Source organism: Bradyrhizobium sp. UFLA05-112 (genome assembly GCF_053572325.1).
The window spans coordinates 1-53,552 of sequence record NZ_JBANBK010000052.1; the positions used below are offsets into that span (position 1 = coordinate 1).

Below are 53,552 nucleotides of genomic sequence, written 5' to 3' on the forward strand. Positions count from 1 at the left end.
TCCTTCAATATGCGATTCTCACCCAGCTTGGTCCGTGGATTTCTGACTCAGTAAGACTAAAGCGCGATGAGATTAGGGAAAATCGTCATCGCGCTTTAGGCTGTTGTTTGAGCATGATCTTTTCGGAAAACCGCTTCACACTTTTCCGGATCAAGCTCTAATGCGCTGCACCGGCGGCTCCGGCAAGTCTGGCGGAGCCGTGGTTGCGGGACAGCACGAGAGGCCTATTCGGCCGCGCTCGTACCGACGGCTGCAATCTCCACCCCATCGCGCACAGGACCGGTCTCCGCGGGAGGCAGGCGCTTCCCGAACTCGCGGCGCAGCAGCCACACGCTGAGAGCGGCCTGCAACGTCGTCGCCGCGATCGAGAGGTACCAGACCTGCTCGATCCGGAAACCCGGCCGCGTCGACAGCCAGATCGCCGGCAGCGAGTAGGTGAGCACGCGTGTCACCGAGCTAAGCAGCACCGGCTTGGTATTGCCGAGGCCCTGGAACATGCTCGAGCAGGTGAAGATCAAGCCCTGCGCCACCATGTTGAACGAGATGATCCGCAGGAACAGGAAGGCGATCCTCATGGTCTCGCGGTCGTTCGAGAATCCGGCGAGCAACCACTGTGGCTTCGATTGCGCAAGGATCATGAAGCCGATCATCACGACGGTGACGATCAGCACCGCCTTGACGAAGGTTTCCCGCACGCGCGCACCGTTTCCGGCGCCGACATTCTGGCCGGCGATCGGCCCGGCCGCGAGCGCAACCGCAAGCCCCGGCATCTGGATCAGACCGAGCACCCGCTGTCCGATCCCGAATCCCGCCTGGGCCGGCGCGCCGAAATCGCGCAGCACGTAATAGACCACCGCCATGAAGAAGAACATCATCGCGAACTCGCCGCCGGCCGGCAGGCCGACATTGAGGATCCGCTTCCAATGCTGGAGCTGCGGCCGCCATTTCCGAGGGTCGAAGGCGACGTAGCGCTCCAGTCTGCGGAAATACGCATACAGCATCAGCACGCCGGTCAGGACGCCGATGGAGCTTGCGAGGCCCGCACCGGCCACGCCGAGCGGATGACCCGTGCCCCAGCCCGCGATCAAGACCGGTGCCAGCGCGATGTTGATGACGACAGCAAGTGCCTGGACGAGCATGGTAGGCCGCACGATGCCGGTCGCCCGCAGCGCGGACGCCATCACCTGTATGGCAAATTGCAGCGCCAGAGCCGGCACGAACCACAGCAGATAGGTGCTGCCCGCCTCGATGGTGGCTTCGTCCGCGGCAATCGAACGCATATAGGGGCGGGACAGCGCGGACCCTGCGACCAGTGTCGCGAGCCCAAACAGCACCGACAGGACGATGGCCTGGTTGAAGATCAGGTTGGCGTCGTCTCGATCCTTGCGTCCCACGGCATGCGCGATCAGCGCGACCGTGCCGACGCCGAGCACCTGCATCAGCGCATTGACGAGGAAGCCGGCATTGCCGGCCGCGGCCACGCCCGCGATGGCGGCCTCGCCTAGTCCCGAGACGAAATAGAGATCGACGAGCTGGCAGAGCATGATCGTGATCATCCCGACCACGATCGGCGGGGCCATGGTCAGGATGTGGCTTGCGATGGAGCCGCGTGTCAGGTCTTTCATGTCGTTCCATTTCCGGCGGCGTGGCCTTCGGACGAGCGTCCGTCAGCCACGCGCCACTTCCTCATCCCACTGCTGCACTCGGTCCGAACTCGATCACCTGACGCTCGAACAGGCCGCGATAGAGGCCGCCTGGCCGAGCCGTCAGCGCCTTGTGGGTGCCCTGCTCGACGATCTCGCCGCGGTCGAACACCAGGATGCGATCTAGGCTGCGCACCGTCGACAGGCGATGCGCGATCACGATCGAGGTGCGGCCCTTCATCAGCCGCTCCATCGCCTGCTGGATCAGCGCCTCCGATTCCGAGTCGAGGCTCGACGTCGCCTCGTCCAGGATCAGCACCGGCGCGTCCGCCAGGAATGCGCGCGCCAGCGCGACGCGCTGCCGCTCGCCACCCGACAGTTTCACGCCGCGCTCGCCGACCAGCGTGCCGTAGCCTTTCGGCAGGCGCAGGATGAAGTCGTGCGCATTCGCCAGCCGCGCCGCCTGCTCGATCGCCTCCAGGCTGGCGCCGGGCCGGCCGTAGGCGATGTTCTCGGCGAGCGAACGGTGGAACAGGATCGGCTCCTGCTGCACGATCGCGATCTGGCTGCGCAGCGATTGCTGCGTCGCCTTCGCAATATCCTGCCCGTCGATCAGCACGCGGCCATCAGAGACGTCGTAGAGCCGCTGCACCAGCTTGACGAAGGTCGTCTTGCCGGAGCCGGAGCGGCCGACAAGTCCCACGCGCTCGCCAGCGCGGATGTCGATCGACAGGCCGTCATACAGCGGCGCGGGATGGCCGCCATAGTGGAACGTCACGTCGTCGAACACGATACGGCCACCCTCGATCAGGATCGGCGTTGCATCAGGCGCATCGGCAATGCCGATCGGCTCGTCATGGATCGCGACCAGCTCCTCCATGTCGTTGACCGAGCGCTGCAGGTTGTTGATGTGCATGCCGACGTCACGCAAGTACGCGTGAATGATGTAGTAGCTGGTCAGCACATAGGTGACGTCGCCGGGTGAGGCGCGCCCCGCCATCCACAGCAGCACCGAGCCGCCGATCACCGACGCGCGCAGGCACAGCAGCAGCGAAAGCTGCGACAGCGCCGTGTAGTTGTAGCGCAGCCAGGTCCGCCGCACGCGCACGCGCCAGCGCTTGATGACGCGGGCGAGCCGTGCGTCCTCGCGCGCCTCCGCGCCGAACGACTTCACCACCGCGTTGCAGGTCAGCGCATCCGCGAGCGTGCCGCCGACCTTGGTGTCCCAGGCGTTGGAGACGCGCGCGGCCGGCGCGATGTAGCGCGTGGAGAACAGCGCCGTCATCGTGACGTAGACCAACGCGCCGAGCGCGACCACCGCGCCGAGCGAGGCCCAGTGCACGCCTAACAGGATCATCGAGCCGACGAGCACGCTGAGCGAAGGCAACAGCGCCAGCAGGATGGTGTCGTTCAACAGGTCGAGCGCCCACATGCCGCGGGTGATCTTGCGCACCGTCGAGCCGGCGAACGAGTTGGCGTGCCAGTCGGTCGAGAAGCGCTGCACGCGCATGAAGGCGTCCTGCGCGATCTCGGACATCAGCTTCAGCGTGAACGGCACGATCACCTGCAAGCCGGCCAGCCGCAGCACCATCGAGGTAAAGCCGAGCGCCACGATCGCGCCGAACGCGACCAGCGCCGCATGGCGCGCGGCAGGATCGTCGGGACCGTGCGTCAGGGCGTCGACGAGACGCCCGGAGAACACCGGCATGAAGAGGTCGGCAACCGTCGCGCCCAACAGGCCGCCGCCGACCGCGAGCGCGCGCCCCGGCTGCTTCAGCCAGTGGCGGAATACGAAGGGCAGCACCACGCGTATCGCCGCGGGCCTTTTTGACAGTGCGGTCATGGCGTTATCCGGCTGCGCGCTGGCGCAGTCCGGCTCCATCAATGGACGCATGACGGCCACGAAGGCCGAAAATGGCGTCGTTAAATCAGGTCGTCGCTTGGGAATTGGAGCGGCCGGGGAATCGGGCCCGGTCGAAGCTGGCGAAAGCGGTCTCTAAAGGACCGAAGACACACCGAGCTTGAACATCGAGCGCGGGCGTACGATCTGCGAATGCGTGGAAATCATGCAAATCCCTCCCGGTTCGAGCAATGAGGCGCGCTTTATAGATGCATCGGTTGCGATTTGCAACACGGCTCGCGCAAGATGTCGCGCGAGTGTTGCAAATTTAATGCGCGTCGCCGCCGCCTTGATCTCCGCCGTCATGCCACGCGAAGGCGGGGCATCCAGTATTCCAGAGACGCCTGACGTCCCTCGCGCTGCCGCAGTGTACTGGATCGCCCGATCAAGTCGGGCGATGACGCCGTGTGTGTGGCACCGTCACGACAAATTTAATGCGCGTCGCCGCCGCCTGCGAGGGACGCCGGCTTGTTCAGGAGCAGCACCAGCAGGCTCAGGCCGAGATAGAACAGCGTCAGCATGAAGAAGGCGTCGCCATAGCCCATCACGACGGCCTGACGGTGCACGATCTGGGTGAGCTGCTTCATCGCCATCAGCGTGGCATCGCCCAGGCCCTGGAATTTCTGCATGAAAGTGTTGAGCGTCTCGGTCGCCGTTGCGTTGCCCCAGGTCACGCGCTCCTGAAGACGCGTGATGTGCAGATCGGTGCGGTCGTTGAGCACGGTGTTGATCACCGCGAGGCCGACGGCGCCGCCGAGGTTGCGCATCAGGTTGAACAGGCCGGAGGCGTTCTTGACCCGATCCGGCGGCAGCGTGCCGAGCGCGATGTTGTTGGTCGGCACCATCGCGAACATCATGCCGACGCCGCGCAGGATCTGCGGCAGCAGCAGCTCGTAGAAATCGAAGTCGCGGGTGATCCAGGTCATCTGGTAGGAGCCGATCGCGAACACGATCAGCCCGAACGCGATCATGTAGCGCATGTCGAAGCGCAGCATGAGACGGCCGACCAGCGGCGCGACCAGGAACATCGTGGCGCCGGAGACGAACATGGTCTCGCCGATCATCAGCGCGCTGTAGCCGCGCACTTCGGCGAGATAGCGCGGATAGATGTAGGTCAGGCCATAGAGCCCGATGCCGATGCAGAACTGCAGCACGCAGCCGACCGCGAAATTGCGGTTGGAAAAGGTACGCAGGTTGACGATCGGTTCGGCCGCAGTGAAGACGCGCCAGAAGAAGGCGATCGCGGAGACGGCACAGACCCAGGCGAAGATCGCCACCGACGTGTCCTGGAGCCATTCATATTGCGGGCCTTCCTCGAGCACATATTCCAGCGAGCCGAGGAAACCGGCCATGAAGATCAGGCCCCACCAGTCGAAGCGGTCGAGCAGCTCGAAATGCGGCTCGTCGAAATCGACCAGCGCCAGCACGCCCAGCGTGATGCCGATGCCGGGCACGACGTTGATGAAGAACAGCCAGTGCCAGGACATAAGGTCGGTGATGTAGCCGCCGACGGTCGGACCGACGGTCGGCGCCAGCGTCGCGACGAGACCGATGATGGGGCCGACGATGTGGAATTTCGTGCGCGGAAACACGGTGTAGGCGGAGGCGAAAACCGTCGGGATCATCCCGGCGCCCAGGAATCCCTGAAGCGCGCGCCACAAGATCATCTCCTCGATCGAGGAGGCGAAGCCGCACAGCAGGCTCGATGCGGTGAAGCCTGCCGCCGAGATCGCAAACAACAATCGCGTGCCGAGCGCGCGCGACAAGAATCCCGAGAGCGGAATCGCGATCACTTCGGCGATCAGATAGGCGGTCTGCACCCAGGAGACTTCGCTCTGGCTCGCCGACAGGCCGGCCTGGATCTCGGACAGCGATGCCGAGACGATCTGGATGTCCAGGATCGACATGAACATCCCGAACACCATGATGATGAAGGCGAACAGCCGCTTCGGCTCGATGCGCTCCGAAGCGGGGTTCGCCATCATGGCGGGATTGGCGGTCGTTGCAGTCGCCATCGTCTGGCCTCGCAGGGCTGTTCGCTTACTGCGGATGGATCATCGTGGGATCGTCGAGATCGATTTCACTATCGGCGTCGGCCGCGCCCTTGTTGGTGTCGACGGTCGCGTAGACCGACATGCCGGCGCGCAAGAGATTCTGCCGCGCGACCGACTTCGGAACGCGGATGCGGACCGGCAGGCGCTGCACGATCTTGGTGAAATTGCCAGTGGCGTTGTCGGGCGGCAGCAGCGTGAACACCGAGCCTGCGGCCGGCGAGATGCTGTCGACCATGCCGGAGAACTTGCGCATGCCGTAGGCATCGACCTTGATCGTCACCGGCTGGCCGGGACGGATGCGCTTGAGCTGGGTTTCCTTGAAATTGGCGTCGATATAGACCTCCTCGAGCGGCACGATGTTGCCGAGCCGCTGGCCGACCGCGACGAAGTCTCCGGTGTTGACGAGGCGGTTGGAGAAGGTGCCGTCGACCGGCGCGCGCACCGAGGTGAAGCTGAGGTCGCGCTCGGCTTTCGCAAGCGTGGTCTTCAACTCCGCAAGCTGCGCCTGCGCCTCGGCCTGCTGCGCCTTGGCGACGTCGACATTGCTGACTGCGACGTCGTAAGCGGCCTGCGCCGCCTTGACCGCGGCGGCGCCCTGGTCGCGTCCGGCTTCCGAAGTCTCGAACGTGGCGCGCGAGGCAAAGCCCTTGCTGCTCAGCGCCTGCTGGCGCTCATAGTCGAGGTCGGCGCGCTTGAGGCCCGCTTCGGCGGAAACGAGCTGCGCCTTGGCCTGCACGACCTGACTGTCGAGCGCTGCGACCTGGCGGCCGATACGATCGATGGTGGCCTGCTGGGTTGCGATCCTGGTCGCGGCGGCGTCGACTGCGATCTTGTAGTCGCCGTCGTCGATGCGCAGGACGACGTCGCCGGCATGCACCAGCGTGTTGTCGCCGGGCAGGATCGAGGAAATGTGGCCGGCAACTCGCGCACCCAGCATGGTGTTGTTGGCGCGCACATAGGCGTCATCGGTGGAAACGTAGAAGCGGCCGACCAGCGTGTAGTAGCCGGCATAGCTCGCTGCCGCGAGCGCAAGCAGAAGCCCGACGCCCATCAGGACGAATTTGCGCTTGCCGGATTTCGGCGGGACGGCCTTCGGTGCAGACGCGCCGGTCGCCGGCGTACCCGGGGCAGGCTTCTCGATTGCCGGCCTCTCCGGTGTTTCGGCCGTGCGGCGTTTGCTCTCCTCGGCCACCGACCGCAACTGCTCGGCCAGTGCCGCCGAATTGTCACTCGCGGCTTCGCCCTGAGCTGGTGCTTGATCCTGGGAATCCTGGCGAAGGACGCGCGCGGCCTGGTCTCTCGATACGGCCATAAAGGCCTCCCCACAAAAACACGCGATCGGGCGAGCCGCGACGCGGCCCCTCGCCTTCGCCAAATGACGAATATCATTGACCGAACCGTTCGGTCAATATAGATTATTCCCCGATCGAACCCTAGTGGCCGGAATCCTTTCTTTGGGTTTCCGGCACCAAAATCCTCAGGGAACCCTGAATCAATGGTTGCAGCCGTTCGCGACACCGTCGCTGTCGTCTCAGAAGAGGACAGCTCCAAGCGCCGCCAGATCCTCGACGGCGCTCGCAGGGTGTTCATGGATCTCGGCTTCGACGGCGCCAGCATGGGCGAGATCGCGCGCGCGGCCGCGGTCTCCAAGGGCACGCTCTACGTCTACTTCGCCGACAAATGCGCACTGTTCGAAGCCATCCTCGAGGAGGAAGCACTTCAGCACGGCCAGGTCGTGTTCAACTTCGACCCTGCGCGCGATGCCGAGACCACGCTGAAGGAGTTCGGCCAGGCCTATATCCATTTGCTCTGCCGGCCCGGCGGGGGATCGGCGATCCGCACCGTGATGGCGATCGCCGAGCGCATGCCCGAGCTCGGCCGCCGCTATTACGCGTGCGTGCTGGACAAGACCGTCAACCGGCTCGCCGACTATCTGAAGGCGCATGTTGCACCGGGCGATCTCGCCATCGACGATTGCAACCTCGCCGCCTCCCAGTTCATGGAGGTGTGCAAGGCCTCGCTGTTCCTCCCCTTCATTTTCCAGGCCGCCCCAGCCCCATCCGAGGAGCGCATCATCGCCGTGGTCGACAGCGCGACGCGGATGTTTTTGGCCGCGTACCGGGCGAAGTGAGAACAGCAAGCGGCGTGTGATCTGCTCACCAAATCCACCAGTGTCATGCCCCGGCTTGACCGGGGCATCGGATCGCCCGATCAAGTCGGGCGATGACGGTTGAGGGTGGGGCAAGCGCGTTCCTCAATCTCGTCATTGCGACCAGCGCGTTGCGCATGCGGTCCGCGTGACGCTATACATAAGCCATGTCCTCTGATCTCCGCCTCAACCGCACGCCGGTCGACGTTCTCAACTACGAGATCGTTCAGGAGCAGGCATCTGCGTTCGGGCGGATGGGGCGAGCGCTGGAACAAGCGCTCGCGAAGCTGCGCGAATTCGATGCCACGCATCCGCCCGCGGATGCGCGTGCATCAACGCATCAGGCACGCCGCGCTCTGGTGATGGAGGCCGGCCACGCGCTCTGGATGTTCGTGGTACAGCGGGAGGCGTGCGGCATTCGCGACAGCCGACCCGTCATGCGCGACTACAACGTGCCAGGCGAGGTGCAGCGCTGCATGGGGCTGGTTCCGGCACCATCGATGCGGGCCGCAAAGTAGGTTCAACGATCACAGGCGTACGTGCGCCCTACTCGTCCTCGAACTCGTCTTCCTCGTTGACCTTCTCGCGCTTGCCTTTCCGACCGAGCGAGCCGGTCACGTAGGGGTCGCGCGAGTTGGCATAGGGATTACGCTGCTGGGCGCGGGCAGCGACCTCTTCGCCGGAGACGGCAGCCGGTTGGCAGATCAGGCGGCGGCTGGCGCGCCGCATCAAATCGACGTGGATGTGATCGTAGTGATAGACGTTGGAGCCCGGCGCGAGCACGGTCGTGAAATGCGCGCACGCGCCGGACTGCACGTCGCGCAGAAAACCCTGCTCCTCCGGCAGGCCGCGCCAGCCGTCCTTCACCGAGATGCGGCGGCCATCGACGAGCGTGAAGGCGGCGATGTCGAGCGCATTGCCGAAGGCGTGCTCTGAGATATGGGCGTGCGGATTGCCGTTCATGCCGCGGCAGGAATAGGCGGAGATCTGCTTGATCTCGACCACGCGCTGGCCGAACCAGCGCATCGCCGAGGGCTGCACGGTGTCGGCGAACCAGCGATCGAGCTCGGAGACGATCGGGCAGGCCAGCGTCGCGGTCGGCTTCACCGCAACCGGGCCGACGGCGCCGACGGGACTACCCTGCCCGGGACCAAGCCGCGGCAAGGGTTGCTGCTCGGGGCGCTGCGCATACGGCGCCTGCGATTGCGAGGAGTAATTCGGCCGCGCCGGATAGCTCGGCGCGTTCATGTAGCGCGCCGCTCCCGCCGCATCGGTGCCCTCGGGCGGCAGGTCGATCTCGTCTTCCTGCGGCGGTGCGACGCCGGGCGCGCTGAGCGAGATCGGACCTGAGCTTCCGCCATAGCCGGAGGGCTGGTTCTGGCGCTGCGGATAGCTCGAGGCGTTCGGATAGGCCTGGTTCGGATAGCTCTGGCTCTGCGGATAGCTCGGCTGCGTTCCCGGCCAGCGCGGCTGGTTGCCAATGCTCGCCGGCGGCCGCAGTTCCTCGTCGGCGAAGCCAAAGCTGCTGGAGCCTTCCCCGATGGCTGCCACTTTCAGCGGAAATTCTGCTCCACAGGCGCCGGGGCCGGAGATCGGCTCGATCCGGACGATCTCGGCGCTCTCTTTCACCGCGCCCGATTTCAGGCACGCGGCTTCCGCCTCGGCCCGCCACGGTTCGCGCTCGGCCTGGAAGAAGCCGCGTCCGCAACCCGCAAGCGAAACAAGGACGATGGAGCCGACGAGATACAAACGAACTCCGCGCGTCATGCACGCAGGTTCGGTGAATTTACTTAAAGACTCTTCAACGCTTTGATTTTACGTTTCTTTAACCATGAGGGTCGGCCCTTGCGGCGGGAGAGCGACAGCAACGCTGGCTTTTTCACCGACAGACTCGCTGTTAATCTTACGAGTTGCGCGCAAAGACGCGCGAACAGAGGGAGCTCCTTTATGACGTTCGTCGGTAGACTGAGCGTTGTGACTACGTACCTCGCAATAGCCTTTGTCGGAGCCATCGTGCTCGGCGTGATCTAGTTTCCAGACACGGCAAAGCTCAGTCGTAATTCGCGCACTCCGATCCGGTGACGCCGCCGATCTTCAAATCGCGGCACATCATGCCGGGATTATCGGGGTCGGGAGAGCGGTCGTCCTTCTCGCGAACGGTATGGTCGAAGCCCCAGCCGCGCGACAGCATGCAGCGCTCGTATTCGCGCGACGTCACCGTACCGTTCTGCGGCTTGCCGAACTGCGCGTCACAGAACGCACCATCCGCCTGCAGCTCGTCAGGACCGCGCTGCCGCTTCAGCGCGTTGCGATAGATGTCCGTGTCGGCCCGCGCCGCGACGATGCCGCCGACCAGTAGCGCGGCGACGAGAATGAGGCGGAGCATGTTGGCTCTCCTTTCCAGCGATCTTCAGTGATCGGTCGCAAGCAAAGGCGAGAGCGATTCGATGAAAGGCGATGACGGACAGGAGCAGGAAGGCGCTCTCGCGCCAACTGTGACGCAGCTCACTCCGTCGATGCCGATGCCGTGACATCAGTCACGGAAGCCGCGGTGGGCTCCGCGTAGGGTCGAACCACGCTCAGTGGATCACCGACATCCGGCCACACCGTTTCCACGCCACATTTGGGAGGCTGCCATGACCAGGCTTTCTGTCGCCGCTACCGCGCTCTTCCTCGCTACGACCGCAATTGCCCATGCCGGCAACGCGATTTCCTTCCAGATCGACGGGCAGAGCATCCACATCCAGGCTCCGAGGAACTGCGCCTCGCTGGATTGCGTCACCATCGTGGCGCCCGGCCTGTCGAACAAGCCGATCAGACTCAACAACATCAACCTCAACGGTTTTGGCTCCAAGGACGATGACGACACCACGTCGTCGAGCACGACGACCACGACCCCACCGACTCCGGCGCCTGCCGCGCAGCAACCCACGCCGCAGCCGCCGGTCCCGGCGACCGCGCCTGCCGCACCAGTCGTGACTGCGCCGCCTGCGCCGTCCACGACCGTTACCACGCCGACCACCACCGCGGCCGTGGGCGCCAACGTCACGCAACAGGCAGCGCCCATTGCACCGCCTGCTCCCGTTGCCACACCGGTCGTGACCACGCCCGCACCGGCCCCTGTTGCGGCTGCGCCCGCACAGGCCACGCCGCTTGGCCTGTGGGCGACCGAGGAGAACAAGGGCAATGTTCGCGTCGAAGACTGTGGCGGCAACCTCTGCGGCTATGCCGAGAAGACCAACGAGAAGATCCTGATCAACATGAAGCCCGATGGCGCCAAGTGGAGCGGCCGCATCCACGATCCCGACTCCGGGCGCAACTACGACTCCACGATCGCGATGAAGGGCCCGAACATGCTTCACGTGCAAGGCTGCGCCTTGGGCGGCATATTCTGCGGCGGCCAGACCTGGAAGCGCGTGAGCTGACGCGCGTCATCCCGGGGCGATGCGAAGCATCGAACCCGGGGTCTCCCGCCACAATCTCCGGATTCCGGGCTCGCGACTTCGTCGCGCCCCGGAATGACGAGCAAGGACCGTGACGCCACGCCCCGAAATCCGGGACGTGGCGTTTGAACGTTGGCAACGCCTGTGCGACAGACGTTCATCCGCCATTCAGCCATCTCCGGCTGAAATCGGCTGATCTCGCCTCGTGTCTTTCACCGGGACCCTCACTGTGGCTTTGATGCTGGCTTGGCGCCGCTGCGTGCTCGCGCTTCCGCTGCTGGTCGTGCCGCTCGCTGGCGCGACGGACGCATGCGCATCCGACGCGACCCTGCTCGCGCAGGCGCAGCCGGCGCCGCAGGCGACGCCGACACCGTCTCCCTCGCAGGCGCCCGCGACACCGGCACCTGACGTTCAAACCGCCGCGCCTGCAGAGCCGATCGGCAACGTCGCCACCGTGACGGGGATCGCCACCGTGATCCGCGACAAGAATTCCTATCCGCTGAAGGCGCGCGACGACATCTATCTCAATGACGTCGTGCAAACCGCTTCGAACTCCTCGCTCAGCATCGCCTTCAACGATTCCACCACGTTCAATCTGTCGGCCAGCGCCAAGATCACCATCGACAACTACGTCTACGAGGACGGCGGCAAGCAGAACTCGGCGATCTTCGACGTCGGCAAGGGCACGGTTGCCTTCGTCGCCGCAGCGGTCGCCAAGACCGGCGACATGAAGATCACGACGCCGACAGCAACGCTCGGTATTCGCGGCACCACCGGCGTCATCGACGTGCCGGCCAACGCAAGTGCTGCAACGACCGCGACCAACAACGTCAACATCAAGCTCTATCCCGACGCCGACGGCAGGGTCGGCCACATCGACGTCAACGACCGCACCAGTGGCGCACGGCTCGGCGCGCTGACGCAAGGCGCATCCGGCTTTGCCATCCGCCCCGGAACGGGCGGCGTGCGCTTTGCCGCGGTGCCGATCACGATTGCCCCGCAACAGGTCGCGCGCGACCGCGCCTTCGTGAGCCAGGTGCATCAGGCGCAGACCACCGGCCGGCAGATCGTCACCGAGCAGCGCGAATTCCGCAGGGCCAATCCGGGCGCTGCCCCGCGCATTCCGCGGCCGGTCCAGCCGGCTCAACCGCAGCAGCAACAGCCGCGGCCGAACGGTCAGCCCGGACAACAGCCGCAGCGGCCCAATGGCCAGCCCGGGCAGAACAACCGTCCGGGCCAGCAGCAGCCGGGTGCGCCGAATCGTCAGGGCACACAGCAGCCGCAGCGCCAAGGACAAGGCGGCGCGGCTCAGCCGGGCACGCCGCGCACCGGGCAAGGCCAGCAGCAGGGTGCGCCGCGCACGGGACAGACGACGCCCGGCGGCACGACCAGTCCGCAAGCGCCGCGCGGCGGGCAGGCTCCGGCAGGCACGACAACGCAACCAGGCGCTACGCCTCAGCCGCAGACACCGCATGCCGGCCAGCAGGGCCAATCGACCCCGCCCGCTGTCCAGCCGCAGCAAGGTGGCGTGCAGCGGCAACCCGGTTTGCAGCAGCGCCTACCGGGCCTGCAACGCCCGGCACCGCGCAAGCCGGCATCGCCGAGGGAGAAGAAAGAGCGGAGGTAGCGGTGCCGCCCCCTGTCGGTAGAGGGTACGCGTCGATGCAGTGCTCGTTTACATTTCTCTTGAACTCACGCCTCGCCGCGGAGCCAGGCCTTTACCTTTTGCAGCAAGCCGTGTCGCAGCTCCTCGACCGAAGCCGCCTCCGCAGGCGTCAGCGACTGCATCGCGGCGTCGACGTCGTCCATGGCTAGTGGCGGTGTGGCTTCCGCTTCAGTCGGCGCGAGGCCGGCGGCGGCGAGCGCGATCGGGCCGACTTGCAACAGGAACGCTCGCTCATACTCGCGCGACAGCCGCGCGACTGCATCCTCCAGCGGCAACCAGTCGACCGCCTTGACGTCGTTCATCAGCTTGCGGACCGGCCCGCCGTCCGCCTCCATGCGCCAGAAATGGACGATCTTGGAACGCCCACCGGACGGATAGGCGAGCGTGCCCAGAAATTCGCGGATGGCGACGTCGTGGCCAGTCTCCTCCAGCACCTCGCGGTGCGCGGCTTCCCTCAGCGTCTCGTCATCGTCGAGTTTGCCCTTGGGCAAAACCCATTCATTGCGCTTGCGCTGGCGCACCACGGCGATCAACGGCGCGTCGCGCCGCACCACAATTCCCCCTGCCGCCAGAACCGGCGCCCGCGCCATCACTCGTTACCTGCCGTGTCGAACGAATCGCCCTCGCGGACGATATAGGCCGCCGACACGGCGGATTGAAGGCTTCTTTAGTGGAGCATGATCTCCGCGCAAACGCGTTCCGCGTTTGTCGCGCGGGAAAACCGGTACCCACTTTTCCGGATCATGCTCTATTTTTTCGCAGCAGCGCCTGCCCGGCACGGATGCGCGCACCCTCGGCGATGCCCTCGCAGAAGGCAAAATCGCCGGGCGCCAGGATGATGATGGTCGAGCCGTGCTCGAACCAGCCGAGCTCCTCACCTTTCTTCACGCTGACGTCGCACGGGAAATTGACCGGGCCGCGGGTCTGCGCATTCAGCACCATGTCGAGGAAGTGCAGCCGGATGCTCGCGACCAGAATCGCCGCCACCGGCACCAGCGTCACCGCCTCGCCGGTCGACAGATGCGTGCGGATCACCGCGCGCTCGTTCTTGCAGAACAGCCGCTCGACCCGCTTCAGCGCGATCGGGTTGACGTTCCAGACATCGCCATGGATCAGCGTGACGCGCTCGATATGCGCGTCATAGGGCGCGTGGAAGCGGTGGTACATGCTCGAGGTCAGTCGCAGCGTGACGAAGGAGCCATTGCGATGCTGCTCGACAAGCGCGGGATCGCCAAGGAGATCGAGCAGCGAATAGGGCGCGCCCTTGACCTGGAACAGCTCGGTGTCGGCGATCTTGCCGTGCGCGCCGACGATACCGTCGGAGGGACTGGCGACGATCGCGGGACCCGGATCGAACGGCCTCAGGCCCGGCTTCAGCTCCCGCGTGAAGCAGTCGTGCAGGCTCTTGAAATGGGTCTTGCGCGCCTCCGACAGGTCGAGGTCGGAGAACAGCTTCCACAGCGCGATCGATCCGTCGCGCACCAGCGGGTTCTCGATCTTGGAGAACCAGCCCATGAAGCGCGTTAGCGCCGCACGCGGAATGCGGTTGGTCAGCAGGAAGTTGAGGTCTTCCTGCTGGGTGAAAGAGGCGATGAGGGCTTTGACTGTCATGAATCTGTCAGCAGGTAAGGTTAGCGCTTGTTGTCATGGAAACGACACTCCCGATTCTCTCATTGTCCGTGGCCGCCGCAGCATCCGCTGCCGCCGCCTTCCCGAAGCTCAAGGCGCGGATCGAACTCTCCCGCGCCAAGCACCGCTCGCTCTCGGGGCATTCCAAGATGTCGCGCCGGGTGGCGCGGCTGATCCCGTTCTACGAGTTCGAGGGCGACGACTATTTCGCCTGTGACGGCGCGCCGACGAATGTCGCAGCGCAGCGCCAGGACGGCTTCTTTCGCCTCGCCGGTCTCTACGCCACGCGCTACGCCAAGGGCCGCGCGCTGACGAAGGAGGCGGCGGAACGAATCTCCGACCTTCAATTCACCGAAAGCTACCGCGTGCCGTTCCAGTTCTCCCGCCTGGTGCGCGAGAACCTGGGCACATCGAGCTTCATGCAGTCGTCGAATGGCGTCACCGTCACCGATCTCGACGGCAACGTCTCCTACGACCTTACCGGCTCCTACGGCGTCAATATCTTTGGCAACGACTTCTACAAGGAGTGCATCGAGGAAGGCGAGAAGCGCGCCCATGCGCTGGGGCCTGTGCTCGGTCCTTACCATCCCGTGATCGCCGAGAACGTGACGCGGCTCTGCCAGATCTCGGGGCTCGACGAAGTCTCCTTCCACATGTCCGGCACCGAAGCCGTGATGCAGGCCGTCCGCCTTGCGCGCTACCACACCAAGCGCACGCATCTGGTGCGCTTTGCGGGCGCCTATCACGGCTGGTGGGGCGACGTGCAGCCCGGCGTAGGCAATCCCATCGCCGCGCACGAGACCTACACGCTCGCCGAGATGTCGGAGAAAACGCTGCGTGTCCTGAAGACACGCCGCGACATCGCCTGCGTCTTGGTCAATCCGCTCCAGGCGCTGCATCCGAACGCGAACGCGCCCGGCGATTCCTCGCTGGTCGACAGCTCGCGCGGTGGCAACTTCGACCGCGAGGCCTATACCGCCTGGCTCGAGAGGCTGCGTGAGGTCTGCACCGAGCGCGGCATCGTGCTGATCTTCGACGAGGTCTTCGTCGGCTTCCGTCTCGCCCCCGGCGGCGCCCAGGAATATTTTGGCGTGCGCGCCGACATGGTGACCTACGGCAAGAGCCTCGCCGGCGGCCTGCCGGTCGGCGTGGTCTGCGGCGAGAAGGACCTGATGCGCCGCTTCCGCGACGATCGTCCCGCCGACGTCTGCTTTGCCCGCGGCACCTTCAACTCGCATCCCTACGTCATGACGGCGATGGACGAGTTCTTGAGCCGGCTCGCAAGCCCTAACTTCCGCGCCATCTATGACGGGCTGGATGCGACCTGGAACGGCCGCGCGCAAAAGCTCAACCAGATGCTGAGCGAGGCCGACCTGCCGGTGCGCGTCGCCAATCTGTCCTCGATCTGGACGGTGAAGTACACCGAACCGTCTCGCTACAACTGGATGCTGCAATATTACCTGCGCGCCGAGGGCCTCGCCTTGAGCTGGGTCGGCACCGGACGGCTGATCTTCAGCCTCAACTACTCCGACGCCGATTTCACCGAGGTCGCCGAACGCTTCGTCCGCGCCGCGCAGAAGATGAAGGCCGATGGCTTCTGGTGGCACGATCCTGGCCTCACCAACAAGCGCATCAAGCGGCAGATCCTGAAAGAGATGCTGGCCAAGCGCTTCGGACGCTGAGGCTCGTTTTTCCCACACATCCACTGTCATTCCGGGGCGCGGCGCAGCCGCGAACCCGGCATCTCTAGATTCCGGATTCGGTCCTGCGGACCGCCCCGGAACGACGGTGTATGGCGCTTCCAAGACGTGGATGCCCGGGACGGGCCCGGGCATGACGCAACCTTTGAACATCGGAGTGTTTGGTATGAGCCGCGCGCTCAGGCGTGCTGCTCGCTGAGCTCAGGCTCGGCAATGAAGCCCAGCGTGTGCTCGGGGACGAGATGCAGGCCGGGGTCCATCAGCTCGCCGCGCATCAGCGCGAGCGGTGCCTTGCGGTAGAGCATCAGGTCGTGGAACGGGTCGGTCAGGATCTTGGTCATCCAGACGAGGCCGGTCTCGACGTCGCGGATGAAGAACAGGTGCACGGTGCGGAACAGCAAGCCCCCGGCGCCGACCGCGAGCCAGATCTTTGCGACCTGCCGCATGAAGTCGGTCGCGCTCGCGAACGGCTTGAATAGGCCGAACAGCGTCGGATCGGCAAACAGAACCAACGGCGACAGCGCCCAGATCGCCATCAGCACGACCTTGCGCTGAAGATTGTAGCCGACCTTGATCTCTTCCTTGTGCTCGTGCGTCGCCTGGTTGATATGGTCATAGCCCTTCGGCTCGAAGAAGAAGTGACCGGCCTGGCGCGAAGTCATCGACACCAGCCAGCCGACCAGCCCCGAGACCACGGGATCAACGAACAGCCAAAGATAGGCGAACAGGAAGCTCGCCGCGCTGACGAAGTGCAGGCTCTGATTGATGCGGCTGTGATGGTAGTAGCGGTGGTCGTCCCAGCGCTGGATGCGCAGCTGCTCAAGGAATTCTTTGATCATACTTTCCCCCTAAAGGCTTCGGGTAAGGAGATACAGGGATTCGATGTAGGGCGTGTGACATCATCATTTTGTCATATGACGATGTGCGCGACGCGGTGACGCATGAACGCGTGGAGCCGTTGGCTCAGGCCGCTTTGGCGACCTGAACTTTGCGCAAGCGGACCAGCGAGAAATGGCCGAGCGGCGGAATCAAGCGGCGCTCTGCGAGCTCCATGCCATGCGCACTCGCGAGCCACTTGGCGTAGCGCGACCAGGCGAACTCGGCGGTGCGGAAGCCGAGGTGACGCACCACCGGCTGGAGCTTCTGCTCGATGAAGCGGCGCATGCCGGCATCCGCGCTGACGCGGGTCAGGATGATCAATTCGCCGCCGGGACGCAGCACGCGCGCGAACTCGTCCAGCGCGATTTCCGGGTTGGGAACGGCGGTGACGACATATTGCGCCATCACGACGTCGAAGGAGTTGTCGGGAAACTCGAGCTTCTCGGCGTCCATCACCGCGAGGCCCTCGACGTTCTTCAGCTTCAGCTCCGAAACGCGGCGGCGCGCCTTGTCGAGCATGGCCTCCGAAATATCGGTGCCGAAGATGCGGACGTTCGGCGCGTACATCGGCAGCGAGATGCCGGTGCCGACGCCAACCTCGAGCACGCGGCCGCCGAGCTTGTTGGTCGCTGTGATCGCGGCCTGCCGGCCCTTGGCGAACACGCCGCCGAACACGAGGTCATAGACCGGCGCCCACCGGTCGTAGGCCTGCTCTACCGTGCCGCGGTCGAGGTCGAGCTGCTGCGACTCTTCGAACTTCATAATCTTGGCCATTAGCAAAAGTCCCGTTTGGTTCAGATGTTCCAAATCAACCCCGCACCGGCCGCCGCGCCATGACGGGCGTCGGGCGCAGCGAGCGGCTGGGCTGGAGTGAGGTGAGGTTTCCAACGAACTGACGCGCACTGTTTTCCCAGGAGCGCGCCAGCGCGAAGTTGCGGCAGGTCTCGCGCGACATGGTGAGCGCGCGCAGGCAGGCGGCCCGCAGATCGTCGTCGATCGCTCCGATCGGATGATCGGCGATGACGTCCTTCGGACCCGTCACCGGAAACGCCGCGACCGGCGTGCCGCAGGCCAGCGCCTCGAGCTGCACCACGCCAAAGGTGTCGGTGAGGCTCGGGAACACGAAGACGTCGGCGGCTGCGAGATGCGAGGTGAGATCGGCGCCCTTCTTCTCGCCGAGGAAGACGGCGCCGGGATACTTCTTCTCGAGCTGCGCCTTCTGCGGCCCATCGCCGACGACGACCTTGGTGCCGGGCAGATCGAGCGAGAGGAACGCGTCGAGATTCTTTTCCACCGCGACGCGCCCCATCGCCATGAAGATCGGCCGCGGCAGGTCGAGCTTTGCCGGACTATCGGGATGAAACAGCGTGGTGTCGACGCCGCGCGTCCAGAAGCCGAGCCGCTTGAAGCCGCGCTCGGACAGCTCCTGCCGCAGCGATGGCGTCGCCACCATGGTCATGGCGGCGGCGTCGTGGAAGTGCCGCAGCACGGCGTAGCCGACGCTATCGGGAATGCCGGTGCGCACCGAAACGTATTCAGGGAATCGCGTGGTGTAGGAGGTGGTGAAGGCAAGCCCGCGCCGGCGGCAATAGGCGCGCGCCGCCCAGCCGATCGGGCCTTCGGTTGCGATGTGCAGGGCTTCGGGCGCCGCCGCCTCGATCCGCCGCGCGATCTCGGCGCGGCTCGGCAGCGCGATGCGCAGGCCCGGATAGGTCGGCAACGGCAGCGACCGGAAGCCATCCGGCGTCAGGAAGTCGATCTCGACATCGAGGGCCTTGGCCGCATTCGCCAGCGAGGTCAGCGTCCGGACCACACCATTAACTTGCGGATGCCAGGCGTCAGTCGCGATTAATACCCGCATGGGAAATCCCGAGAGTTTGATGATTCTCGGCTTAGGACCATCAACGAAGGATATTTCAGGCGTGTGACGTCACAGAAGTGTCGGCCCACTGTTTTGTTCGTTAACAAGTCCAGACAGCCACGAAACTGTCATGAAACAATCCTTGCCGCGACGAAACCGTTTTCGATTTCTCGCGCAAACGTCCCGAAACTTTTCGCCGCTACGAGTTCAGGCAACGGAGCACCGCAACGGTGCCGCGGTGATCAAAAACACCGATCCAACAGGGGCGATCAATGTTCAATCTGGACACGTTCAATACGTATTCACGCGCTGTTGCGCTCGGTGCAGTTGCGATCACCGCGATCGCGTTTGCCGGCCCGGCACATGCCGCGCCCGTGCAACTCTTCCCCTTCTTCGCGCCGCCGCCCGGCTTTGCCGCGCCGCAGCCGCTGCAACCTTATCAGCCCTATCAGCCGGCGCCGTCCTATCAGAGCGCGCCGTCGGAGGATCAGGACAGCGTCGAGATGCCCGCCCGCTTCCGCCGCCAGGTCGTCGCTTACGCAACGCGCGAGGCGCCCGGCACCATCATCATCGATACGCCCAACACCTATCTCTATTACGTGCTCGGTAACGGCCAGGCCGTGCGCTACGGCATCGGCGTGGGCCGTGACGGCTTCACCTGGTCGGGCACCCAGTCGGTGACCAAGAAGGCGGAGTGGCCGGACTGGACCCCGCCGCCGGAGATGATCGCCCGCCAGCCATATCTTCCGCGCCACATGGCCGGCGGTCCCGGCAACCCGTTGGGGGCCCGTGCCATGTATCTCGGCGGCACCGTCTACCGCATCCACGGCACCAACGCCCCCGAGACGATCGGCAAGCACGTCTCCTCCGGCTGCATCCGCCTGACCAATGAAGACGTCACCGACCTCTACTCCCGCGTCAACGTCGGCACCAAGGTCGTCGTGCTTCCGATGACCGACCGCCGCGCGGACCTTGGCAGCGCAACGCGGTAAATGGCGAGACAAGATTTCTGCGACAAGAGGCCCCGGCGACACCGGGGCCTTTTTGCGTGTGCGCCAACGATCGCGGCTTCATCCTTCGAGACGCTCGCCTTCGGCGAGCTCCTCAGGATGAGGACTGAATGCGTGGCCGTCGCGCCCCACCGACTTCCTTCCATGGTCGAGGGGTTGTCCCGTCGGGACTTGCGCCAGTCCACGGACGCCAGTTAGCCTCATCCTGAGGAGACCGCGAAGCGGTCGTCTCGAAGGATGGGGCGGGCACGATGACAGACGGCGCGTACCTCTACATTCTCAAGTGTGCCGACGGCAGTTATTACATCGGCACGACGCGCACTGCGCTCGAGATCAGGATCGCGCAGCACAACGCCGGCACATTCGGCGGCTACACCTCCTCACGCAAGCCCGTGACGCTAGTCTATTCGCAATGGTTCGACCGGATCACGGACGCGATCGAATGCGAACGGAAGCTCAAGAAATGGAGTCGGGCTAAGAAGGAGGCCTTCATGCGCGGAGATTTCGCTGAACTTCAGAAACTAGCAGAGCGCAAGTCTCCTCATCCTTCGAGACGCCCGCCTTCGCGGGCTCCTCAGGATGAGGACTGAGTTCGCGGCAGCCTCCCTCGGCCGGGGAGTCGTGCCATGGCTTGCTCGTTGCGAACACTTGGCAGGACGTTCGCAGAACGTGAATCGGCCGGCGGCCTCAGCCGGCGCTCTTGCCCGCCGAGAGGGCGAGCACGCGGTCGACCATCTGGCCGGAGAGGCCGAGATAGTTCGCGGGATCGCAGTGGCGACGGATGGCATCGACGCCGCCGAGCGCTGCCACGATCTCGGGAACGCCGGACAGGATCTCGGCGAGATCGCCGCCGCCCTCGATCGCCTTGCGGCATGCATCGTAGACGACGTCATGCGCGTGTTGCCGGCCGAGTTTCGGCGCGGCGGCCATCATCACGGCTTCGGCGACGATGAGGCCGTGCGTCAGGCCGAGGTTTTCGCGCATACGATCGTCGTGCACGACCAGACCTGCCAGCATGAATTTCGCATTGGCAAGCGAGGATGCCGTGAGCAAGAAGCTCTCCGGCAGCGACACCCATTCGAGATGCCAGGGACCGGTTGCGCGCTCGAAATCGTGGATCATGCCGTCGAGCATGGTCGCGACGTGCTGGCGCACGGCCTTGGCCGCGGCGAGCATCAACTCGCTGGAGATCGGGTTGCGCTTCTGCGGCATGGTCGAGGAGGCGCCGCGGCCATGCACGAAAAGCTCCGAGAGCTCGCCGAACTCGGTCGCACACATCAGCATGACGTCGGTGGCGATCTTGCCGAGCGTGCCGGTGACGAGGCCGAGCAGCGTCACCGCTTCCGCAACGCCGTCGCGCGCCACGTGCCAGGTGATCGGCGGCTGGTTGAGGCCGAGCTCTTCGCAAAACAGGCGCTGCATCTCGAGGCCGCCATCGCCGACCGAGGCGAGTGTGCCGGCTGCGCCTGAAAACTCGCCGAGCAGGATGCGCGGCCGCGCCTGGTCGACGCGCTCGATGTGGCGGTCAATCGAGGACAGCCAGATCGCGACCTTATAGCCGAAGGTCACGGGAAGGGCCTGCTGGAGATGGGTGCGGCCAGCCATCGGCGTGTCGCGATGCTTGCGCGCGAGGTCGCCAAGGATCGTGCGCAGCTCCTTCAGGTCGCGCGCAACGATGTCGAGCGCGGCGCGGATCTGGAGCACGTTGGCGGTGTCCATGATGTCCTGCGTGGTCGCGCCCCAATGGACGTAGCGGCCGGCCTCGCCGGCGGCCTCGGAGAGCTGATGGACCAGCGGCAGGATCGGGTAGCCGACGATCGCGGTCTCGCGACGGAGCTTGTCGAAGTCGAGCTTGATGCTTCGGGAGACGGCATCGATCGCGGCCGCGGCGTCCTTCGGCACGACGCCGGCGCGGGCCTGGGCACGGGCGAGCGCAGCCTCGGTTTCCAGATAGCGGCCGATCAGCGCGTCATCCGAAAAAACCGCGCGCATCTCGGCGGTACCAAACATGTCGCGGAACAGCGCGGAATCGAAGACGGTGCTCGCCATGACGCTTCCTCTTTATTATGTTCGTACATAATCATATGTACGAACATAACGACGACGTCAAGAGGCCTTGCCTGGAGCCGCTGACTCACGTCCTCATGCCGGCCCTGGAGAGGTGCCTTGGAAACCAGATATGCCTTTGTCGCGAGGGAGTTGACGGAAGCGATCGCGAGCGGCCGCTATCCGGTCGGCTCGCTGCTACCCAACGAGCTCGACCTTGCCGAGCAGTTTTCGGTGAGCCGCTCGACCGTCCGGGCCGCCATGCGCGAGCTCCAGGCCATGGGCCTCGTCAGCCGCAGGAAAAGCGCCGGAACGCGCGTGGAGGCGACCAGCGCGCAACGCGCCGGCGGCGCATTCGCGCAGTCGCTCGGCTCGATCGAGGCGATCCAGCAATTCGGCGTCGAAACCGAGCGCGACATCCAGGAAATCGGAGAGACCGTGGCCGACAATGCGCTCGCCGCAAAGCTCGGCTGCAAGCCCGGAAGCCGCTGGCTGAGCATCTCGAGCCTGCGCCGCGTACCGGGCGAGCGCAGTGCGCCGCCGATCTGCTGGACCGACGTCTACATCGACGCATCGCTGTCGCAGAAGATCGCGCCGCGGCTCAAGCAGTATCGCGGCATCTTCGGCAACCTGATCGAGACCGTCACCGGCCGGCGCATCATCGAAATCCGGCAGGAGATCGCGGCATGCGGGCTGCCCGATCACGTCGCAGCCCCCCTCGTTGCAAGGCCGGGCGACCATGCGCTCGCAATCCGCAGGCAATATATGTTGAGCCCCGGCACGCTGGTGGAGATCTCGCTCAGCTATCATCCCGCCGACCGCTTTCAATATTCGACGCGGCTGACGCGCCATGACGACCCCGAGGCGTGATGCGATCGCGGCGGCGCAACGTGCCCGCGCGTCAGTATCGCCGCTCGACGTGGAACGATTTGGCCGTGATCAGCCAGGCATCGTGGATGCGGTGATATGAGAGATAATCGAGGTACTGAAGCGTATCGATCCGCACGCGCACCTTCACCACGGCCTGAACTGGTGACGCAAGATCGACCAACAGGACTTCCTGGAGCCGAGGGGCATTCTTCGACTGCGGTGACGGCGTCGACGCCAGTACCTTCCTGTAGTCGGGAGCAGGCAGTATCCGTAACTCGGCATCCCGGAATCCATGCAGCTGCGCACTGGGTGCGAAGACACGATCGAAATGCGACACGTCGTTATCATACATCAGCGTGAAGTAACGCTCGACGGCCCCCAGTAGGGGCGCAAGGATCGGGTCTTCGCTCATGATCACTCCTTCGGTAAAGGTCAGAGCAATCCATCCCACGGAAAGCTGAGGCATGTCCTTGCGAAGTGAGCTAGTGTCAGCTCCTCCGGCGCAACATTGTGCCCTCCTTGATCCAACAGGATGCGCTTCATGCCAAAATGCGAGCTGGATGCGATCGACCGGCGCATCGTTGCCGAACTCCAGACCAACGCACGACTGAGCAATATCGAGTTGGCCGGCAAGATCGGGCTGTCTCCCTCGCCTTGCCTGCGGCGGGTGCGGCGGCTGGAGCTGGACGGCTACATCGACGGCTACCGCGCCTCGTTGCGGCGCGGCCGCATCGGGCTGGGCTTCTCGGCCTTTCTCGGCGTCAAGATCAACGGCCACGCCAATGAACAGGCCCTCACGTTCGAGAAGACCGTCGTCGCGATGCCCGAGGTCGTGGCCTGTCACCTGGTCTCCGGCGACGTTGATTATCTCCTCGAGATCGTCGTTCCCGAGCTCGAAGACTACCAGCGCTTCCTGGTCGAAAAGCTGCTCAATCTGCCGATCGTGCGCGAGGTTCGCAGCAGCATCGCCATCCAGACCCTGAAGGCGGGCGCGCCTCTCCCCCTCTCGCACCTCGCATCGCCATGACACGGACAATTCTCGCCTATCGCGACAGCGCCGCAGACCTCCAGGGCGTTCTCGTAGCCGACGAGTCCGCAGCCAGCCGCCACGCCGGCGTGGTGCTGTTTCCCGATACGCGCGGCATCGGCACGCATGCGATCGCGCGTGCGGAGCAACTGGCTGCGCTCGGCTTCACCGTGCTGGTGGCAGACCTCTACGGCGGCGGCAAGACCGCGCCCGATGTGCCGCAGGCGATCGAGCTGATGAATGGCTTGCGTGCCGATACCGCGCGCTGGCGCGAGCGGGCCGAGGCGGCGCGCCTGGCGCTCGCCGGACAGGACGCCGTCGAGGCCACAAAACTCGCGGCGATCGGCTATTGCTTCGGCGGCAGCACCGCTCTCGAGCTGGCTCGGACCGGCGCCGATCTTGCGGCCGTCGTGAGCTTTCATGGCGGTTTCCCGAACAAGCGGCCGGAGGACGCCGCAAACATCAAGGCGAGAGTCCTGGTGTGTCACGGAGCGGCCGACGTGCTGGTCTCGCTGACGCAGCTTGCGAATTTTGCGCGCGACCAGCGTCGACTGGCAGGCCCAGGTCTATGGCGGCGCGGCGCATGGCTTCACCAACCCAGAGCTCGTTGGCGAAAGCGTGCCGAACCACGCCTATCATGCAGACGCGGATCGCCGCTCCTGGGCCGCGATGCTCGGCCTGTTCGAAGAGGTCTTTGCAACGGCGATGCGTTGAATTGGAGACGAAAGCGGGACATGCCATCAGCTCACCTCGACACTGCCGCCGTCAGACTGCTCACGCCAGCGGATGCCGCGAGCTATCGACAGATCAGGCTGGAGGCGCTCGAAGCGCATCCGGGGGCCTACTCCAGCGTGTTTGTGCGCGAGAGAGACATGGCGCTTTCCTGGTTCGAGGAGCGCCTCACGGCCTCTGACGTTTTTGGCGCCTTCATCGAACAGGAGTTGTGCGGCGTCGCCGGCTTTCGCCGGCAGGACGGGACGAAGACCGTGCACAAGGCGGTGCTCTGGGGCATGTATGTGCGGCCAGCGGCGCGCAGCTTCGGCGTGGGACGTCGCCTTGTCGACGCCGTCGTGGCGCATGCGGCGCAACGGGTCGAACAGCTTCAGTTGTCCGTCGTCAGCGACAACGAACCCGCCTTGCGTCTCTATACCAGCGCAGGGTTCATCGAATACGGTCGCGAACCGAAGGCGCTCAAGCAGGACGGCCGATATTTTGATGAGATCCTGATGAAGCTGTTCCTGGACGGGGGCACCGGATGAATGAACCGCAATTGAGAACCCTTCTCGACGGCGGCAAGTATTTCGAGGCCCCGCGCTGGCATGCGGGGCGGATCTGGTTCGTCGACTGCATGGCGCGTACCCTGCTCAGCATCGGACCATCGGGCGACCGCACGGAACATGCCACCTTCGACGACGTGCCTTGCGGCACCGGAGTTCTGCCGAATGGCAGGCTGGTGGTGCTGACCATGTTCCGCAAGCATCTCCTGGCCTATGCGGATAGTGAGCTCTCGCTTTATGCCGATCTATCCGGCATCGCCACCGGCACGATCGACGACATGATCGTCGACGGGCTCGGACGCGCCTATGTCGGCGATCTCGGCTTCAATCTTCCGCCGCCGCCCGAGCGCGGCGCCGACGGGCGCATCATCCTTGTGACGCCGGATGGCGGGACGCGCGTCGTCGCCGAAGGATTGCGCTTTCCTAACGGGATCGCGATCTCGGCCGATCACGACAGGCTCGTCGTCGCCGAGATGGACGGCGAATGCCTCGCCGACTACGGGATCGGCAGCGATGGCAGCCTGCATCCCCGCCGCCGCCTTGCCTGCGGGAAGGAGCCGGACGGCATCTGCCTCGACCGTGATGGCGCCGCCTGGGTCGCCTCCTATGGTGAAGACGCCTTCATCCGAATCGATCGCGATGGACGCGAGCGGCAGCGCATCAACGTTCCCGGACGCCGCGGCATTGCATGCGCACTTGGCGGCGCCGATCGCAGAACGCTGTTCTGCATCAGTGCGGCGACATCGCCGGAGGAACTGAGACAGGGGAAATCGTCGGCGCGGATCGATATGGTCGAAGTGGAGACGCCGGGATCGGGCTATCCTTAATCCATCACATCTTCGCGCCCGGCGCGCGCCGCCGCAATTCCACCCCATCGCTGCGCTCTAGCGCGGCCCTCACCTGCCCTGTAGACTCCCACGACGGGCGGTTCGGGGGATTGATGCGTCTGACGTTGAACTTGAAGACTATTTTGATCGCGGTCGCGGTGATCGCGGCGTCGTTTTTCGTGAGCCTGAAGGCCATGGACTGGCTGTCGCCGCGCAGCGCGGGAACGGCGCCCGCCGTCACGCAGTTGCCGCCGCTGCCGCCGGTCTCGAAGAGCTCGATCGTGGTGGCACCGGTTGCGATCGCGCTGTCGGCGATCCGCGAGGCCGCCGACCGGAGCGCGGCGCGCAATTTCAGCGGCAAGGCCGACAATCCGATCTCGCAGATCCTGCAGGACGCCGATATCGGCTGGACTGCTTCGCGCGGGCCGATTGCCGCGAGCGGCGACAAGGACGTGCTGACGCTGTCGACACCCCTGGCCGGCAAGCTCAACGTCACGGGATCGCTGTCCTCGAAAGCGACCGGCGCGCTCGGCGAGGCGCTCGGCAGCGTGCTCGGCAACAACGCCGCCAAGCAGATCGGCGCGGTCAACATCAAGAACTTGAATGCCAGCGCCGAGATCAAAGGCAACGTGGTCATCACCTCGCGCCCGAAACTTGCCGCCAACTGGCACCTCGAGCCCAATCTCGGTGCGCAGGTCAATCTCGGCGACACCAACCTTTCGGTCGCCGGCGCCAAGGTCAACGTGCCGGCGCAGGTCAAGCCGCTGATCGACAAGTCCGTCAACGATCAGCTCAACGTTGTCGCCGAGCGCATCCGCAACGATCCGAGCCTGCGCGAGAATGCGAAGGCGCAATGGATCAAGGCCTGCCGCTCGATGCCACTGCAAGGCTCGGGAGCCTCTGCCGCATTGCCGCCGCTCTGGCTGGAGATGAAGCCGATCCGTGCGATCGCAGCCCAGCCGCGCGTCGATGCGCAGGCCGTGACCCTGCTGCTCGGCATCGAGGCCGAGACCCGCGTCACCACAAGCCAGACCAAGCCCGAGTGCCCGTTTCCCGAGAAGATCTCGATCGTGCCGCCGACCGGCACCGGCGTGAGCATCGGCGTGCCGATCGACGTGCCCTTCACCGAGATCAACAAGCTCATCGCGGCTCAGATGGTCGGCCATGCCTATCCGGAAGACGGCTCGGGTCCGGTCGATGTCACCGTCAAGAGCGTCAACGTGATCCCGTCGGGCGACCGGCTGTTGATCTCGCTTCTGGTGAGCGCCAAGGAGAAGAAGAGCTGGTTCGGCCTGGGTGCCGAGGCAACCGTACATATCTGGGGGCGGCCGATGCTCGACCAGGCGCAGCAGACACTGCGGCTCGCTGACATCCAGCTCGCGGTGGAGTCCGAGGCCGCGTTCGGGCTCCTTGGTGCCGCGGCGCGCGCGGTGGTGCCGCATTTGCAGCAGGCGCTGGTGCAGAAGACGACGCTCGACCTCAAGCCGATCGCGGCGAACGCGCGTGACAAGATCGCCGCCGCGATCGCCGACTACCAGAAGGCCGAGGACGGCCTGCGCGTCGAAGCCAATGTCGACAGCCTGACGCTCACCGACATCACCTTCGATTCCAAGACGCTCCGCATCATCGCGGAAGCCGGCGGCTCGCTGAATGTGTATGTGACGAAGCTCCAGGGGATGTGAGGCGCTGGTGCCCATCGTCATTCCGGGGCGCGCGATAGCGAGAGCCCCGAATGACGGAACAGGCCCCTTCCCTTTTTGCATCCGGCCATGACCGGGATCGCTTAGCTGCGGCCGCTGATTGCCGCTAGAACCATTCCCGTGAATAAGCCCAAAGAATAACGCTCAGGGAGAACAACCATGCATAAACTGTTTGCCGCGGTCGCGGCGTCCGTCGCCCTCGCGGCCAGCGGCGGCGCCGCGCAGGCGCAGATTTCCAACGACGTCGTCAAGATCGGCGTGCTCACGGATATGTCGAGCCTCTATGCGGACGCCACCGGCAAGGGCTCGCTCGCCGCGGTGCAGATGGCCGTCGCCGATTATGGCGGCAAGGTCGCCGGCAAGCCGGTCGAGGTGGTCGCCGCCGACCATCAGAACAAGCCCGACGTCGGCGTCAACATCGCGCGCAACTGGTACGACAACGAGAAGGTCGATGCGATCTTCGACGTGCCGACCTCATCCGTAGCGCTGCCGATCTCCGCGCTGACGCGGGAGAAAAACAAGATCAACATCAATTCCGGCGGCGGCTCGTCCGACATCACGGGCGCCCAATGCTCGCCCAACACGGTGCACTGGACCTATGACACCTACGCGCTGTCGAACGTCGCAGGCAAGGCGATGGTGAAGCGCGGCGAGGACACCTGGTTCTTCGTCACCGCCGACTACGCCTTCGGCCAGGCGCTGGAGCGCGACGCCGCCAACGTCGTGAAGGAGAGCGGCGGCAAGGTGCTCGGCGACGTCCGCCATCCGCTCAACTCTTCCGACTTCTCCTCCTTCCTGCTCCAGGCACAGGCCTCCAAGGCCAAGGTGGTGGCGCTGGCCAATGCCGGCGGCGACACCACCAACGCGCTGAAGCAGGCGTCCGAGTTCGGCCTCACGCAAGGCGGCCAGAAGATGATCGCACTATTGCAGGAAATCACCGACACGCGCTCGCTCGGCATCAAGGCGACGCAGGGCCTGATCGTCACCGATGCCTTCTATTGGGACATGAACGACGAGACGCGTGCCTTCTCAAAACGCTTCAACGACAAGGTCGGGCACATGCCGACCATGATCCAGGCCGGACTCTATTCGGCGACCATGCACTATCTGAAGGCGATCGAGGCCATCAAGACCGACGATGCCCCGAAGGTGATGGAGCAGATGCGCGCCACCCCGATCAACGACTTCTTTGCCAAGAACGGCAAGATCCGCATCGACGGCCGCATGGTCCACGACATGTATCTGTTCGAGGTCAAGAAGCCCGAGGAATCCAAGGGCGAGTGGGACCTGTACAAGCTGATCGCCACCGTGCCGGGCGACGAGGCGTTCCGTCCGCTCGACAAGGGCGGCTGCCCGCTGGTGGGGCACTAGGCCGATTGGAGGCGCGATCCGCGACGCTAGGGAACGGCCAATCCTCATCCTGAGGAGCTTGCGAAGCAAGCGTCTCGAAGGATGAAGGCCCCGCTGGTGGCCTCGCCCTTCGAGACGCCGCTACGCGGCTCCTCAGGGTGAGGGGCGATATCCACGTAAGGAGATACACGACAACGCGCCCGGACAAACCGGGCGCGTTGCGTTTGAACGTCAACTGAGCCGCACTACTCGGAGTACTTGAACTCCGGCATCTTCTTCAGATCGTCCTTTGTCGCGTTGAACACGGCGTGGTCCGGGTACCACTTCGACGTCGATGACGCGGCGGCAGGCGCGGTGCTCGGCGCGGCGCCCGTGGTCGTGCTCGCTGGCGGGCTGCCAGGCGGCTTGGTGTTGCTGGCTGTGCCGCTGTAGGATACCGGCTCGGTCGAGAACTTCACCTTGTCGAACGGAACGGCGACAAGGTGCTCGCCCATGCCGAGGAAGCCGCCGACGCCGAGCACGACGAGCTTGATGTTGCCACTCTTGTCCATCAACAGATCGTTGATCGAGCCGACGCTCTCATTGGCGTCGTTGTAGACCTTCAAGCCCACCACCTTCGACGCGCGCCAGTCACCCGAGGCCGTTGTCGTTGTCGTCGTCGTGGCGGCCGCGTTCGGTGCCTTGTCGGTAGTGGTCGTCGGATTCTGGGCGAACGCGACGGTTGCAAGCAGCGCGGAACCGGCAAGGCCGGCCGCGATCGATTTGATCAACATGGTGTCCTCTCCTTCATCGAAAACTTGTGTGGAGAGAACCACGCACGTCGTCCGACAGTTCCAAACCTGCGGCAATTTCGTCGCACGTTTCGCGCGTGTTGCATCACGAAGCAGGTTCCGCAACGAGAAGATTTTGAATCGAACACGAAGGCCATGCACAGTTCCCCGCCGACTCGTCGCGCGCCCTGGGAGACGCGTGAGAGACGACGGGGACTGCGCCGACCTGGCGTCGCGGTCAGGTCTTGTAGTCGATGAGCAGTGCGGAGATCTGCGAGCTGCTCGACGAGCTGTTCGCATTTCCGGAAGCGCCGTAGGACGACGTCGACGACGATATCGATTGCTGGAGCGCCTGGAGGAATTGCTGGAGGATCTCGGCGGTGGTCGTGCCGTCGCTCGAGGTGCTGCTGGTCGAATCCGTCGAGGAGCTGGACGAGGCCGACGAGCTGTCGTCCGGCGGCGGGCCGGGCGGCGGTCCGCCCGCGCCTCCCGGACCACCCGCACCGCCCGGGCCGTTGGCGAAGGCGGACTGGAACACGCCCTTCAACTCGGTGGCCTGGTCGGAGGTCAGCGTACCGTTCGAGACCTCGTTGGCGATAAGGTCGTCGATCTTCGACTTCATGTCCTCCGGCGAGGATGTGGTGCCGCTGGACGTATCGCTCGAGCGGCTCTGCTGGATCGCCGAATCGATATCGGTGAGCGCGGTCGACAGCGCGGATTGATCCGACGAGGAGATCGTGCCGGCGGAGACCTCGGACTGCAATTCCTGCTGCAAGCGCTGCAGCGGCGACTGGTAGGTGCCGGCGGAGGCCGCCGAGATCGAAGTCATGATGGCTCCGTGGGTTTTGCGGGGTTCCTTAACTGACGGCGTCACGGTATGGTTAATGGGCTTAACGAGACCTTGCCGTCCCCCTTTCAAGACGTTGCCGGACGTTGCGGAAAGCGCCTTTAGAAACATCCGGAAACAAAAAACTTCGCCCTTCAGACCGAATCTCCGACAAACAGAGCACATGGCCATTCCTTCGCCCAACATCCTGGTCGTCGAGGACGACCGCGAAACCCGGACGTTGATTGCGAAATATCTGCGCAACAACGCCTGCAACGTCACCGCCGTCAGCGACGGCCGCGAGATGACGCGCGCGATGGCCGACCATCGCGTCGACCTGATCATCCTCGACGTCATGCTGCCCGGCGAGGACGGCTTAAGCCTCTGCCGCAAGGTGCGCTCGGAGGCGCAGACGCCGATCATCATGCTGACCGCGCGCGGCGAGGACGTCGATCGCATCGTCGGGCTCGAGATGGGCGCGGACGACTACCTGCCGAAACCGTTCAATCCGCGCGAGCTCCTGGCGCGCATCAACGCGGTGCTGCGCCGGCAGGCTGCGGCGCAGGCCGCCAGCTCGATCGAAGGCGCGAGCACGCTGGCCTTCGAGGGCTGGCGCATCGACCTGCGGCTGCGCGAGTTGCGCAACCCCGACGGCGCGCGCGTCGCGATGACGAGCGCGGAGTTCGACCTGCTGCGCACCTTCTGCGAGCGGCCCGGCCGCGTGCTGTCGCGTGACAGCCTTCTGGACCTCACGCAGGGCCGCGCCACCGGCTCGTTCGAGCGCTCCATCGACGTGCTGGTCAGTCGCATCCGCCGCAAGATCGAACCCAACCCGCAGGATCCCACCATCATCAAGACGGTGCGCTCGGGCGGCTATCTGTTCACGCCGAGGACGGAAGCGGTTGCGGCGCCCCTGAACAGCTGATCTCGAGCGCCCCGCCATGAGTTTGTTCGGGTTCTTCCATCTCAGGAGCATCGGCGGACAGATCGCCGCCCTCGTTGTGGCGTCGATCATCGCGCTTCATTTGATCCTGACCGCCAGCTTCCTGATCAGCCGGCCGGACCGCGCCGAGATGCCGCCCGACGGCGCGCATCACCTCGCGGATGCCGCACTGCTGCTCGGCGGCGCCGCAAGCGAGGAGCGGCCGCGGCTGCTTGCCGACATCGCCCGCGCGTTCCCGAAGCTTGATCTCGAGGTGCTCGCACCCGGCACGGCCACAGTCGTCGAGGACACCGAAGGTCCGCATCTGCATGGCATGCGCCGGCATCTCGGCCATGGCTACAAGGTGATGACGCTCGCGCCTGAAGGCGGCGTGCATCGCCTCGGAGTCGAATTGCCCGACGGCACGACGATCGCCGGGCACGTCGAACCTGATCATCCGCCGCGCTTCTGGGCCAATCCCTGGACGATCACGCTGCTATTCGCGCTGATCAGCGTCACCATGCTGGGCCTGTGGGCAGCGCATGCGCTCGCTCGCCCGCTGTCATCCTTTGCGCGCGCCGCCGAAGGCTTCAGCCTCGACGGCACCGCCGAGCCGCTGCCCGAGCGCGGGCCCGAGGAGATCCGCTCGGTCGCGCGCGCGCTCAACCGCATGCAGGAGCGGATCGCGGGACTGATGGCCGACCGGACCAAGATGCTGGCGGCGATCAGCCATGACCTACGCACGCCGATCACGCGGCTGCGCCTGCGCGCCGAGTTCATCGAGGACGAGACGCATCGCAAGCGCATGCTGGTCGACCTCGACCAGATGCGGGCGATGCTGGAATCGGTGCTCTCGCTGCTGCGCAACGACCGCAGGATGGAGGCGGTGACGCTGGTCGACATCGCAAGCACGCTGCAGCTGATCGCCGACCAGTTCGCCGACATGGGTCATACCGTGCATTACGACGGCCCCGCGCAGGCTACCGCCGCGGCGCGTCCAGACGACCTGCATCGCGGCATCACCAACCTCGTCGAGAACGCGGTGCGCTTCGGCGCCGAGGTGACGATCCGCCTCGAGGTCTCCGGTACCACGCTCACCATCGATGTCGAGGACGACGGCCCCGGCATTTCCGACGAGCGCAAGCAGGAGATGCTGGAGCCGTTCGTGCGCGGCGACGACGCGCGCAACATGGACGACACCACCGGCTTCGGGCTCGGGCTGTCGATCGCACGTGCGATCGCGGTCGCCCATGGCGGCGAGCTGTCGCTGCACGATCGCCAGCCGAACGGCCTGACCGTGCGCATGCAGCTGCCGATCTGGCAACCGAACCGCCTGGCGGCGTGATAGCCACCTCTCCCCAGCGGGGAGAGGTGTAAGGAGATCATGCGCGCAGCTTCAGGCGGCGAGCGCGTGCTCGTGAACCGGCTCGTCGTAGATCGCGATCGCCTCGAAGCGATAGCCGCAGGCGCGGCATTTCCAGAGATAGGAGACCCGGCCATTGCCCGGCTCGATCCAGTCGGGGTGCGCGATCGGCGTGCCGCATTGCGCGCATGGGTTTTGCCTGGGAATCTCGCCGATGTCCGATTGGATCAGGTCAGAGTGAGTCAGGTCTGATTGCATCAAATCTGATCTGGTCATGACACCTCTCCCGATGCGTGTTTCTTATATGTTGTTGGGCAGATGCGCGAATGGACAGGTCCGCTGTCGCGTGCGGCCCCAGTCTGTTGCACCTCACCTGCAGCGAACTTAACGCATGTTTAAGTCGTAAAGACGACGGCGCGACCGAAATCTTTGACGGCGGCGTTTCGCCACATCATCGCCGTGTTCCACAGGCCTAACGCGAGCGGACGCAGGTCAATTCGACCGAGAGATGTTCGATGAAAACTTTAATCGTTGCCGCCGCAATCGCGGCTGGACTGTCATTGCCTCACGCTGCAGTCGCGGGCGAAGCGGAATATGCCGAGATGGTTGCGGCGCACGCGCGCGCGAACGGCGTGCCGGAGGCGCTGGTACATCGCGTCATCGTGCGTGAAAGCCGCTATCAGCCGCATCTGATCGGCCATGGCGGCACGATCGGGCTGATGCAGATCAAGCTCGCGACCGCGCGCGGCGTCGGCTACACCGGGGATGCTGCCGGCCTGCGCGATCCCGAGACCAATCTCACCTATGCCGTGAAATATCTCGCCGGCGCTTATCGCGCCGCCAATGGCGATTACGGCCGAGCTATTCGTTATTATGCAGGCGGCTATTACTACGCCGCAAAGCAGCAGCGGATGCAGATGGCGCAGCAGGGCGATGCGTTCGGCAATGCCTGGCTCGAGCCGAACGGCAATCCGCAGCCCATCATGTCCGCCCCACACAAGCGTGTGGCACGAAACCTCGCCAACGCAAGGGCGCAGGCCCGGAAGTAGCTTTCGTGTCCCGGACGCGCTGCAGCGTGAAACGCTGCTGCGCAGGGCCGGGACCCAGCAGTTCCCTCCTTGTGGGGCCCGGCTCTGCGGCGCACCGCTGCCGCGTTGCGTCCGGGGCACGATTGGGGATACCACGTTGACACACAGCGTCACTGGCATACATTAGCGCCGTTCCGAGGGGTGCTCCGAGGAGGAGCTGAGATACCGCTAAATGGGTGGGAACACCCAGGACCGCGGTGACCCTTTGAACCTGATCCGGGTCATGCCGGCGAAGGGACAGGGATGTACCAGACGACCAAACGACCGGATTCACCGGTTTCCATTATCGGCGCAGGCATCGCGGGGGCCTGGCAGGCGCTGTTGTTCGCGCAGGCTGGCCACGCCGTCACTCTGCATGAGCGCAGTGACGCGGCCATGACGGACGCCACCAGCCACTGGGCCGGCGGCATGCTCGCGCCGTATTGCGAGGCCGAGGTGGCCGAGCCCATCATCAGCCGGCTTGGCCTGCGCTCCCTCGACATCTGGCGGCGCGAGCTGCCGGATACCCCGTTCAACGGCTCGCTGGTCGTGGCGCTCCCGCGCGAGCGCAACGACTTCGAGCGCTTTGCGAGGATGACTGAGGGCCATCAGCGGCTCGACGCCGCCGGCCTTGCCGCGCTCGAGCCGTCACTTGAGGGACGTTTCCGCGAGGCGCTGTTCTTCCCGACCGAGGGCCATGTCGAGCCGCGCCGCGTGCTGCCAAAGCTGCACGAGCGCATCCGCGCCGCCGGCGGCACCATCAAGTTTTCCAGCGACGTCAGCGCCGGGGATCTCGACGGCATCGTGATCGACTGCCGCGGGCTTGCCGCGCGAGAGGAACAATCGGAGTTGCGCGGCGTCAAGGGCGAGATGATCCTGATCGAGACCAGCGAGGTGCAGCTCGCCCGCCCGGTCCGGCTGATCCATCCACGCTGGCCGCTCTACGTGATCCCGCGCGAGGCCGGCCTGTTCATGCTCGGCGCGACCTCGATCGAGGCCGAGGACACCGGCGTCAGCGTCCGCTCGGCGCTGGAGCTGCTCGGCGCGGCCTATGCGGTGCATCCCGCTTTCGGCGAAGCCCGCATCGTCGAATTCGGCTCCGGTCTTCGTCCAGCCTTTCCAGACAATCTGCCGCGCATCGGCGTTCGCGGCGACAGGATCGCCGTCAACGGGCTTTACCGTCATGGCTTCCTGCTCGCGCCGGCACTCGCCGAGCTGACGCTCGCCTACATCGAGCGCGGCCAGATCGACAATGAGGTGATGCAATGCGCGTGATCGTCCAATGCGTTTGATCATCAACGGCGAGCAACGCGAGGTAAACTCAGTGAGCGTCGACGCGCTGCTCACCGAGCTCGACTACGAGGGCACGCATTTCGCGATAGCGCTCAATTACGACGTGGTACCGAAAAGCCGCTGGGCCGAGGCGAGCCTCAGGGACGGCGACGAGATCGAGATCATCACGCCGCGGCAGGGAGGGTGATGGGATGATGGCCAACTCACCCCACACTCCGCTGTCATCGCCCGGCTTGACCGGGCGATCCAGTACGCCGCGGCCTCTCGGTTCTAGCCGCGCCGCCTCTGGAATACTGGATCCCCGCCTTCGCGGGGATGACAGCTGCATGAGGGGAACGACCGACCGTCACATCAAAGCCCCGTGGTTATGGGTCCCTGCCTTCGCCAGGACGACAGCGTCAATTGAGGAGACACCTTCGACATGGTGACCTTCTACGGCAAATCCTTCGCCTCCCGCCTGCTGATCGGCAGCGCGCTCTATCCCTCGCCGGCGATCATGCAGGCGGCGATCCGCGCATCGGGCTCGAACATCGTCACCGTGTCGTTGCGCCGCGAGGCCGCGGGCGGCAAGACGGGCGATGCCTTCTGGAACCTGATCCGCGAGCTCGACGTCACGGTGCTGCCGAACACCGCCGGCTGCCGCAGCGTGCGCGAGGCAGTGACCACCGCAAAGCTCGCGCGTGAATTGTTCGGCACCAGCTGGATCAAGCTGGAGGTGATTGCCGACAACGACACGCTCCAGCCCGACGTCATCGGCCTGGTTGAAGCCGCCGCCATCCTGATCAAGGACGGCTTTGAAGTCTTCCCCTATTGCACCGAGGATCTCTCCGTCGCGAACCGGCTGGTCGACGCCGGCTGCAAGGTGGTGATGCCGTGGGCAGCGCCAATCGGCAGCGCCAAGGGCATCACCAACCGCGACGCGCTAAAACTGCTGCGCGAGCGGCTGCCCGACATCACGCTGGTCGTCGATGCCGGCATCGGCGCGCCGAGCCACGCGGCGCATGCGCTCGAACTCGGCTATGACGCCGTGCTGCTCAACACCGCGATCGCCAAAGCCGCCGATCCCGTGGCGATGGCGAACGGCTTCCGCCTCGGCGTCGAGGCCGGCCGCACCGCTTATGAAGCCGGGCTGATGGACGCCCGCGACTTCGCCTCCCCGTCAACCCCTGTCGTTGGGACCCCGTTCTGGCATGCCGTATCCTGATCGCAACGCGTATCCTGATCCCTTCTACGCCGTCGTCGACAGCCTCGCCTGGGTCGAGCGCCTGGCCAAGCTCGGCGTCGGCACGATCCAGCTCCGCGCCAAGAATCTCAACGACGCCGAAGCGCTCCAGATCGTCAGCGATGCGCTCGCGGTGACGAAAGACACGCCAGCCAGGCTCGTCGTGAACGATTATTGGCGCGCGGCGATCGTCGCGGGCGCAAAGCATCTGCATCTCGGCCAGGAGGACCTGGTCGACGCCGACCTCAAGGCCATCCGCGATGCCGGCCTGACGCTCGGCATCTCCACCCATGACGATGCGGAGCTTGCGACGGCGCTTGACGCGCAGCCCGACTATGTCGCGCTGGGCCCGATCTTCTTCACCACGCTGAAATCGATGCGCTTCGAACCGCAGGGCATTCCAAAGATCACCGAATGGAAGAAGCGCGTCGGCACCATCCCGCTGGTTGCGATCGGCGGCATCAAGTTCGAGCATGCCGCGGAGATCTTTGCAGCGGGCGCGGATTCCATTGCCGTCGTCAGCGATGTCACGCAAAACGCCGACCCCGATGCCCGGGTCAAACAATGGCTTGGGCTCAGTAGCAAGGAGGCTGCGTGATGCCCTCTTTCCGAGCCCTCGCACCCCACACTCCGCCGTCATCGCCCGACTTGATCGGGCGATCCAGTACGCCGCGGCCTCTCCGTATCCCATCGCCGCCTCTGGAATACTCGATCCCCGCTGGAGCCTGTCATCGGGCTCGCCGAAGGCGAGACCCGGTGGCGGGGATGACAGCGGTATTTGTCTCTCGCGCAGCGATGCCAACGAATCAGTAAGGAGGATCCCATGAACATCCGCTCCAACCCCGACAAGACCATCCCCGCCGTCACCACCGGCCCGCTGCCCTCCTCGCGAAAAATCTTCGCCTCCCCGGAAGCCGCGCCCGATCTGCGCGTGCCGCTCCGCGAGATCATCCTCTCGGAAGGCGCCGGCGAGCCGAACCTGCCGGTCTACGACACCTCCGGCCCCTACACCGATCCGAGCGTGACGATCGATGTCAACGCCGGCCTTGCCCGCAACCGCAAGGCCTGGGTGCTGGAGCGCGGCGGCGTCGAGGAATATGAGGGCCGCACGATCAAGCCGGAGGACAATGGCGGCGTCTCCACCGACAAGGCCGCGCGCGCCTTCTCCGCCTACCACAAGCCGCTGCGCGGCCTCGACGGCCACAAGATCACGCAGCTCGAATTCGCCCGCGCAGGCATCATCACCAAGGAGATGATCTACGTTGCCGCACGCGAAAACCTCGGCCGCAAGCAGCAGCTCGAGCGCGCCGAGCAAGCGCTGGCCGATGGCGAAAGCTTCGGCGCAGCGGTGCCGGCTTTCATCACGCCGGAGTTCGTTCGTTCAGAGATCGCGCGCGGCCGCGCCATCATCCCGAGCAACATCAATCACAGTGAGCTCGAGCCGATGATCATCGGCCGCAACTTCCTCACCAAGATCAACGCCAATATCGGCAACTCGGCCGTGACCTCGTCGGTCGAGGAGGAGGTCGAGAAGATGGTGTGGGCGATCCGCTGGGGCGCCGACACCGTGATGGACCTCTCGACGGGCCGCAACATTCACACCACGCGCGAATGGATCCTGCGCAACTCGCCGGTGCCGATCGGCACTGTGCCGATCTACCAGGCGCTGGAGAAGTGCAACGGCGATCCGGTGCAGCTCACCTGGGAGCTCTACAAGGACACGCTGATCGAGCAGTGCGAGCAAGGCGTCGACTACTTCACGATCCACGCCGGCGTGCGCCTGCAATACATCCACCTCACCGCCAACCGCGTCACCGGCATCGTGTCGCGCGGCGGCTCGATCATGGCGAAGTGGTGCCTGGCGCATCACAAGGAGAGTTTTCTTTACACCCACTTCGACGAAATTTGCGACTTGATGCGCAAATATGATGTCTCCTTCTCGTTGGGCGATGGATTGCGTCCGGGCTCGATCGCCGACGCGAACGACCGCGCGCAATTTGCCGAACTGGAAACGCTCGGCGAACTGACAAAAATCGCGTGGGACAAGGGCTGCCAGGTCATGATCGAAGGCCCCGGCCACGTGCCGATGCACAAGATCAAGATCAACATGGACAAGCAGCTCAAGGAGTGCGGCGAGGCGCCGTTCTACACGCTTGGACCGCTGACCACCGACATCGCGCCGGGCTATGACCACATCACGTCAGGCATCGGTGCCGCCATGATCGGCTGGTTCGGCTGCGCCATGCTCTGCTACGTCACGCCGAAGGAGCATCTCGGCCTGCCCGACCGCAACGACGTCAAGACCGGCGTCATCACCTACAAGATCGCCGCGCACGCCTCTGATCTCGCCAAGGGCCACCCGGCCGCCCAGCTTCGCGACGACGCGCTCTCGCGCGCCCGTTTCGAATTCCGCTGGACCGATCAGTTCAACCTCGGCCTCGACCCCGACACCGCAAAAAGCTTCCACGACGAGACCCTGCCGAAGGAAGCCCACAAGGTCGCGCACTTCTGCTCGATGTGCGGCCCAAAGTTCTGCTCGATGAAGATCACGCAGGACGTGCGGGATTACGCGGCGACGTTGAACGATCCGAACAGCGTGGGGATGTCCGTGGCCGGTACCATCGAAGACGGCATGGCCAAGATGAGCGAGAAGTTCAAGGAGATGGGGAGCAACGTGTATCTGGATGCGGAGAAGGTGAAGGAGAGTAACCGGGCGTTGTGATGCGCTCCACTCCCTATCCGGGCTTGCCCCGGGCAACCTTCGACAGTGAAGAAGCCGGGCGAAAGCCCGGCTTTCTATTTGACGCCCGCAGAGAAGCACCCAAGCGACAGCGAGCGCAGCCTCAGCTCAAGGAAGCCAATTCACGCGCGAGATTGTCGCGGGCGCGGCGATCATATATCGCGGCGAAGCCTGCATCGGGATAGATAACGGGGCGGGCGGCGAACTGGCTAAGCACCCTGGCGCGGCCGGCGCGATAGTCGGGATCGCTGACATGGATGAACTCCTGCCGGATGGCGGCGGCATAGGCGTCGTAGCGCGCAGGTTCTGCACCGAGGATGCTGAGGTCGATCGAGATCAGGATCGCTCCAAGGCGATCATCCGCCTCGACCTCGTGCGTTTTCGTCAGGCGGATCAAGCGGCCGACCTCGTGGCTGATATCGGCGCCGACGTGCCCTTCGGCCAGTTGCGCGCTGAGCTCTTCGTTATCCGACCGGGTCGGATCGTAGACAACGTCGTGCCACCAGATCGCTTCGGACAAAATCTCGCGCTCGGCCGCAGACAGACCGTCCACCCCTGCGAGCGCTGCAAGACAGTCCTCGATATGCGCGAGGTTATGATAGTGGCGGCCAGGTGCCGCATAGGCGGCCACCAATTCTTCGCGGATCATCGCAAGCTCTTATTCGTCGAACAGTTCGTTGAACAGCGCTTTCGCCCGTTCGCGTCCCTCGTCCGTGAACACGACAGACTTTACCTTGCCGACGGGGTCGAGGATCATCCCCCTGTCATGCAGGCGGCCGAGCACGTCCCAATCCATGCCCTTCCATGCACGATAGTCATCGTGCAGAGTCAAATAAAGCAACGCCAACGCCGCGCCGTCGATCTTGTCGTTATTGATGGCCATCTTGAACCTCTCACGGAGCGATGCTGATGTGATTCTATTCGGCAAAATGCAATGCGCAATGGCCCCTGCACCGCGCCATATGCGGTGCAATTGAACCAACTCATTGACCCGACTGAGATGCCCGACAGCAACTCCGACCGCCTCCCCGATCAGTTCCGCCCCAACCTCCGCCTCGTCTTCGTCGGCACCGCCGCCAGCACGCGCTCAGCCAGCCTCGGGCACTATTACGCCCATCCCGGCAACCGCTTCTGGCGCACCCTCCACGAGACCGGCATTACACCACGGCTCTATCAACCCAGCGAGTTCGCCGCACTGCTCGCGCTCGGGATCGGCTTCACCGATCTCTCCAAGTCGGGTGCGGGAATGGATCACCAGATCCCGGCAGCCTCGATCGACGTGGCGGGGTTTCGGATCAAGATGGAGCGGTATCGTCCGAAGACGATTGCCTTCACCAGCAAGAAGGCTGCGAGCTTGTTCTACGGAAAGCCGTCCGCAATGATTTCGCTGGGAGGCAGCAGGCTGCCGGGCAATTTCCCGACGTGTTCGTGCTCGCCTCTCCGTCCGGCGCTGCGTCCGGTAGTTGGACGTTGCAGCCCTGGCGCGAGCTTGCGGCGTGGGTCGCTGCGCTCCACGCTCCGACCTCATCCTGAGGAGACCGCGAAGCGGTCGTCTCGAAGGATGGCCACGGGCGATAGCGTGGCCTTCATGGTTCGAGACGGCGCTACGCGCCTCCTCACCATGAGGTTCTGAAACCATGACGGACCCCCACGCCGGACGCCCCCCATTGCTTCCGCCGCAAAGCCCTTGCATGCTGCTTCCGTAGAACAATGGGGAGCGCCACCCATGCTGACCCTCTATTCCTACCCCGAACTGTTCGGTGTCGCCGACAACAACGGCTACGGCCTCAAGGTCTACGCCTTCCTGAAGCTAGCCGGCGTGCCGTTCGTGCACGAGCACGTATTCGATGCGTCCGCCGCGCCACGCGGGCAGTTGCCCTATGTCGTCGATGACGGCGAGACGATCGGCGACAGCGAGACCATCATCTCGCACGCAATCGGGAAATATCGCCTGACCATCGACGCCGGCCTGTCACCGGAGCAGCGCCGGACCAATCTCCTCGTCACGCGCATGTTGGATGATCTCTACTGGGTGATGTCCTATTCGCGCTGGAAGGACGAGCGCTACGTCCAGGCGTTTTGCGATGCATTCATGGTGCAGCATCCGAAAGTGAATGCCGAGGGGCTGGAGAAGGCGAAGGCCTACAACGCGCAGCGCTATTATTATCAGGGGATCGGCCGCTACACGCCGGAGCAGGCCTATGCGCGCGGGCTCGCGGATCTTGAGGTGTTGGCCGAGATCGTGCCAGCGCAGGGTTTCGTGCACGGGGCGGCGCCGACCAGCGTCGATGCCGGCATCTATGGCTTTCTCGCCAACATCCACTTCTTCCCGATCCCGACGCCGCTGAAGGCCTTCGTCGATGCGCACGAGAATCTCGTCACGCATTGCGAGCGGATTCATGCGGCGGTCAGTTCGTAGGCGGGCAAAGCGACTTGTCCGCCGTAGCTCGAAGAGCGAAGGCGGAAGCGTGCCCACCACTTCTGCCTCGGTCAAGGAAAGATGGTGGGCACGGCGCTTCGCGCCTTTGCCCGCCCTACAACCCAGCCCCCTACCGCATCGTGATCGCAAGACCGCTGAGGTCCGCGTTCGCCATCAGGCCGACTTGCGTGCCGGAGAGCTCAAGCACCGCGCCCTTCTGGTTGGTGAGCACGATGGCCCTAGCGCCGGCACCCACCGCAAGGCCGGCACCGGCGGCGCCGTAGACGCCGGCGACATCCGAGGGACGGAAGATGTTGGAGACGCGGCCGCGCAGCACGGTCCTGGAGCCGCCGAACACAAGGCCGTAGTCGAGGCCGCCGGTCGAGAGCGGATAGGAGCGGCCGCGGAAGTTCAGGACGCCCGACCCGCCCGAGCCGCCGATGATCCAGCCCGCCTTGTAGATCGTCAGCGTCACGAAGCCGCTGTCGGCCTGCGCGGCGGTGGAGAGGCCCGCGAAAGCGGCGATGGCGACCAGCGCGGCGCGGAGGGTGGATGAGAACTTCATGAGCGGCTCCGAAAAATGTTTGGCAACGGAAAGCGAATCAGGACGCGCGAATTTACCCGATCGATCGCGGCGGCAAAATGTTCGGCAGGCGACAGCAGGAGGCACCGCGCGCACGCCCCTCCCCGCTTGCTCCACATGCTCCCTCTCCAGTTCGGGGCTCCGCAGGCGGCGCGATCGCATATGAGCCTCAACTTGAGCTCGTTATGCCCGGGCTTGTCCCGGGCATCCACATTCTTCGTGCAGTAGGCGATGCGTGGATGGGCGGGGCAAGCCCGGCCATGACGTTGTGGAAGCTTCAGTGCAAGCTCACGTGTCTTGCACGCGGCACCCTGCCCGCGGGTGGGTACAGCATGGAATTGTGCTGGTGATTTGCCCGACGTGTCAACCGTCTTTTCGGCCTTCCCGAATATCATCTTTCCGCCGATTTCTACTTTGCATGGGGTTGTTTTCGACATTTTTGTCGGCGGGGGCCGAGGCGGCCTTCCGACCATGGAGGGATGTCATTGCAAGTCGCTCACATGCAGTTAGGCTGCACCATCCATTATTCGGGCTCGGAGGTCCCCATGCCGATCCAGCATTTCGCACCGCCGCCGCACGTCAAGGCGCCGCCGCTGTCCTTTGCCACCCGCGTCGGCGATCTGCTGTTCATCTCGGGCATTCCCGGCTTCGATGCCCACGGCGCGCTGCCTGAAGGCTTCGAGGCGCAGTTCGCCAACGTCGTCATCAACATCAAGCGGGTGCTGACGGAGGCCGGCAGCTCGACGCACGATCTCGCCAAGGTCAACGTGCTGCTGACCCGCGCCTCCGATGTCGCAGCGATGAACGCGCTCTATGCCGGCGCGCTCGGACCGCCGCCCTATCCGGCGCGCACCACGTGCGTGGTGCACGCGCTCCCTGATCCGAGGATGCTGATCGAGATCGAGGCGGTGGCGTCGCTGGCGAAGTGAGCGGCGGATGCCGGTCGCAAGCAGCAGCGCACCAGCGCCTCCACATCGTCATTGCGAGGAGCACTTCGCGGAGCCTGTCATCGGGCCGCGCTTTGCGCGGACCCGGTGGCTCGCAATGACGGGATTGTTGCAACGATATGTTTCCACGGCATGACCTGAGATCCCGGCACGATCTCTGGTCCTCACTCTTCGCAACTGACATATGCGTGAATCACGGCGGCATCGGCTTGCAACGGGCCTGCTTTTGCCGCACGAGTTTCGCGGACTTCACGCATCAGCAAGGGGATATTTCAATGCGTCGCGTTCTTAGTGTTTGTGCCGTCGCTGGCATCGCCTCATCGGTCTTTGCCGTGCCGGCGTCGGCAAAGGTCGGTTATTACGTGATCCGCTGGGACAACACCGGCATCTGCCAGATCTGGAACGAGGACCTGCGTTACAAGCCGACGGAGTGGCCATCGACCTACAAGGTGGTCAGCAAGTCGTTCCCGACGTTCACCGCCGCCAATGACGTGCAGCTGAAGCTGCGGGGCGAGCGCCGCTGCACGCTGTAAGCGGAAAGCAAAGAGCAACGATTTTGCGAGGCGGATGCGCGGACAGCGTCATCCGCCTTTTCGTTGGCGGCCTCGATGCCCCTCGTTTCAAGCCGAATTCCTGCGATTTCCACCGCCCCTGCTTTGAACCTGTTGCGCCCAGGGAACTACTCAACTGGTGTCCGGGCCGCATTCTCCAAACGGCTCGCGCCACGCCTCCCCAGACATTGTCGGGAGGAGCATCACATCGTTCATTTGAGGAGCTATCATGCGTCGTTTTTCCATGCTGTGTGCCGCTGTCGGCGTTGCTGCTGCCTTCGTTGCCACCAGCCCTGCTGAAGCCGCCGGCTATCACCTGATCCGCTGGCAGAACACCGGCATTTGCCAGATCTGGGACGAGAGCCTTCCGACCACGCCGTGGCCGTCCGACTATCACCGCGTCAGCGGCTCCGTTCCGACCTTCGTCGACGCGCTCGCCCTGAAGGAGCATGCGCTGAAGAAGGGTCACTGCACCCTCTAAAAGCCATCGTCGATCGGCGAACCCTTAGTAGCGGGCAAGGGCGCAAGCCGCGTCCTTGCCCTCTGCATTTTGACAAGGCAGACAGTTTGATGCGCGCGACAATGACGAAGGCCGCGGTTCTCGGCCTTTCGCTCGTGGGGTTGACGATGCCGGCGCAAGCGCAGGCCCCGCAATCCTTCCGCGTGATCTCGCCGATCTTCAGCCAGCTCGTCAGCTTTGCGATGCCGTCGAATTTTGCCGCGGTGTTCGAGAACACCAGGGGCGGCCACTACATCCGCGAGGCCGTGCTCAAGGGCGAGAGCGCGCAGGCCTGGACGCAGATGATCACGGTCGCCGGCGAGAAAGGCGTCGCAGGCAATCCGTCGCTCACGCCGGAGAAATTCGCCGGCAACATCGCCGGCGGCTTCAAATCAGCCTGCCCCGAGAGTTTTGCCGCGAAGGCGCTCGGCACCACCAGGTTCGGCGACTCCGATGCCTTCATCGCCGTGATCGGCTGCGGCAGCGTCGACACCGGCCCTGAGCGCCACAGCGAAACCGCGCTGCTGATCGCGCTGAAGGGCGACGCCGATTACTACACGATCCAATGGGCCGAGCGGGGACCCGCCGCCGGCAAGCCGCCGCTCGATGACGAGAAATGGCCCGCGCGCCTGCGCCAGCTGCGCCCGATCGACCTCTGCCCGATCGTCGCGGGCGAGAAGGCGCCCTATCCGAGCTGCGTGAACAGAAGCTGACGCCTCACGCGTCCTTGTTTGCGCCGGGATGGATCAAAACGTCCCGCGCGGCGGCGAGGTCGAGGAAGGCCTGCTCGCTGCCGCCGCGGTCGGGATGCATAGTCTTGGCGAGACGGCGATAGGCCTGGTGGATGTCGTCGCAGGTGAGCTGCACCGCAAGCGGCAGGCCTAGCGTGCGGCGCGCGCGTTCCTCGTTAGTCAGCTTCTTTGGCATTGCACTGCGGCGGCCGAAGCGCGGCGCGGTCAGGCCGTGGATGACCTCGAGCACGACACTGAGGCGGCGCTGCGCCGCCACCGTGATGTCGTGGGCCTGCCCGTCATGGGCGGCCTGGCGCAGGATCGGGATCGCCTGCTCGGCGGCCTGGCGCAGCGTCGTGTCGGTGCTCGCACGCGCGATCTCGGCCGCAAGCCGGCCCGCCTCGTCCCAGTCGAGGGTGTGGGCGGTCCGCAAGCGTTCGAGGGCCAGCTTCCAGGATTCAATCCGGTCCATCATGCGCGCAACACTTAGCAACGAAAGCGAGTATGCCAAGCGCGGCGTTTCCGACGTCTTAATTTCGGGTTAGCCTTTCGCGAAACTTCGACACGAATCCGGCGCGAATTTCTGCCTGCACCGGCTCCTCAATGAGGCCTGACCGTCGTGTCGCGGCCACGCTTGCCGAATTTTGGTGCGGTCGCGACGTGCAGGGCGTCCTGAACCATGCCGATCCGCTGCCGGGCGATCTCCCGGACGCTGCGCGGCGCCGACTTGGCCGCGGCGTGGCGCAGGCTCGCCAGCACCTGGGTTGCCGCCTGCCGCAGCGTCTCATCGCGGCTCGCGCCTGCGATTTCCGCGACGATCTCGGCCGTCTTGCCGTAATCGGGCTCGGGCGCCGACATGCAGCGCTCGATCGCGAGCTTCCAATGTCTGATATGCGGGTCCATGCGCTTCGTCCAAATTGCGCGGCATCCAAAACGGGATGACAGCAACGCGCAGAAGTGGCTTGGCGTTTCGATTGGTTCGGCTTTGAATCAGCTTGTCGTCAACGCCAGAAAAAAGAGTCGAGGAAGCTGCGTCACCGGCTCGATCATGATGCTGGACGGCGGCTGCAGGACGTTGTGATCGGGCACAGCGTTCTTGCCCGGTGTCACCCCCGCGAGGGACCGGGGATCCTGTATTCCAGAGGCAGCGACGACTTATTCACATCACTACGCAGCTTGTGCCAATGGCGGCCGCTTTGCGGTTATCCCAAGGTCATCTGGTGCATTCCGTCGTTGTTAACCATCCGTTAACCAAACCCGCCCACCGTAGAATTACGGCTTGGGGTCGTTTGTTCTCGATCCGCTTCCATAGACGGAAGCGGGCGTTGGTCGGGAGGTGCGTTAATGACCATTGTTCACTCTGCTGCGTCCGCGTCGCCTACGCAGCTTCTTACCCCCAATGAAATCGTTCCACTTCTGATCGGCGCGACTGTCGGCGAGATCGAGCGCGAGCTCGTGCTCCAGACGCTCGCCCGCTGCGACGGCAACCGCACGCGCGCCGCGCGCGTGCTCGGCCTTTCCGTTCGCACACTTCGCAACAAAATCCGGATCTACGCGGCCGAAGGCATCGACGTGCCCGCCTATCACGATTAGGACGCGGCGCGGCGGCGCCACCATCCCCTGAGCGTCACGCCAAGCGCGATCGAGAACGACAGCGCCGCGACGATAGCCGCGGTCAGCTCGACCGCGCGCAGCAGGAAGGCGGTCATGACCATCCATGACGGCTGCGGCTCTTCGGCAAAGGCGATCGGGACGATGTCCGGCACGAGGACGTGCTCGAGCCCGGCGGCGATCGCGAAAACCAGCATGAACAGCAAGAGGATCTTCCATGCCGCGGTCATCGACGGCTCTGCTTGGGGGGTAATCTCGCGCACAAGCGATCCAATGCCATGGCTTGCCGCGCCGCCGATTGATGTTGATCAAGCACGGCAACCCGGCCCGCACAATTGCTGCTGTCGTGAAACGCCGCTAATTAACGGGCTTCTCGATCAGGAGTAGCGGCGTGGCAGACGATCAGGGGCGGCAAGGGCGACAGGGACTTCAGGGTCCGCGTGGACGGCAGGGCGAGCCGGGACGGGCGGGCCCGCAGGGACATCCCGGACGGCGCGGCCCGGACGGTCAGCGCGGCAAGCCGGGGCCGCAGGGCAAGCCCGGACCGGTCGGAAAGGCCGGACCGCAGGGCAAGCCGGGTGCGCAAGGCAAGCCAGGCGAAGCCGGTTCGCGAGGCCCCGTCGGCGCGCAAGGAGCAGCCGGACCGCAGGGACCGGCCGGCCCGCAAGGCCCGCGCGGCGAACCCGGTCCGCCCGGTCAGTTGCCCTCGATTGAGCAAGTGCTGCCATGGCTGGAGCAGCTCTTTGATGCCTGGGACGAGCGGCGGCGCCAGCGCGAGCGCGAAGCCGCCGAGCGCGAGGCGCTGGAAGCCGCCGTCCAGGACGATGGCAATGCCGATATCTTCGTTGACGACGCGAGCGAGGAGACGGACGAGGACGGCCACAGGAAAAAGAAGAAAAAGAAGAAGCACGGCAACAAGGACAAATAGGCGCGGCCCGCGCCTACAGCGCGGAACGATCATCCTTGTGCGGCAGCATACCCATGCGCTCGAACTGCCAGCGCATGGCGCGGTACCAGACGTAGCCGACCGCCGCGCCACAGACCGCCAGGATGACGAGGTTGGCACTGCTATAGGAACCGCTCCACCACATCATCCAGGCGGTCCACAGCACCGTGAAGATGACGGCACCGGCTTTCAAAGAGATCAGGGGGCGGCTCATGGTCGTGCTCCGGGTTCGCTCGAAAAAACCCCGGCGATCATCATCGCAACCCGCGTCACAAGGGACCGTGAGCCAGATCACGCAAAGCCCTTAGCCAAAGCGCAGCCGCGAGCGCTCCTTCGCCTTCTCGGCCTCCGCCGAACGATCCCGCGCCGGCGCATGCGTATGCAGCGATGTCAGGAGCCGCCGCGCGGCCTCGGACACCTCCGTCACCGCGCGATCGAACGCCGCCTCATTGGCCTGCGACGGCTTGTTGAAGCCGGACAGTTTTCGCACGAATTGCAGCGCGCTGGCCTGGATCTCGTCCTCTGTCGCCGGCGGCTCGAAATTGAACAGCGTCTTGATGTTGCGGCACATAAGTTCCTCCTGAAAGGCGCTCCTGTTCGAGGACGATCGGCGGCAGCCCAATGCTACATGCCGGGTCCGCCGATGTCATCGGCAGGTCAGAACGGAACGGGGACGCCAAGCCGCTCGAAGAAGGCGCGCCCCTTCGGCGTGAGACGAAGCGCGCGTGGAATGCGATGCGGCGCGAGCGCGTGCGTTTCGACCAGCCGCTTCAGCAGCGCGTTGGCAAACGGGCCCGCCAAATGTGGAACACGCTCGGTCCAATCGTTGCAGAGGCGCATGTGAGGATCCCGGCCCGGCTTGAAGTCGATCTTCTCGGTGCGACACCAGGCCAAGCCCTGCCCAGTGAGAGAGCCGTCCCGGCCGCGCAGCGTGATCAGTTCGCGACACACCAAACCGTCCAGCAGCGCCACGCCGAGCTGGCCGGCGAGATGGCAATAACAGGTCCGCGACTGCCGGAACGGCGTCGGCACGCGTCGCGTTCGCTCGACATGATCAGCCCTGGCAGCAAGATTGACGAGGTTCTCGATCAGGCCCGCGACCTCATCGTCGGCGATCCGATAGTACCGGAAACGGCCCTGCTGCCACACCGTGAGCAGGCGCGCGTCCGTCAGCTTCTGCAAATGCGCGCTGGCACTCTGTGGCGACACGCCGGCAAGCGATGCCAGCTCGCCGGCAGGCAAAGCCTTGCCGCCGAATAGCGCACTTACCATGGCCTCGCGCGCCGGATCGCTCAAAGCCTCGGTGAGCCGCGAAAATCCCGATTGCACCGACCGTCGTGCCACCGCCATCAAAAACTCCCGCCCCTGATCTGGGCACGCTCCCACGTCATCGCAATCATCCAAAGCGCGGTCATTTCAGAATTCCGTGAAACTTTGGCGGCGCAGCTCTGCGATCCCTGGGAAATATCCCTGAATCGCGAGGATTGCACCGTGATCAACGAAGCACACAAAGGCGACGCCGAACGCATCTGCAGGCTGTGGGACGAAGCCCTCGGCAACAAGGACCTCGAGGCAGCGCTCGCACTCTATGCAGATGATGCATCCATCGAAAGCCCGCTGGTCCAACGCCTCCTGAAGACTCCAAGTGGAATCGTCAAAGGCAAGGACAATTTGCGCAGCTTCATTGCGCGCGTCTTCCAGACCAATCCGCCTCAGCGCAAGCGCTTCAAGCAGGGCTTCTTCACGGACGGCCGCATCGTCACCTGGGAATATCCACGCGTCTCTCCCGACGGCGACCAGATGGAGCTGGTCGAGATCATGGAGATCGATAAGGGCCTGATCCAGCACCACAGGGTTTATTGGGGCTGGTACGCGCTCGGCTTTCTCAAGCACGAATGAGCTGATGGGCCCGTTGGCCGGCCGCCGAAATATTCCGCTTGCGCGATGCACCATTGCAAAAATGTTCTGGCGGACGGCGGAGTATCCGCTCTCGATCCTCGAGGTGACGCTGATAAGATCGCCCGCGAAGCGGCCCGGATGAAAGCGGCCGCAGCGGGGAGAAACACATGAAGATTTCGGGCGCGATGCTTGCCGCCGTTTTGCTATCCATCTCGATACCGGCGATGGCGGCTGATTATCCAGCTCCGAAACAAGGCGAGTGGATCGCCAGGGACTTCAAGTTCCACACCGGCGAGACCATGGCGGAGCTGAAGCTGCACTACACCACGATCGGCGAGCCGACCGGTCAGCCGGTGCTGGTGCTGCACGGCACTGGCCAATCCGCCGCGGGCATGCTGACGCCGGCTTTCGCGGGCGAATTGTTCGGCACCGGACAGCCGCTCGATGCGTCCAAATACTACATCATCATTCCCGATGCGGTCGGCCACGGCAAATCGTCAAAACCGTCAGACGGAATGAAGACGAGCTTTCCGAAGTACGATTACGACGACATGGTCGAGGCGCAGTACCGACTCGTGACGGAGGGGCTCGGCGTCAAGCACTTGCGCCTCGTGATGGGCAACTCCATGGGCGGCATGCAGACCTGGCTGTGGGGCGAGAAATATCCGCAAAGCATGGATGCGCTGGCGCCGATGGCCTCGCAGCCGACCGAGATGGCCTCGCGCAACTGGATGATGCGGCGGATCATGCTCGACACCATCCGCAGCGATCCCGACTACAATGGCGGCAACTACACGAGCCAACCGCGCATGATGAAATACGCCATCGTCGCCTATGGCATCGCCAGCATCGGCGGGACGCTCGCCTATCAGGCGCAGGCGCCGACGGCGGCCAAGGCCGACAAGATGGTCGACGAACGACTCGCTGCACCAATCACCGCGGATGCCAATGACTTCGTCTATCAGTGGGAGTCCTCGCACGACTACAATGCCTCAGAGCGGCTGGAGCGCATCGAAGCACCGCTGCTGTTGATCAACGCTGCCGACGACGAGCGCAATCCGCCGGAGACGGGCGTTACGGAAGCGGCGATGAAGCGGGTCAAGAACGGCCGCCTGTATCTGATCCCCGCGAGCACGGAGACGCGCGGCCACGGCACCACCGGCAACGCAAAATTCTACACTGAGCAGCTCCGGCAATTGCTGCAGACGGCACCGCAGCGGACGATGTGACACCAGCAACAGGATCCGATGTCGACCGCTCGCTTTCGCCGGACTGCGCTCGCGTTGCCCGGCGCCGTCGAGGGTGAGCATCACGGACATGCCGATTTTCGCGTCGGCAAGCGCGTCTTCGCAACGCTCGGCTATCCCGATGACGAATGGGGCATGGTCAAGCTCACCCCGGAGCAGCAGACGATGCTGGTCGCCGCCGAACCGGAGATGTTTCGTCCGGTGCCCGGCGCGTGGGGCAAGACGGGCAGCACCAATGTGAGGCTGGCGAAAGCTGATCAGGTGACGTTGCGAAGCGCACTCACGATGGCCTGGCGCAACGTCGCGCCCAAATCGCTACTCGCACTGCATGACAAGGCGAGGCACTGATTTCGCGGGCCAAAGCCGGATTTCGTTGGCTGCGAGCGGCCCTATCAGGTAGTTTGACGCGCCAGCTCAAGCGGAGGCCCGCCGTTGACCGATCTTTGCGCTGAAGACCTCCACCATCTATGCGAAGCCGAGCCCGCGCGTGATCGCGAAAGCGCGGCCCGCGATCGACGTGCATGCCAGGAAGTTCATCGAGATGTCGCCGTTCTGCGTGCTGGCGACGTCGGGCACTGATGGCAGCGTCGATGCCTCGCCGCGCGGTGGTGGTGCCGGCTTCGTCCACGTCGCCGGCCCCAATGAGTTGCTGATGCCTGATCGCTCCGGCAACAACCGGATCGACAGTTTAAGGAACGTCGTCGAAGGCTCGGGCTTCGTGCATCTGTTGTTCTTCGTGCCAGGTATCGACGAGACGCTGCGCGTCGGCGGTCGCGGCACGCTGTCCGCCGCTCCGGAGCTGCTCGCCTCGATGGTCGAGTTCGGCAAGCCGCCGCGCGCGGTGCTGAGCGTCGCGGTGAGCGAGGTCTATTTCCACTGCGGCAAAGCCTTGATGCGCTCAAAGCTGTGGTCGCCGGAGGCGAAGGTTGAGCGCGCGGTGATGCCGAGCATCGTCCAGGTCATTCACGACCAGACGGGCTTGGGCGAACCGGAGAGCCAGGACGTGGTGGAAGCGCGCTACAAGACGCAGTTGTAGGCCGGCGCAACGAGCACAGTGTCGTCCCGGACAAGCGAAGCGCAGATCCGGGACCCCCGCGCGTTTCGCTCGTCGTGATAGCCGCAGGGAGTAGTTTGGCGAAGACTCGTGGTTACCGGCTCTGCACCACAACTTCTCCCTGGGGTGATGGGTCCCGGCTTTCGCCGGGACGACATGGGGAGTTTGCGGCTAGCGTCGGAGCTTAATGCCCCTCGCCCTCGAGTCCGCCGACGTGCTTCTGGGTGTAGAGCTCGAGACCAATGCGGCCGATCAGGTCGAGCTGGGTCTCGAGGAAATCGATGTGATGCTCCTCGTCGCTCATCAGCTTCTCGAACAGGTCGCGCGTGACGTAGTCCTTCACGCTGTGACAGTAGGTGGCCGCTTCCTGGTAGAGCGCACGCGCGCTGATCTCGGCAGCGAGATCGCAATCGATGATCTCCTTGACGTTCTGGCCGATGCGCAGGGGATCGAGCACCTGCATGTTCGGGAAGCCGTCGAAGAACAGGATGCGCTCGGTGAGCTTGTCGGCGTGCTCCATCTCCTCGATGGATTCCTTGCGCCAGACCTTGGCCATGTCGCGCAAGCCCCAATTGTCGAGGAAGCGGTAGTGCAACCAGTATTGATTGATCGCGGTGAGCTCGTGACGCAGTGCCTTGTTGAGATATTCGATAACTTTCGCGTCGCCCTGCATGATTCACTCCAGCTCTTGCGGCCTCATCGGTAATAAACCGAATTTAGAACGCTTCTAAAACAAGTTTGGAACGGGAGCAACCCATCGCAGGGTCGCACCCGGGGATAAGCTCAGCCGATTGAAGAAAGAGAAGTCAGCAGGCCGCGAGTGCGAACGAGGCGGGCTCGACGATCTCGTCGTTGGCAGCGACCTGGTGGCTGTGCGGGCAACCGGCACAGCAGGACGTGGCGCACGGGCCGAGAGCTTCATCGATGATGGTCTTGATGGTCCGCGCGCAGCGTCCGCATTCGGCGCTACAACCGAGGCAGCCATAGACCTGCTTGGCATGTCGCACGGCGTCGTCGGAATCGGCGACGGCGGCGCGGATGTCGTCATCGCTCAGCACGTTACAGGAACAGACGATCATGGAAAGCGGCAGGCCCTTCGGTGATGCACCATCATCGATATTTAAAGGCTCGGCCGGATGCAAAAGGAAAAACCGGTATTTGAAGCTATTCCAAACTGAGCCGCGATTCAGCCTAGAACGGGTCTAAAAAGACAACTTGCGCTGGATCAAGGTTGCAACCGAATTGGGGCCTAATCGCCGCCGCCACCACCGCTGTCCCCGCCACCGCCGCAATCACCGCCACCGCCGCCGCTGCTGTCACTACTGATGCTGTCACTGGAACTGCAAGAGCCGCTGCCGATCGGATTGCCGGAACTATCGACCGACGACGATGAATTGTCGCTGAAAAACCAGCTCCCCAGCGCAAAGCCGTCAGTGTTTCCAGAATAGCTGTCGCCGCCATTGGCACCGGCAGCCGCGCGCGAGCGCCGCCGGCTGCGGTCCTGCACATGAGTCATCAGGACGAAGCAGATGACCGAGGTGGCCCCGATGGCGATCAGGGCGCTCATCATCAAACTGTTCATGGCTCTTTCTCGGGTTTCGTGCCTCGCGGGAGCCGCCTCCCGCACGCATTCGTCGCCCCCGGCAGACCTTCCGTTCATTGATCATTCAAGCAGAATATGGAACCTTGGGTGGGGAACCACGTCCGCGCTCGCTGTGAAAGGTGAAATCCATGAAGAAATCGCTCCTGGCACTCGCTGCCGCCGCCACCCTGGCCGCATCGGCGCTTGCGCCTGCGCCGGCCCATGCGCAGCGTGGTGTCGCCGCGGGCG

General features: G+C 64.5%; 62 protein-coding genes, 1 pseudogene and 1 riboswitch (1 of these 64 running past the window's edge). Of the genes and pseudogenes, 35 read left to right on the forward strand and 28 right to left on the reverse strand.

The window, feature by feature from the left end; translation table 11 throughout:
* Window positions 1-224 precede the first annotated feature (224 nt).
* From SO180_RS26660 to SO180_RS26675, 4 genes are all read right to left on the reverse strand, one after another.
* On the reverse strand, window positions 225-1,625 hold the full coding sequence (locus tag SO180_RS26660) for an MATE family efflux transporter (protein WP_449381809.1): 1,401 nt from the start codon (window positions 1,623-1,625) through the stop codon (window positions 225-227).
* A 61-nt stretch (window positions 1,626-1,686) separates the two neighbouring features.
* On the reverse strand, window positions 1,687-3,486 hold the full coding sequence (locus SO180_RS26665; protein ID WP_449381810.1) for an ABC transporter ATP-binding protein: 1,800 nt from the start codon (window positions 3,484-3,486) through the stop codon (window positions 1,687-1,689).
* Between the two features lie 488 nt (window positions 3,487-3,974).
* The gene (locus SO180_RS26670) at window positions 3,975-5,558 is read right to left on the reverse strand and encodes a DHA2 family efflux MFS transporter permease subunit (protein ID WP_449381811.1); all 1,584 of its coding nucleotides are present in this window, start codon (window positions 5,556-5,558) and stop codon (window positions 3,975-3,977) included.
* A gap of 25 nt (window positions 5,559-5,583) precedes the next feature.
* Window positions 5,584-6,909 carry an HlyD family efflux transporter periplasmic adaptor subunit gene (locus SO180_RS26675; protein ID WP_449381812.1) on the reverse strand — a complete coding sequence of 442 codons (1,326 nt, stop codon included), beginning with the start codon at window positions 6,907-6,909 and terminating at the stop codon, window positions 5,584-5,586.
* Window positions 6,910-7,092: 183 nt separating this feature from the next.
* On the opposite strand from SO180_RS26675, the gene SO180_RS26680 reads away from it, so the two are divergent.
* Together SO180_RS26680 and SO180_RS26685 are read left to right on the forward strand one after the other, a co-directional pair.
* Complete coding sequence (locus SO180_RS26680) at window positions 7,093-7,728, forward strand: TetR/AcrR family transcriptional regulator (RefSeq protein ID WP_449381813.1); 636 nt, start codon at window positions 7,093-7,095, stop codon at window positions 7,726-7,728.
* 185 nt (window positions 7,729-7,913) lie between these two features.
* On the forward strand, window positions 7,914-8,264 hold the full coding sequence (locus SO180_RS26685) for a DUF6665 family protein (protein ID WP_449381814.1): 351 nt from the start codon (window positions 7,914-7,916) through the stop codon (window positions 8,262-8,264).
* A gap of 28 nt (window positions 8,265-8,292) precedes the next feature.
* On the opposite strand, the gene SO180_RS26690 is transcribed toward SO180_RS26685, so the two are convergent.
* The gene (locus SO180_RS26690; RefSeq protein WP_449381815.1) at window positions 8,293-9,513 is read right to left on the reverse strand and encodes an extensin-like domain-containing protein; all 1,221 of its coding nucleotides are present in this window, start codon (window positions 9,511-9,513) and stop codon (window positions 8,293-8,295) included.
* 283 nt (window positions 9,514-9,796) lie between these two features.
* Complete coding sequence (locus SO180_RS26695) at window positions 9,797-10,132, reverse strand: hypothetical protein (RefSeq protein WP_449381816.1); 336 nt, start codon at window positions 10,130-10,132, stop codon at window positions 9,797-9,799.
* Between the two features lie 250 nt (window positions 10,133-10,382).
* Between SO180_RS26695 and SO180_RS26700 the strand changes: the two genes are divergently transcribed.
* Window positions 10,383-11,171: a DUF2147 domain-containing protein gene (locus tag SO180_RS26700; protein WP_449381817.1), complete on the forward strand. Its 789-nt coding sequence runs from the start codon at window positions 10,383-10,385 to the stop codon at window positions 11,169-11,171.
* Window positions 11,172-11,427: 256 nt separating this feature from the next.
* Window positions 11,428-12,816 carry a FecR family protein gene (locus SO180_RS26705; protein ID WP_449381818.1) on the forward strand — a complete coding sequence of 463 codons (1,389 nt, stop codon included), beginning with the start codon at window positions 11,428-11,430 and terminating at the stop codon, window positions 12,814-12,816.
* A 65-nt stretch (window positions 12,817-12,881) separates the two neighbouring features.
* Here the strand turns inward: SO180_RS26705 and SO180_RS26710 are convergent, their stop codons facing one another.
* Together SO180_RS26710 and asd are read right to left on the reverse strand one after the other, a co-directional pair.
* A complete protein-coding gene (locus SO180_RS26710; RefSeq protein ID WP_449381819.1) occupies window positions 12,882-13,445 on the reverse strand; it encodes an NUDIX hydrolase in 564 nt (187 codons plus the stop codon).
* A 151-nt stretch (window positions 13,446-13,596) separates the two neighbouring features.
* Complete coding sequence (gene asd / locus SO180_RS26715; protein ID WP_449381820.1) at window positions 13,597-14,466, reverse strand: archaetidylserine decarboxylase; 870 nt, start codon at window positions 14,464-14,466, stop codon at window positions 13,597-13,599.
* A 35-nt stretch (window positions 14,467-14,501) separates the two neighbouring features.
* Between asd and SO180_RS26720 the strand changes: the two genes are divergently transcribed.
* Window positions 14,502-16,166: an aminotransferase class III-fold pyridoxal phosphate-dependent enzyme gene (locus tag SO180_RS26720; RefSeq protein ID WP_449381821.1), complete on the forward strand. Its 1,665-nt coding sequence runs from the start codon at window positions 14,502-14,504 to the stop codon at window positions 16,164-16,166.
* Window positions 16,167-16,363: 197 nt separating this feature from the next.
* Here the strand turns inward: SO180_RS26720 and SO180_RS26725 are convergent, their stop codons facing one another.
* From SO180_RS26725 to SO180_RS26735, 3 genes are all read right to left on the reverse strand, one after another.
* Entirely contained in the window at window positions 16,364-17,023 is a 660-nt protein-coding gene (locus SO180_RS26725; protein WP_449381822.1) for a hypothetical protein, read from the reverse strand.
* Window positions 17,024-17,147: 124 nt separating this feature from the next.
* Entirely contained in the window at window positions 17,148-17,837 is a 690-nt protein-coding gene (locus SO180_RS26730) for a class I SAM-dependent methyltransferase (protein WP_449381823.1), read from the reverse strand.
* Between the two features lie 34 nt (window positions 17,838-17,871).
* Window positions 17,872-18,924: a glycosyltransferase family 4 protein gene (locus SO180_RS26735; RefSeq protein WP_449381824.1), complete on the reverse strand. Its 1,053-nt coding sequence runs from the start codon at window positions 18,922-18,924 to the stop codon at window positions 17,872-17,874.
* Between the two features lie 272 nt (window positions 18,925-19,196).
* On the opposite strand from SO180_RS26735, the gene SO180_RS26740 reads away from it, so the two are divergent.
* Both SO180_RS26740 and SO180_RS26745 read left to right on the forward strand, forming a co-directional pair.
* Window positions 19,197-19,916: a L,D-transpeptidase gene (locus SO180_RS26740; protein ID WP_449381825.1), complete on the forward strand. Its 720-nt coding sequence runs from the start codon at window positions 19,197-19,199 to the stop codon at window positions 19,914-19,916.
* Between the two features lie 269 nt (window positions 19,917-20,185).
* Window positions 20,186-20,524: a GIY-YIG nuclease family protein gene (locus tag SO180_RS26745; RefSeq protein ID WP_449381826.1), complete on the forward strand. Its 339-nt coding sequence runs from the start codon at window positions 20,186-20,188 to the stop codon at window positions 20,522-20,524.
* A 97-nt stretch (window positions 20,525-20,621) separates the two neighbouring features.
* Here SO180_RS26745 and pcaB read toward each other — a convergent pair whose 3' ends face one another.
* Entirely contained in the window at window positions 20,622-21,983 is a 1,362-nt protein-coding gene (gene pcaB / locus SO180_RS26750; RefSeq protein WP_449381827.1) for a 3-carboxy-cis,cis-muconate cycloisomerase, read from the reverse strand.
* 117 nt (window positions 21,984-22,100) lie between these two features.
* Between pcaB and SO180_RS26755 the strand changes: the two genes are divergently transcribed.
* Complete coding sequence (locus SO180_RS26755; protein WP_449381828.1) at window positions 22,101-22,850, forward strand: GntR family transcriptional regulator; 750 nt, start codon at window positions 22,101-22,103, stop codon at window positions 22,848-22,850.
* A 31-nt stretch (window positions 22,851-22,881) separates the two neighbouring features.
* Here SO180_RS26755 and SO180_RS26760 read toward each other — a convergent pair whose 3' ends face one another.
* Window positions 22,882-23,262, reverse strand: coding sequence for a nuclear transport factor 2 family protein (locus SO180_RS26760; protein WP_449381829.1), 381 nt, complete (start codon window positions 23,260-23,262; stop codon window positions 22,882-22,884).
* Between the two features lie 129 nt (window positions 23,263-23,391).
* Here SO180_RS26760 and SO180_RS26765 point away from each other — a divergent pair, with 129 nt between their 5' ends.
* From SO180_RS26765 to SO180_RS26785, 5 genes are all read left to right on the forward strand, one after another.
* Window positions 23,392-23,877, forward strand: a complete 486-nt coding sequence (locus SO180_RS26765; RefSeq protein WP_449381830.1) for an Lrp/AsnC family transcriptional regulator — start codon at window positions 23,392-23,394, stop codon at window positions 23,875-23,877.
* Window positions 23,874-25,136: a GNAT family N-acetyltransferase gene (locus tag SO180_RS26770; RefSeq protein WP_449381831.1), complete on the forward strand. Its 1,263-nt coding sequence runs from the start codon at window positions 23,874-23,876 to the stop codon at window positions 25,134-25,136. Before SO180_RS26765 ends, SO180_RS26770 begins: the two co-directional genes overlap by 4 nt.
* Complete coding sequence (locus SO180_RS26775) at window positions 25,133-25,981, forward strand: SMP-30/gluconolactonase/LRE family protein (protein ID WP_449381832.1); 849 nt, start codon at window positions 25,133-25,135, stop codon at window positions 25,979-25,981. Before SO180_RS26770 ends, SO180_RS26775 begins: the two co-directional genes overlap by 4 nt.
* Window positions 25,982-26,094: 113 nt before the next feature.
* Complete coding sequence (locus tag SO180_RS26780; RefSeq protein WP_449381833.1) at window positions 26,095-27,663, forward strand: DUF4403 family protein; 1,569 nt, start codon at window positions 26,095-26,097, stop codon at window positions 27,661-27,663.
* Window positions 27,664-27,840: 177 nt separating this feature from the next.
* The gene (locus tag SO180_RS26785; RefSeq protein ID WP_449381834.1) at window positions 27,841-29,052 is read left to right on the forward strand and encodes an ABC transporter substrate-binding protein; all 1,212 of its coding nucleotides are present in this window, start codon (window positions 27,841-27,843) and stop codon (window positions 29,050-29,052) included.
* Window positions 29,053-29,276: 224 nt separating this feature from the next.
* On the opposite strand, the gene SO180_RS26790 is transcribed toward SO180_RS26785, so the two are convergent.
* Window positions 29,277-29,804 (reverse strand): PRC-barrel domain-containing protein, encoded by a 528-nt coding sequence (locus tag SO180_RS26790; RefSeq protein WP_449381835.1) that lies wholly within the window; start codon window positions 29,802-29,804, stop codon window positions 29,277-29,279.
* 235 nt (window positions 29,805-30,039) lie between these two features.
* Entirely contained in the window at window positions 30,040-30,630 is a 591-nt protein-coding gene (locus SO180_RS26795) for a hypothetical protein (RefSeq protein WP_449381836.1), read from the reverse strand.
* A gap of 181 nt (window positions 30,631-30,811) precedes the next feature.
* Here SO180_RS26795 and SO180_RS26800 point away from each other — a divergent pair, with 181 nt between their 5' ends.
* Both SO180_RS26800 and SO180_RS26805 read left to right on the forward strand, forming a co-directional pair.
* Window positions 30,812-31,552: a response regulator gene (locus SO180_RS26800; protein WP_027522390.1), complete on the forward strand. Its 741-nt coding sequence runs from the start codon at window positions 30,812-30,814 to the stop codon at window positions 31,550-31,552.
* A 16-nt stretch (window positions 31,553-31,568) separates the two neighbouring features.
* The gene (locus tag SO180_RS26805) at window positions 31,569-32,894 is read left to right on the forward strand and encodes an ATP-binding protein (protein ID WP_449381837.1); all 1,326 of its coding nucleotides are present in this window, start codon (window positions 31,569-31,571) and stop codon (window positions 32,892-32,894) included.
* Window positions 32,895-32,945: 51 nt separating this feature from the next.
* Here SO180_RS26805 and SO180_RS26810 read toward each other — a convergent pair whose 3' ends face one another.
* Complete coding sequence (locus SO180_RS26810) at window positions 32,946-33,188, reverse strand: hypothetical protein (RefSeq protein ID WP_449381838.1); 243 nt, start codon at window positions 33,186-33,188, stop codon at window positions 32,946-32,948.
* A 239-nt stretch (window positions 33,189-33,427) separates the two neighbouring features.
* Between SO180_RS26810 and SO180_RS26815 the strand changes: the two genes are divergently transcribed.
* The 6 genes from SO180_RS26815 to thiC all read left to right on the forward strand — a co-directional run bounded on the left by SO180_RS26815 (window position 33,428) and on the right by thiC (window position 39,216).
* On the forward strand, window positions 33,428-33,961 hold the full coding sequence (locus SO180_RS26815) for a transglycosylase SLT domain-containing protein (protein WP_449381839.1): 534 nt from the start codon (window positions 33,428-33,430) through the stop codon (window positions 33,959-33,961).
* A gap of 166 nt (window positions 33,962-34,127) precedes the next feature.
* Window positions 34,128-34,256, forward strand: a riboswitch (TPP riboswitch).
* A complete protein-coding gene (locus SO180_RS26820; protein ID WP_449381840.1) occupies window positions 34,244-35,254 on the forward strand; it encodes an FAD-dependent oxidoreductase in 1,011 nt (336 codons plus the stop codon). (Overlaps the previous riboswitch by 13 nt.)
* Before the next feature lie 7 nt (window positions 35,255-35,261).
* Window positions 35,262-35,459 carry a sulfur carrier protein ThiS gene (gene thiS / locus SO180_RS26825; protein WP_449381841.1) on the forward strand — a complete coding sequence of 66 codons (198 nt, stop codon included), beginning with the start codon at window positions 35,262-35,264 and terminating at the stop codon, window positions 35,457-35,459.
* Between the two features lie 234 nt (window positions 35,460-35,693).
* On the forward strand, window positions 35,694-36,476 hold the full coding sequence (locus tag SO180_RS26830) for a thiazole synthase (protein ID WP_449381842.1): 783 nt from the start codon (window positions 35,694-35,696) through the stop codon (window positions 36,474-36,476).
* Complete coding sequence (locus SO180_RS26835; protein ID WP_449381843.1) at window positions 36,463-37,092, forward strand: thiamine phosphate synthase; 630 nt, start codon at window positions 36,463-36,465, stop codon at window positions 37,090-37,092. The genes SO180_RS26830 and SO180_RS26835 overlap by 14 nt, the downstream gene beginning before the upstream one ends.
* 225 nt (window positions 37,093-37,317) lie before the next feature.
* Complete coding sequence (gene thiC / locus SO180_RS26840; RefSeq protein ID WP_449381844.1) at window positions 37,318-39,216, forward strand: phosphomethylpyrimidine synthase ThiC; 1,899 nt, start codon at window positions 37,318-37,320, stop codon at window positions 39,214-39,216.
* Window positions 39,217-39,337: 121 nt separating this feature from the next.
* On the opposite strand, the gene SO180_RS26845 is transcribed toward thiC, so the two are convergent.
* Together SO180_RS26845 and SO180_RS26850 are read right to left on the reverse strand one after the other, a co-directional pair.
* Window positions 39,338-39,883 carry an HD domain-containing protein gene (locus SO180_RS26845; protein WP_449381845.1) on the reverse strand — a complete coding sequence of 182 codons (546 nt, stop codon included), beginning with the start codon at window positions 39,881-39,883 and terminating at the stop codon, window positions 39,338-39,340.
* A gap of 9 nt (window positions 39,884-39,892) precedes the next feature.
* Entirely contained in the window at window positions 39,893-40,117 is a 225-nt protein-coding gene (locus SO180_RS26850) for a DUF6429 family protein (RefSeq protein WP_449381846.1), read from the reverse strand.
* A gap of 117 nt (window positions 40,118-40,234) precedes the next feature.
* On the opposite strand from SO180_RS26850, the pseudogene SO180_RS26855 reads away from it, so the two are divergent.
* Window positions 40,235-40,767, forward strand: a pseudogene (locus tag SO180_RS26855) (mismatch-specific DNA-glycosylase).
* Between the two features lie 193 nt (window positions 40,768-40,960).
* Complete coding sequence (locus SO180_RS26860; RefSeq protein ID WP_449381847.1) at window positions 40,961-41,653, forward strand: glutathione S-transferase family protein; 693 nt, start codon at window positions 40,961-40,963, stop codon at window positions 41,651-41,653.
* Between the two features lie 130 nt (window positions 41,654-41,783).
* Here SO180_RS26860 and SO180_RS26865 read toward each other — a convergent pair whose 3' ends face one another.
* On the reverse strand, window positions 41,784-42,218 hold the full coding sequence (locus SO180_RS26865) for a hypothetical protein (RefSeq protein ID WP_449381848.1): 435 nt from the start codon (window positions 42,216-42,218) through the stop codon (window positions 41,784-41,786).
* 563 nt (window positions 42,219-42,781) lie between these two features.
* Between SO180_RS26865 and SO180_RS26870 the strand changes: the two genes are divergently transcribed.
* The 4 genes from SO180_RS26870 (at window position 42,782) to SO180_RS26885 (ending at window position 44,946) form a co-directional block, all read left to right on the forward strand.
* Window positions 42,782-43,165, forward strand: coding sequence for a RidA family protein (locus SO180_RS26870; RefSeq protein ID WP_449381849.1), 384 nt, complete (start codon window positions 42,782-42,784; stop codon window positions 43,163-43,165).
* A 293-nt stretch (window positions 43,166-43,458) separates the two neighbouring features.
* Window positions 43,459-43,716: a hypothetical protein gene (locus SO180_RS26875; RefSeq protein WP_449381850.1), complete on the forward strand. Its 258-nt coding sequence runs from the start codon at window positions 43,459-43,461 to the stop codon at window positions 43,714-43,716.
* A gap of 247 nt (window positions 43,717-43,963) precedes the next feature.
* Window positions 43,964-44,215, forward strand: a complete 252-nt coding sequence (locus tag SO180_RS26880) for a hypothetical protein (protein ID WP_449381851.1) — start codon at window positions 43,964-43,966, stop codon at window positions 44,213-44,215.
* A gap of 89 nt (window positions 44,216-44,304) precedes the next feature.
* Complete coding sequence (locus SO180_RS26885; RefSeq protein WP_449381852.1) at window positions 44,305-44,946, forward strand: hypothetical protein; 642 nt, start codon at window positions 44,305-44,307, stop codon at window positions 44,944-44,946.
* A 4-nt stretch (window positions 44,947-44,950) separates the two neighbouring features.
* On the opposite strand, the gene SO180_RS26890 is transcribed toward SO180_RS26885, so the two are convergent.
* Together SO180_RS26890 and SO180_RS26895 are read right to left on the reverse strand one after the other, a co-directional pair.
* Complete coding sequence (locus tag SO180_RS26890; protein WP_449381853.1) at window positions 44,951-45,439, reverse strand: DnaJ domain-containing protein; 489 nt, start codon at window positions 45,437-45,439, stop codon at window positions 44,951-44,953.
* A gap of 125 nt (window positions 45,440-45,564) precedes the next feature.
* Window positions 45,565-45,867 (reverse strand): hypothetical protein, encoded by a 303-nt coding sequence (locus tag SO180_RS26895; protein WP_449381854.1) that lies wholly within the window; start codon window positions 45,865-45,867, stop codon window positions 45,565-45,567.
* Here SO180_RS26895 and SO180_RS26900 point away from each other — a divergent pair.
* Together SO180_RS26900 and SO180_RS26905 are read left to right on the forward strand one after the other, a co-directional pair.
* The gene (locus tag SO180_RS26900) at window positions 45,866-46,045 is read left to right on the forward strand and encodes a hypothetical protein (protein ID WP_449381855.1); all 180 of its coding nucleotides are present in this window, start codon (window positions 45,866-45,868) and stop codon (window positions 46,043-46,045) included. The two genes, SO180_RS26895 and SO180_RS26900, sit on opposite strands and share 2 nt — an antisense overlap.
* Before the next feature lie 263 nt (window positions 46,046-46,308).
* Window positions 46,309-46,557: a helix-turn-helix domain-containing protein gene (locus tag SO180_RS26905; RefSeq protein WP_449381856.1), complete on the forward strand. Its 249-nt coding sequence runs from the start codon at window positions 46,309-46,311 to the stop codon at window positions 46,555-46,557.
* Here the strand turns inward: SO180_RS26905 and SO180_RS26910 are convergent.
* Window positions 46,554-46,805, reverse strand: a complete 252-nt coding sequence (locus SO180_RS26910; protein WP_449381857.1) for a hypothetical protein — start codon at window positions 46,803-46,805, stop codon at window positions 46,554-46,556. The genes SO180_RS26905 and SO180_RS26910 overlap by 4 nt on opposite strands.
* A gap of 161 nt (window positions 46,806-46,966) precedes the next feature.
* Here SO180_RS26910 and SO180_RS26915 point away from each other — a divergent pair, with 161 nt between their 5' ends.
* On the forward strand, window positions 46,967-47,503 hold the full coding sequence (locus tag SO180_RS26915; RefSeq protein ID WP_449381858.1) for a collagen-like domain-containing protein: 537 nt from the start codon (window positions 46,967-46,969) through the stop codon (window positions 47,501-47,503).
* Window positions 47,504-47,516: 13 nt separating this feature from the next.
* Here the strand turns inward: SO180_RS26915 and SO180_RS26920 are convergent, their stop codons facing one another.
* The 3 genes from SO180_RS26920 to SO180_RS26930 all read right to left on the reverse strand — a co-directional run bounded on the left by SO180_RS26920 (window position 47,517) and on the right by SO180_RS26930 (window position 48,871).
* The gene (locus tag SO180_RS26920; RefSeq protein ID WP_449381859.1) at window positions 47,517-47,735 is read right to left on the reverse strand and encodes a hypothetical protein; all 219 of its coding nucleotides are present in this window, start codon (window positions 47,733-47,735) and stop codon (window positions 47,517-47,519) included.
* 90 nt (window positions 47,736-47,825) lie between these two features.
* The gene (locus SO180_RS26925) at window positions 47,826-48,092 is read right to left on the reverse strand and encodes a DUF2277 domain-containing protein (RefSeq protein ID WP_449381860.1); all 267 of its coding nucleotides are present in this window, start codon (window positions 48,090-48,092) and stop codon (window positions 47,826-47,828) included.
* An 86-nt stretch (window positions 48,093-48,178) separates the two neighbouring features.
* Window positions 48,179-48,871, reverse strand: a complete 693-nt coding sequence (locus tag SO180_RS26930; protein ID WP_449381861.1) for an ArsR/SmtB family transcription factor — start codon at window positions 48,869-48,871, stop codon at window positions 48,179-48,181.
* 141 nt (window positions 48,872-49,012) lie between these two features.
* Between SO180_RS26930 and SO180_RS26935 the strand changes: the two genes are divergently transcribed.
* The 4 genes from SO180_RS26935 (at window position 49,013) to SO180_RS26950 (ending at window position 51,703) form a co-directional block, all read left to right on the forward strand.
* A complete protein-coding gene (locus SO180_RS26935; RefSeq protein ID WP_449381862.1) occupies window positions 49,013-49,420 on the forward strand; it encodes a nuclear transport factor 2 family protein in 408 nt (135 codons plus the stop codon).
* Window positions 49,421-49,587: 167 nt separating this feature from the next.
* A complete protein-coding gene (locus SO180_RS26940) occupies window positions 49,588-50,649 on the forward strand; it encodes an alpha/beta fold hydrolase (protein WP_449381863.1) in 1,062 nt (353 codons plus the stop codon).
* Between the two features lie 18 nt (window positions 50,650-50,667).
* Window positions 50,668-51,015, forward strand: a complete 348-nt coding sequence (locus tag SO180_RS26945; protein ID WP_449381864.1) for an MmcQ/YjbR family DNA-binding protein — start codon at window positions 50,668-50,670, stop codon at window positions 51,013-51,015.
* Between the two features lie 139 nt (window positions 51,016-51,154).
* Window positions 51,155-51,703, forward strand: a complete 549-nt coding sequence (locus SO180_RS26950; protein WP_449381865.1) for an MSMEG_1061 family FMN-dependent PPOX-type flavoprotein — start codon at window positions 51,155-51,157, stop codon at window positions 51,701-51,703.
* A 202-nt stretch (window positions 51,704-51,905) separates the two neighbouring features.
* Here the strand turns inward: SO180_RS26950 and bfr are convergent, their stop codons facing one another.
* The 3 genes from bfr to SO180_RS26965 form a co-directional block, all read right to left on the reverse strand.
* Window positions 51,906-52,394, reverse strand: coding sequence for a bacterioferritin (gene bfr, locus SO180_RS26955; RefSeq protein ID WP_027522416.1), 489 nt, complete (start codon window positions 52,392-52,394; stop codon window positions 51,906-51,908).
* A 133-nt stretch (window positions 52,395-52,527) separates the two neighbouring features.
* Window positions 52,528-52,800 carry a (2Fe-2S)-binding protein gene (locus SO180_RS26960; RefSeq protein WP_449381866.1) on the reverse strand — a complete coding sequence of 91 codons (273 nt, stop codon included), beginning with the start codon at window positions 52,798-52,800 and terminating at the stop codon, window positions 52,528-52,530.
* Window positions 52,801-52,970: 170 nt separating this feature from the next.
* Window positions 52,971-53,291 (reverse strand): hypothetical protein, encoded by a 321-nt coding sequence (locus SO180_RS26965; RefSeq protein WP_449381867.1) that lies wholly within the window; start codon window positions 53,289-53,291, stop codon window positions 52,971-52,973.
* 161 nt (window positions 53,292-53,452) lie between these two features.
* Between SO180_RS26965 and SO180_RS26970 the strand changes: the two genes are divergently transcribed.
* Window positions 53,453-53,552: the start of a hypothetical protein gene (locus SO180_RS26970; RefSeq protein WP_449381868.1), read on the forward strand. The gene runs 224 nt beyond the window's last position; the window shows 100 of its 324 coding nt (coding positions 1-100); its start codon is at window positions 53,453-53,455; the stop codon falls past the right edge of the window.

Excerpts from the sequence above, each read along its gene's own strand:
- SO180_RS26660 (WP_449381809.1), bottom strand. The coding sequence starts at position 1,625 with ATGAAAGACCTGACACGCGGCTCCATCGCAAGCCACATCCTGACCATG.
- SO180_RS26665 (WP_449381810.1), bottom strand. The coding sequence starts at position 3,486 with ATGACCGCACTGTCAAAAAGGCCCGCGGCGATACGCGTGGTGCTGCCC.
- SO180_RS26670 (WP_449381811.1), bottom strand. The coding sequence starts at position 5,558 with ATGGCGACTGCAACGACCGCCAATCCCGCCATGATGGCGAACCCCGCT.
- SO180_RS26675 (WP_449381812.1), bottom strand. The coding sequence starts at position 6,909 with ATGGCCGTATCGAGAGACCAGGCCGCGCGCGTCCTTCGCCAGGATTCC.
- SO180_RS26680 (WP_449381813.1), top strand. The coding sequence starts at position 7,093 with ATGGTTGCAGCCGTTCGCGACACCGTCGCTGTCGTCTCAGAAGAGGAC.
- SO180_RS26685 (WP_449381814.1), top strand. The coding sequence starts at position 7,914 with ATGTCCTCTGATCTCCGCCTCAACCGCACGCCGGTCGACGTTCTCAAC.
- SO180_RS26690 (WP_449381815.1), bottom strand. The coding sequence starts at position 9,513 with ATGACGCGCGGAGTTCGTTTGTATCTCGTCGGCTCCATCGTCCTTGTT.
- SO180_RS26695 (WP_449381816.1), bottom strand. The coding sequence starts at position 10,132 with ATGCTCCGCCTCATTCTCGTCGCCGCGCTACTGGTCGGCGGCATCGTC.
- SO180_RS26700 (WP_449381817.1), top strand. The coding sequence starts at position 10,383 with ATGACCAGGCTTTCTGTCGCCGCTACCGCGCTCTTCCTCGCTACGACC.
- SO180_RS26705 (WP_449381818.1), top strand. The coding sequence starts at position 11,428 with ATGCTGGCTTGGCGCCGCTGCGTGCTCGCGCTTCCGCTGCTGGTCGTG.
- SO180_RS26710 (WP_449381819.1), bottom strand. The coding sequence starts at position 13,445 with ATGGCGCGGGCGCCGGTTCTGGCGGCAGGGGGAATTGTGGTGCGGCGC.
- asd (WP_449381820.1), bottom strand. The coding sequence starts at position 14,466 with ATGACAGTCAAAGCCCTCATCGCCTCTTTCACCCAGCAGGAAGACCTC.
- SO180_RS26720 (WP_449381821.1), top strand. The coding sequence starts at position 14,502 with ATGGAAACGACACTCCCGATTCTCTCATTGTCCGTGGCCGCCGCAGCA.
- SO180_RS26725 (WP_449381822.1), bottom strand. The coding sequence starts at position 17,023 with ATGATCAAAGAATTCCTTGAGCAGCTGCGCATCCAGCGCTGGGACGAC.
- SO180_RS26730 (WP_449381823.1), bottom strand. The coding sequence starts at position 17,837 with ATGGCCAAGATTATGAAGTTCGAAGAGTCGCAGCAGCTCGACCTCGAC.
- SO180_RS26735 (WP_449381824.1), bottom strand. The coding sequence starts at position 18,924 with ATGCGGGTATTAATCGCGACTGACGCCTGGCATCCGCAAGTTAATGGT.
- SO180_RS26740 (WP_449381825.1), top strand. The coding sequence starts at position 19,197 with ATGTTCAATCTGGACACGTTCAATACGTATTCACGCGCTGTTGCGCTC.
- SO180_RS26745 (WP_449381826.1), top strand. The coding sequence starts at position 20,186 with ATGACAGACGGCGCGTACCTCTACATTCTCAAGTGTGCCGACGGCAGT.
- pcaB (WP_449381827.1), bottom strand. The coding sequence starts at position 21,983 with ATGGCGAGCACCGTCTTCGATTCCGCGCTGTTCCGCGACATGTTTGGT.
- SO180_RS26760 (WP_449381829.1), bottom strand. The coding sequence starts at position 23,262 with ATGAGCGAAGACCCGATCCTTGCGCCCCTACTGGGGGCCGTCGAGCGT.
- SO180_RS26765 (WP_449381830.1), top strand. The coding sequence starts at position 23,392 with ATGCCAAAATGCGAGCTGGATGCGATCGACCGGCGCATCGTTGCCGAA.
- SO180_RS26770 (WP_449381831.1), top strand. The coding sequence starts at position 23,874 with ATGACACGGACAATTCTCGCCTATCGCGACAGCGCCGCAGACCTCCAG.
- SO180_RS26775 (WP_449381832.1), top strand. The coding sequence starts at position 25,133 with ATGAATGAACCGCAATTGAGAACCCTTCTCGACGGCGGCAAGTATTTC.
- SO180_RS26780 (WP_449381833.1), top strand. The coding sequence starts at position 26,095 with ATGCGTCTGACGTTGAACTTGAAGACTATTTTGATCGCGGTCGCGGTG.
- SO180_RS26785 (WP_449381834.1), top strand. The coding sequence starts at position 27,841 with ATGCATAAACTGTTTGCCGCGGTCGCGGCGTCCGTCGCCCTCGCGGCC.
- SO180_RS26790 (WP_449381835.1), bottom strand. The coding sequence starts at position 29,804 with ATGTTGATCAAATCGATCGCGGCCGGCCTTGCCGGTTCCGCGCTGCTT.
- SO180_RS26795 (WP_449381836.1), bottom strand. The coding sequence starts at position 30,630 with ATGACTTCGATCTCGGCGGCCTCCGCCGGCACCTACCAGTCGCCGCTG.
- SO180_RS26800 (WP_027522390.1), top strand. The coding sequence starts at position 30,812 with ATGGCCATTCCTTCGCCCAACATCCTGGTCGTCGAGGACGACCGCGAA.
- SO180_RS26805 (WP_449381837.1), top strand. The coding sequence starts at position 31,569 with ATGAGTTTGTTCGGGTTCTTCCATCTCAGGAGCATCGGCGGACAGATC.
- SO180_RS26810 (WP_449381838.1), bottom strand. The coding sequence starts at position 33,188 with ATGACCAGATCAGATTTGATGCAATCAGACCTGACTCACTCTGACCTG.
- SO180_RS26815 (WP_449381839.1), top strand. The coding sequence starts at position 33,428 with ATGAAAACTTTAATCGTTGCCGCCGCAATCGCGGCTGGACTGTCATTG.
- SO180_RS26820 (WP_449381840.1), top strand. The coding sequence starts at position 34,244 with ATGTACCAGACGACCAAACGACCGGATTCACCGGTTTCCATTATCGGC.
- thiS (WP_449381841.1), top strand. The coding sequence starts at position 35,262 with ATGCGTTTGATCATCAACGGCGAGCAACGCGAGGTAAACTCAGTGAGC.
- SO180_RS26830 (WP_449381842.1), top strand. The coding sequence starts at position 35,694 with ATGGTGACCTTCTACGGCAAATCCTTCGCCTCCCGCCTGCTGATCGGC.
- SO180_RS26835 (WP_449381843.1), top strand. The coding sequence starts at position 36,463 with ATGCCGTATCCTGATCGCAACGCGTATCCTGATCCCTTCTACGCCGTC.
- thiC (WP_449381844.1), top strand. The coding sequence starts at position 37,318 with ATGAACATCCGCTCCAACCCCGACAAGACCATCCCCGCCGTCACCACC.
- SO180_RS26845 (WP_449381845.1), bottom strand. The coding sequence starts at position 39,883 with ATGATCCGCGAAGAATTGGTGGCCGCCTATGCGGCACCTGGCCGCCAC.
- SO180_RS26850 (WP_449381846.1), bottom strand. The coding sequence starts at position 40,117 with ATGGCCATCAATAACGACAAGATCGACGGCGCGGCGTTGGCGTTGCTT.
- SO180_RS26860 (WP_449381847.1), top strand. The coding sequence starts at position 40,961 with ATGCTGACCCTCTATTCCTACCCCGAACTGTTCGGTGTCGCCGACAAC.
- SO180_RS26865 (WP_449381848.1), bottom strand. The coding sequence starts at position 42,218 with ATGAAGTTCTCATCCACCCTCCGCGCCGCGCTGGTCGCCATCGCCGCT.
- SO180_RS26870 (WP_449381849.1), top strand. The coding sequence starts at position 42,782 with ATGCCGATCCAGCATTTCGCACCGCCGCCGCACGTCAAGGCGCCGCCG.
- SO180_RS26875 (WP_449381850.1), top strand. The coding sequence starts at position 43,459 with ATGCGTCGCGTTCTTAGTGTTTGTGCCGTCGCTGGCATCGCCTCATCG.
- SO180_RS26880 (WP_449381851.1), top strand. The coding sequence starts at position 43,964 with ATGCGTCGTTTTTCCATGCTGTGTGCCGCTGTCGGCGTTGCTGCTGCC.
- SO180_RS26885 (WP_449381852.1), top strand. The coding sequence starts at position 44,305 with ATGCGCGCGACAATGACGAAGGCCGCGGTTCTCGGCCTTTCGCTCGTG.
- SO180_RS26890 (WP_449381853.1), bottom strand. The coding sequence starts at position 45,439 with ATGATGGACCGGATTGAATCCTGGAAGCTGGCCCTCGAACGCTTGCGG.
- SO180_RS26900 (WP_449381855.1), top strand. The coding sequence starts at position 45,866 with ATGCGCTTCGTCCAAATTGCGCGGCATCCAAAACGGGATGACAGCAAC.
- SO180_RS26895 (WP_449381854.1), bottom strand. The coding sequence starts at position 45,867 with ATGGACCCGCATATCAGACATTGGAAGCTCGCGATCGAGCGCTGCATG.
- SO180_RS26905 (WP_449381856.1), top strand. The coding sequence starts at position 46,309 with ATGACCATTGTTCACTCTGCTGCGTCCGCGTCGCCTACGCAGCTTCTT.
- SO180_RS26910 (WP_449381857.1), bottom strand. The coding sequence starts at position 46,805 with ATGACCGCGGCATGGAAGATCCTCTTGCTGTTCATGCTGGTTTTCGCG.
- SO180_RS26920 (WP_449381859.1), bottom strand. The coding sequence starts at position 47,735 with ATGAGCCGCCCCCTGATCTCTTTGAAAGCCGGTGCCGTCATCTTCACG.
- SO180_RS26925 (WP_449381860.1), bottom strand. The coding sequence starts at position 48,092 with ATGTGCCGCAACATCAAGACGCTGTTCAATTTCGAGCCGCCGGCGACA.
- SO180_RS26930 (WP_449381861.1), bottom strand. The coding sequence starts at position 48,871 with ATGGCGGTGGCACGACGGTCGGTGCAATCGGGATTTTCGCGGCTCACC.
- SO180_RS26940 (WP_449381863.1), top strand. The coding sequence starts at position 49,588 with ATGAAGATTTCGGGCGCGATGCTTGCCGCCGTTTTGCTATCCATCTCG.
- SO180_RS26945 (WP_449381864.1), top strand. The coding sequence starts at position 50,668 with ATGTCGACCGCTCGCTTTCGCCGGACTGCGCTCGCGTTGCCCGGCGCC.
- bfr (WP_027522416.1), bottom strand. The coding sequence starts at position 52,394 with ATGCAGGGCGACGCGAAAGTTATCGAATATCTCAACAAGGCACTGCGT.
- SO180_RS26960 (WP_449381866.1), bottom strand. The coding sequence starts at position 52,800 with ATGATCGTCTGTTCCTGTAACGTGCTGAGCGATGACGACATCCGCGCC.
- SO180_RS26965 (WP_449381867.1), bottom strand. The coding sequence starts at position 53,291 with ATGATGAGCGCCCTGATCGCCATCGGGGCCACCTCGGTCATCTGCTTC.